A 56,994-nucleotide genomic window follows, 5' to 3' on the forward strand; every position below is an offset into this window, starting at 1 on the left:
CGTCAACACCCATCGGTCGCCCAGCGGAAAGAAGTTCGGACACTCCCACATCCGCCCGAACGCCAGGTTCGGCGAGGTGAAGAGCGGGCCACGGTAGTCCCAGGCGACGCCGTCGTCGCTGCGGTAGAGCAGGCACTGGCCGTGCTCGTGGTGAAGCGACGCGCCGACGACCATGTACCAGCGGTCGTCGTGGCGAAACACGTAGGGGTCGCGGAAGTCCTGCACGCCAACCCCCGGGGGCGGCGTGGTGATGGTGCGGGCGGGCTGCAGTGTCCAGTGCTGCAGGTCATCGCTGGTGGCGGCGCACTGCACCTGGCGCTGCGCGGTGTAGCCGGTGTAGTACAGCGTCGGCTGGCCGGCGACCAGGGCGAAGCTGCCGGAGAAGCAGCCGCCCGCATCCGCGCCACCCGGCGTCGGCGCCAGCGCGATCGGCTCGTCGCGCCAGTGCACCAGGTCGGCGCTGCTCGCGTGGCCCCAGTGGATGTCGCCCCACTTCGCGGCGTTCGGGTTGTACTGGTAGTAGAGGTGGTAGCGGCCGGCGTGGAAGCACACGCCGTTGGGATCGTTGATCCAGTTCGTCGGTGCGGTGAAGTGAAAGCGCGGGCGGTGCAGGTCGGAGGTCATGTCGCGGTGTCGGAAAGCGCGGGCCGGTTGGTGCGGGCGTTGGAGGGGGCAGTCTGCCGGAGCCCGGTCGTGGTGTACACCGGTGGTGACGGTTGGGTCGGACAAACCCGCATTTCCTGGGAAAACAGCGGTTGCTATGATTGACGTTTACGTAAACGTCAATCACGCTCATCCATCACGAATGGCCATCCGATGACTGCTGCGTCCTCCTCCGACTTCCAGCCCGCCGACGCCGACTTTGCTGCCCGCGTGCGCGGCTCGTTTGCGCAGCAGGCGGCGATGGCGCTGATCGGCGCCGAGCTGGTCGAGGTCGGCCCGGGCCGCATCGTCATGACGCTGGCGCACAGTGCGCGCGTGACGCAGCAGCACGGCTTCATCCACGCCGGTATCGTCTCCACCGCGCTCGACTCGGCCTGCGGCTATGCGGCGGCCACGCTGATGCCGGCGGATGCGGGCGTGCTGACGATCGAGTTCAAGGTCAACCTGCTGGCCCCGGCGCGCGGGCCGCTGCTGCGCGTCGAAGGCCGGGTGACCAAGGCCGGCCGCACCATCAGCGTCGCCGACGGACAGGCCTGGCAGCCCCACCCCACCCGTCCCGGAGAAGACCAGCTCGTGGCCACGATCACCGCCACGCTGATGACCATCACCGGCCGCGACGACGTGCGCCACTGAGCGCTGCGCCGTCCCGCCAGGCCCGGCCCGGAGGCTCGAAACCTGCTTGTCAGCCCGCTGCCATCACTGCCAGTCAACAATCCGCGCATGAGCACCGAACTGAACGAACTCTTCGAGAGCAACCGCCGCTGGGCCGCCGAGGTCGAACAACGCGAGCCTGGTTTCTTTTCCCGTCTGATCCAGCAGCAGACGCCGCAGTACCTGTGGATCGGCTGCGCCGACAGCCGCGTGCCGGCCAACGAACTGGTCGATCTGCTGCCCGGCGAGCTGTTCGTCCACCGCAACATCGCCAACGTGATCGTGCCGAGCGATCTCAACGCGCTGTCGGTGATCCAGTACGCGGTGGATGCGCTGAAGGTACGCCACATCATCGTCGTGGGGCATTCCAACTGCGGCGGCGTCAAGGCGGCGCTGAACAACCTGCGCGTCGGTCTGGCCGACAACTGGCTGCGCCACATCCAGGATGTGCGCAACACGCACCGCGCCTTCCTCGACCGCGTGCCGGCCGCGCGGCGGGTCGATGCGCTGGTCGAGCTGAACGTGCTGGAGCAGGCACGCAATGTCTGCCGCACCACCATCGTCGAGGACGCCTGGCTGCGCGGGCAGGAGGTGATCATCCACGGCTGGGTCTACGGGCTGCACAACGGCCTGCTCGAAGACCTGCGCATCACGGTGGCGGGCATCGACGACATCGAGCCGGCCCATGCCCGCGCGGTGGAGGCGGTGCAGCGGCGCTACCTCGGCGGCGACGCCACGGCCTGAGCGGAGACCGGCGCGATGTTCCCCCAGCAGCTCACCGACACCCGCGCTTTCGACATCGCCCGTGCGCTGATCGAGGGGTTCAACCGCCACTACCGCCTCTTCCGCGACGCCAGCGCCCAGGCCCAGCGGCGTTTCGAGCAGGCCGACTGGCATGGCCAGCAGCGCGCCCAGCGCGAGCGCATCGAGTTCTACGACCTGCGGGTCCAGGAGGCCGTCGACCAGCTGCAGACCGAGTTCCAGGCTGGTGCGCTCGGCATGGATGTCTGGCAGCAGGTCAAGCTGCACTACATCGGCCTGCTGACCAACCACCACCAGCCCGAACTCGCCGAGACCTTCTTCAACTCGGTGACGACCCACATCCTGCACCGGGACTACTTCCACAACGACTTCATCTTCGTGCGCCCGGCGGTGTCCACCGAGTACATCGAGAACGACGAGCCCGAGGCCAAGCCGACCTTCCGCGCCTGGTACCCGACCCGCGCGACGCTGCGCGAGACGCTGGCGGCGGTCGTGCGCAGCTTCGATCTGCAAGGCCCGTGGGAGGACTTCGCACGCGACCTCGACGACGTGCATGCCGCGGCTGACGCGGCCATCGGCCAGGACCGGCTGCGCACCAACTTCCAGCTGCAGGTGCTGTCCTCGCTGTTCTTCCGCAACAAGGGCGCCTACGTCATCGGCAAGATCGTCAACGGCCACGTCGAGACGCCGTTCGCGCTGCCGATCCTGCACGCCGCGGACGGCGCGTTCTTCATTGATGCAGCGCTGTTCGGCGAGGACGACCTGCAGCGGCTGTTCAGCTTCGTGCGGGCCTACTTCCTGGTCGAGATGGAGGTGCCTTCGGCCTATGTGCAGTTCCTGCGCTCGATGATGCCGAGGAAGCCACGCAGCGAGATCTACAACGCGCTCGGCCTGCAGAAGCAGGGCAAGACGCTGTTCTTCCGCGACTTCCAGTTCCACCTACGCCACTCGACCGACCGTTTCCGCATCGCGCCTGGCATCAAGGGCATGGTGATGCTGGTGTTCGACCTGCCGAGCTACCCGTTTGTCTTCAAGCTCATCAAGGACTACTACCCGCCGCAGAAGGACACCAGCCGCGCCCTCATCAAGAGCAAGTACCTGCTCGTCAAGCAGCACGACCGCGTCGGGCGCATGGCCGACACGCTGGAGTTCAGCAACGTCGCCTTCCCGCGCGCGCGCTTCACCGACGCGCTGATCGCCGAGATCGAGAAGTTCGCGCCCAGCCTGCTGGAGATCTCCGACCGCGACGGCGACGGACAGCTGGAGGTCATCCTCAAGCACGTCTATATCGAGCGCCGGATGATCCCGCTGAACATCTACCTGCAGGACGCCACGCCCGCGCAGCTCGAACACGCCGTCATCGAGTACGGCAACGCCATCAAGGACCTGGTCGCGGCCAACATCTTCCCCGGCGACATGCTGTGGAAGAACTTCGGCGTGATGCGGCACAACAAGGTGGTCTTCTACGACTACGACGAGATCGAGTACGTCACCGACTGCAACTTCCGCCGCGTGCCCGAGCCGCGCAACGAAGAAGAAGAGATGAGCGGCGAGATCTGGTATTCGGTCGGCCCGAAGGACGTGTTCCCGGAAACGTTCGGGCCCTTCCTGCTGGGCAACCACGCGGTGCGCGCGGTGTTCATGCAGCACCACGGCGACCTGCTCGACGCCGCCTTCTGGCAAGGGCACAAGGACCGCATCCAGGCCGGCCATGTCCACGACGTCTTCCCCTACGAGCAGGACAAGCGTTTTTCCCACCAACGACCCCGACCACAACAGGAGCACTCCCATGTCTGATCCGATCGTCATCGTCTCGGCCGCCCGCACGCCCATCGGCGGCCTGCTCGGCGACTTCTCCAGCCTCGCCGCCTGGGAACTGGGCGGCGTGGCGATCCGCGCCGCAGTCGAGCGCGCCGGCATCCCCGGCGACACGGTGGACGAGGTGCTGATGGGCAACTGCCTGATGGCCGGCCAGGGTCAGGCGCCCGCGCGGCAGGCCGTGCTTGCCGCCGGGCTGCCGCAGTCGGCGGGCGCGGTGACGCTGTCGAAGATGTGCGGCTCGGGCATGCGCGCGATGATGTTCGGCCACGACATGCTCAAGGCCGAGAGCGCGGACGTGGTGGTGGCCGGCGGCATGGAGAGCATGACCAACGCGCCGCACCTGATGTTCGCGCGCAAGGGCGTGAAGTACGGCGCCACGCAGATGTTCGACCACATGGCCATCGACGGCCTGGAAGACGCCTACGAGCGCGGCAAGGCGATGGGCGTGTTCGCCGAATCCTGCGTCGAGAAGTACGGCTTCACCCGCGAAGCCCAGGACCACTTCGCCGTGGCCTCCACCGTGCGCGCCAAGCAGGCCAACGAGGACGGCAGCTTCGACTGGGAAATCGCCCCCGTGACGGCCAAGGCCCGCGGCGGCGACCAGGTGTTCAAGTTCGACGAACAGCCCTTCAAGGCCAAGCTCGACAAGATCGCCAGCCTCAAGCCCGCGTTCAAGAAGGACGGCACCATCACCGCCGCCAACGCCAGCAGCATCTCGGACGGTGCCGCGGCGCTGGTGCTGATGCGCGAATCGACCGCGAAGGCGCGCGGGCTGACCCCGGTGGCGCGCATCGTCAGCCACGCCGTGCATGCACAGGCCCCCGCGTGGTTCTCCACCGCCCCGGCCGGCGCGATCGAGAAGGCGCTGAAGAAGGCGGGCTGGCAGGCCGGCGAGGTCGATCTGTGGGAAGTCAACGAAGCCTTCGCCGCGGTGACGATGGCCGCGATGGTCGAGTTCAAGCTGCCGCACGAGATCGTCAACGTCCACGGCGGCGCCTGCGCGCTGGGCCACCCGATCGGGGCCTCGGGCGCGCGGATCGTGGTCACGCTGCTGGGCGCGCTGCGCAAGCGCGGGCTGAAGAAGGGCGTGGCGGCGCTGTGCATCGGCGGTGGCGAGGCGACGGCGCTGGCGGTCGAGATAGTGTGAGTCCGGCGCGATGAACTTCGGCCTGCATGACCTGCCCCTCTTCGCGCTGACAGTGCTGGTGCTCAACGCCACACCGGGCGTCGACCTGGTGTTCACCGTCAGCCGCACGCTGCAGCACGGTGTGCGCACCGGGCTGGCGGGGGCGGCGGGCATCAGCGCGGGCTGTGTCGTGCATGCGCTGGCGGCGGCGTTCGGGCTGGCGGCGTTGCTGGCGGTGTCCACGACGGCGTTCGCCGTGCTCAAGGGCCTCGGCGCGGCGTATCTGGTCTGGCTGGCGGTCGGGATGCTGCGCAGTGCGCTCGCAACGCCAGCGACCCGCACCGCCGACGTGGTCGCCGAGGCGCCGGTCCCGCACTGGCGGGTGTTCCGACAAGGACTGCTGACCAATGTGCTGAACCCGAAGGTCGCGCTGTTCTTCCTCGCGTTCCTGCCGCAGTTCATCAATGCCGACGCGCCGCACAAGACCCTCGCCTTCCTCGCGCTCGGCGGCTGGTTCGTGCTGCAGAGCGCGCTCTTCCTCGTTGCGCTCGTGCTGCTGACGGCCCGGTTGCGCCACCTGGGCCGTGGCTCGGCGACCTCCGGTCGCTGGCTCAACGGGCTGGGGGGCGTGCTCTTTCTCGGTTTGGCGGCCAGACTGGCCCGCACGGATCTGCCATGACAACTCAATCCCTTCCCTCCTCCGTCCTCGTCGTCGGCGCCTCGCGCGGCATCGGCCTGGAACTCGTCCGCCAGTACCGCGCCGAGGGCGTGCGCGTCACCGCCACGGCGCGGGACACCACAGGTTTGCAGGTGCTCACCTCGCTGGGAGCCCAGGCGCTGCGGATCGATGTCGCCAAGACAGCCAGCGTTTCGGGCCTTGCGTGGCAGATCGACGGCGAGGCCTTCGACCTCGTCGTGGTCAACGCCGGTGTCTACGGCCCGCGCCTGCGCACGCTCGACACCCCCGGCGACCTCGACTTCGACCAGGTCATGCACACCAATGTGCTCGGCCCGATGCGCGTGGTGCCGCAGTTGCTGGACGCGCTGGCGCCGGGCGCGCGGGTGGTGTTCCTGTCCTCGGTGATGGCCTCGATCGGCGGGCGCCAGCAGTCGACCGGCTGGCTCTACGCCGCGTCCAAGGCGGCGCTGAACTCGGTGATGAAGGACGTCTCGCTCGCGCTGGCCGACCGCGCCACCTGCATCGCCGTCCACCCCGGCTGGGTGCGCACCGCGATGGGCGGACCGCAGGGACAGCTCTCGGTCGAGGACAGCGTCACCTCGCTGCGCGCCACCTTCGCCCACCTCGGCCCGACCGACAACGGCAGTTTCCTGAACCACGACGGCACGCCGCTGCCCTGGTGAGCCCCCCACGATCCACCCACAACAAGACCCCGGAGACACACTCATGCTGCTCAGCGACGACCACCGCGCCATCCAGGACGCCATCCGCTCCTACGTCCAAGACCAGATCGCCCCGCACGCGGCGCGCTGGGACAAGGAGCACCACTTCCCCGCCGAACAGCTGAAGGGCCTGGCCGATCTGGGCTGCTACGGCGTGGCGGTGCCGACCGAGTACGACGGTGCGGGCCTCGACTACCTGGCGCTCGCCCTGATCCTCGAAGAGGTCGCGGCGGGCGACGGCGGCACCTCCACCGTCATCAGCGTCAACAACTGCCCCGTCTGCTCGATCCTGATGGGCTTCGCCAACGAGGCGCAGAAGCAGGAGTTCCTGAAACCGCTGGCGCGTGGCGAGATGCTCGGCGCGTTCTGCCTGACCGAGCCGCACGTCGGATCGGAAGCCGGCGGGCTGAAGACCACCGCCGTGCGCGACGGCGACGACTACGTGCTCAACGGCGTCAAGCAGTTCATCACCAGCGGCAAGCACGGCGACGTGGCGATCGTCATGGCCGTGACCGACAAGGCCGCCGGCAAGCGCGGCATCAGCGCCTTCCTCGTGCCGACGAACACGCCCGGCTACACGGTCGCGCGCCTCGAAGACAAGATGGGCCAGCACAGCTCAGACACCGCGCAGATCCTGTTCGAGCAATGCCGCATCCCGGCGCGTTACCGGCTCGGCGACGAAGGCCAGGGGCTGAAGATCGCGCTGGCCGGGCTGGAAGGCGGGCGCATCGGCATCGCGGCGCAGAGCCTGGGCATGGCGCGCGCGGCGTTCGAGGCGGCGCTGCGCTACAGCAAGGAGCGCGTGGCCTTCGGCGTGCCGATCTTCGAGCACCAGGCGGTGCAGTTCCGGCTGGCCGAGATGGCGATGCAGATCGAGGCCGCGCGGCAGTTGATCTGGCACGCCGCGTCGATGAAGGACGCTGGCATCCCCTGCCTGAAGGAAGCCGCGATGGCCAAGCTCTTCGCCAGCGAGATGGCCGAGAAGGTCTGCTCGATGGCGATCCAGACCTTCGGCGGCTATGGCTACGTCAGCGACTTCCCCGTGGAGCGGATCTACCGGGATGTGCGGGTGTGCCAGATCTATGAGGGGACGAGTGATGTGCAGAAGATTCTGATTGGGCGGGCGCTGGCGGCGGGATGATCACCAGAGCGTGGCCGTCTGGAACTCGGCAAACGCCGGGTCGCGTGTCACCAGCGGCATCGTCTCCAACTCGCTTTGCGCGGCCAGCATCCGGTCGAAGGGATCGCGGTGCATGGCCGTCAGGCTGCCTGCGCGCAAGGCATGGGCCGGCGAGATCGACAGCAGGTGGAAGCCGTCAGCCTCGACGAGCTGGAAGAACTGGTCGGTCATTGCGGGAATGCCTTCCAGCTTGCCGATGCGCTGCTTGGTGGAGATTTCCCAGACGCTGGCGGCGCTGACGTAGACCTCGTTACGCAGGTCGGCGATGGCAGCATGGGCCGGGCGGGACAACTGGGGATCGTCCATCCACCACCACAGCAGGGCGTGGGTGTCGAGCAACAGCCTCATGCGGCACGGCCTTCCCAGGCGTCCAGTTCCTCCGGTGGCAGCGGCTCGAAGAAGGCGTCGTCCAGCTTGCCTGCGAGCCGACCGGCACGACGCTGACCTTGCGGCGCAGCGGGCGGCATCAGGCGGGCATAGGGCTGGCCGTCCTTGGTCAGCACCACCTCCTGGCCGGCGTGGGCCTGCTCGACCCACCGTGCGAGGTCGTGTTCGGCGTCGTGGAAGCTGATGGTCACGGACATGGGGTGATTCTCCGCAGTGATGAAGGCGCTGAGGATGCGCGGTCAAACGGGTGGAACGAGTGTAGTCCGGTGAGGCCGGCAGGCGTCAAGCAGACCCCTTTTTGGTCTGGAGACGCTGCACCAACACCCTGGCCACCTCGGTGTCGATCCGCCAAGTCTGGTTGGTCGCATCCAGTGCTACCAACCGCTGCCCGATCGCCAGTGCTTCTTCGGCACATCGCAAAGCCTGTACATGATCGTTCAGCCGCTTATGAACGCCCGCGACTCGTGTCAAAGATCCCATGACATCACAGCGCCAGCCGGCGTTCCGCGGATCGGCTTCGGCTAGTCGTTTGATACCAGTTAGGGATTTCTGGTACCAAGCCAGTGCTTCGATCAATGAACCCTGTGCGACGTACACGTCACCGAGCTTTTCGTGGCTGACGCAGAGTCCATGCTGCCACTTCGCATTCATCGCATCGGACCGGGCCAGTCGCTCACTGATATCCAAGTCAGCCCAGCACGCCTGCAGCGCCCCGGTCCAATCACCCTGCGCCTGCAGCACATAGCCGATCATGGTGTGGCTGCCGCTGAGATGGTACTGCCAGTCCGCGTTCGTCGCATCGGCCCGCGCCAGTCGCTCACTGATCGTCAGCCCATGCTGATACGCCTGCAGCGCCCCAGTCAGATCGCCCTGCGCCTGCAGCACCTCCCCCACCCTCTCATGACAGACGCTGAAGTCAAGCTGCCAGCCCGTGTTCGTCGCATCGACCTGCGCCAGTCGCTCACTGATCTCCAGACCGTTCCGATATGCCTGCAGCGCCCCAGCCAGATCGCCCTGCGCTTGCAGCACATTGCCGACTTTGTTGTAGCTGACGCAGAGGTCGCGTTGCCAGTCTGCGTTCGTCGCATCGGCCCGCGCCAGTCGTTCACTGATCTCCAAACAATCCCGATACACCTGTAGCGCCCCGGTCAGATCGCCCTGCGCCCGCAGCACATTGCCCACCTTCTCGTGGCTGACGCTGAGGTCGCGCTGCCAGCCCGCGTTCGTCGCATCGGTACGCGCCAGTCGTTCACTGATCGTCAGCGCATCCTGGTATGCGTGCAGGGCCCCAGCCAGATCGCCCTGCACCTGCAGCACATCGCCCACATTGCTGTGGCTGACGCTGAGGTCGTGCTGCCAGTCCAAGTTCATCGCATCGGCCCGCGCCAGTCGCTCACTGACCGCCAGCCCATCCCGGTACGCCTGCAGCGCCCCGGCTAAATCGCCCTGCAAGCCCAGCACATTGCCCAACCGGCTGAGGATCGCCCCTCGCTCCCGCTGCATCGACGTGCGCTGAGCGACAGCGGGCAGCAGTTGGGCGAACCAGGCATCAACGCTGGTCAGCGCGCGGTGTGTCAGCGTGGAATGCCCCAACTCCTCCAAGCGATTGGGTACGTCGTACAGCAAGACTTTGCTGACTGTCCTGACCAAGCTCCCCTGCGGATCTGCCAGCAACACCGCCTGCGCGTGCACCAACAGTCGCCCCACCTGCGCTTCGTCCACCGCACACGGCCGCGCCGAACTCCCCACCGCCGCCGGCAGCGCCCCATGCAGCCAATCCGCCAGCCGCTGCTGCGCCCCCTCCTCCGGCGCCGCGATAGCCTCGCGGGCATACCCATGCGCCAGCACATGGCAGAACGCCCAATGCGCCGACAGCGACGCCTCCCGCCGCATCAGCCCCTGCTGCACCAGCCGCTTGAGCGCCTCGCGGGCGCTATCGCCCATCCCCGCCTCCACCAGCGCCAGCGGAACCGGCGCTGCCCCGAGCCGGGCGCACAGGCCGAGCGCCTGCCGGGCCGGGTCGTCCAGCGACCGCGCGCTGTGGTCGAACAGCCAGCGCAGCGTGTGCCCCGCGTTCACCGGATCGCTCAGCGACGGCAGCGCGCCGCGTTCCCAGTCGCCGATCAGCAGCGCCGGGTCGTCGTCGTCGCGGGCAAGCAGGTTGCCGGCCCAGTGCAGCGCCAACGGATGGCCTTGCAGCAGCCTCAGCACGCGCTGGCGCAGGTCCGGTGCCAGCGTGTCGCGGGTCAGCTCGTCGAGCAGGTCGGCGGCGTCTTCCGGCGCCAGCGCCTGGGCGAGCGAGACGGTCTGCGCGGGCAGCACCTGCGCGCTGGAGCGGGTGAGGACGAGCGTGCGGTTCTCGGGCGAGAGCACGGACAGCAGCGTCGGCAGATCGGCGCGGGGCGTCTGGCCATCCGCCACTTCCGCGCCTTCGATGACGACCAGCACGCGCTGCCTCCGGCAGGCTTCGGCGGCGCGCTGCTCGGACTTGGCGCGCTGCAGGAACGCCTCGCCGTGCAGCCGTGACGCGAGCCGGTCCCACACCATCTCGGGCTGCGCCTGCAGCGCATACAGGTCGAGGAAGACCACGCCGTCCGGAAACGGGCTGTCCGCCAACCGCTCGCCGCGCAGCCCGAGCAGATCGGCCAGCACCACCGCCGCCACCGCCGTCTTGCCCATGCCGGCCGCGCCGACGACGGCGGCGGACTGGCCACGGCGCAGGCGGTCGAGCAGATCAGCGCGCTGGGCGGGGCGGCCGAAGTAGTTGTTGGCGGCAGGCGGCAGCTCGAACGGGATGCGGCGGGCGTCCGGCGCGGGCGGGGGCGCGGCGGGCCGGTTCCGGGCGGCCAGCGCCTGCAGCACCAACGACGCAAGATCCGCTGGAGAGCTGAACGTCCGAATACCGCGGTCCGTGTTGACCCGCTGCCGAAAGGCGTTCAGCCGACCCAGCGCCGGCTCGGTCTTGTCCGTCATCTTGGGCGGCCACGGCTCGTCCTCATCGACGCAGAACACCAGCCGCGGCTTGTTGAGCCGCACCGCCTCGTCGTGCTCCAGCTCGGTGATCGACCGGCCGTGCGGGTTGTTCTCCGCCGGCACGTAGCCATACCGATGCGCGACCAGCAGCACGTACACGTCACACGCCGCCACGTCCGCGAGGCACTTGTCCACCGGCCGCTCATCGAACGCCGGGTACTTCTCCATGCACTCCACGTCGTACTGCGCCCGCTCCAGCGCGGTTTTCAGCGCGGCGCGGTGGCGCTCCAGATCGACAAAGGTGGACGAGACGTAAACCGTCTCCTTGCTGCGGCCGGCCATGCGGTGCTCCCCCGGTTGGCGCGTTGTGGTGGTGTGAGGCGTCAGTATGCCGGCCACCGAAACGCACCGATCACCCTCTCCTTCAGCGCAGGAAGTTCAGCCCTCGCAAGGCACCCTTGAGTTCAAGCTCCAGCGTCAGAAACGACTCCAGCAGCCGCAACCGCTCCAGGCTGATCTGCTCGCCCAGCGCGCCGAGATAGTCCGAGACCCCACGGCGGCGGCGCGCACCCGTGGGCGCTGTCGCGGCAAATGCCATCGCCAGACACTGCTTCGGATCGTTGACCGCCTCCGCGCGGTGAGCCGGCTGTGGCAGACCGAGTGCGCGATCGTCCAGGCTGGTGCCGAACACCTGGCGCAGCGCGTCCCCATCGACCAGGGCCCAGGCCTCGGTCTCCCGGATCGGCACCACGGCAACGCCCCGTCCGTCCGCGCCGAATGTGGCCTGCAAGGTATCCAGCGCGGGATCGATCTGCTGACCGCGGGCGCGCAACGGATCACCAGCGCCATCGGCATGCACGAACAGCACCGACCATTGCCCCAGCGCGCTGAGGGCCGCCTCGCGAATGCGCACTTCACGCGGCTCCTGCTCGCTCGGGGGCGGATGGTCCAGGCCAAGCACCGCCGTGACCTCGACCAATCCGCTCGCCTCGCGCAAACAGATGTCCACGCACAGCCGTTCCAGCAAGGGCTGCAGAAAGTAATAGTCGGTGCGGCCTTCGGCGTAGAGCGCCAGTCCCAGGTAACGCATGGCTCAACCCTCGGCGCGCACGGCGTCCAGCACCTGCCGGACCTCCAGATCCGACACCACGGCGCCCCGCTCCATCGCCTCCGATGCGAACAGTCCGTCCAGTTGCCGAATCGGCCGCAGCCGGGTGCGGCGCCGCGTCTGCCCCTGCGCGGGGTCCGTCACCGACGAGGTATCGGCAAACAGGATGGCGCCGCCCTCATCCACCGGATGTCCCGCACTGTCGAGCAAGGCCGCCAGCACGACAGGCGAGTGGCTGTTGAGCAGCAACTGGCTCAGGGGCGGCACCACGCCCGCGTCCATGCCGTCCCGCGGGCGGCTCACCATGTCCTGCAGACGCTGCACCAGCGTCTTGACCCGACCGGGATGGACCCCGTTCTCGGGCTCCTCGAAACAGACCAATCCACGGTGCTTCGGATCATGCAGCAGCGTCAGCAATGCCAGCACCCGCAGCGTGCCGTCGGAGATCACGCGCGAGGTGAACGGCAGTCCGTCGCGCATGGTCAACTCGATCCGGTACTCGCGGCTGGCGTCGTGCAGGGACGCATCCAGCTTCGTGACGCCAGGGATCAGGTGGTTCAGCTCGGCCGCGATGTCGCTGAGCACGCCCTGCGGACGCAGATCGGTGGCCGTTTCTGCCTTCATGCGCGCCAGCACCGCCGCCAGATTCGAGCCATCGGCCGTCAGCGTGTCTGCAGCGGTCACAGGCGCCGGACGACGCAGCAGCGCGGGATCCAACTGGAGCAGCCGCCAGTGGCGCATCTCTTCGCGCAGCGCGAACAGGTGCGGGAATTCGGCGTTCGTGATGCTGTAGAGCACGGTCGCCTCCGCCGCACTGGCGGGGCGCAGGCGGCCTTGGGTCCCGTCCTGGTGGATGTTGAACTCGCTGCCCTTGCCGTCTGCCTTGGCGTCGGTGGTCAGCCAGGGCTTCTGGCGCTTGTACTTCAGGTACTGCGTGCGAAAGGCACTGGATGGCCGCATCGCCACGACCCATGAATCGTCTTTGGCGAAGATGGGTTGGACCGCTTCATGCGCCACCTGGATCCGCTCGACACCCGGCCGGATCTCGCGGCGCTCCAGCGTGACCTCGTAGCGCATCCGGGTGTGTGTCAGCTTGACCTCGCTGCCCCAGGGATCACGTCCGACCGGATCCACCAGCACCTCCACCGCCAGCGTCATGCGCTTCTCGCGCCCGGCAGGTGTCAGGCGAAACAGTTCCAGCGGCTCTCCGCGCAGCGCCTTGACTGCCTCCGCCACATCGTGGGTGGCCAGCGCCGACAGCAGTTGAATCGCGTCGAACAGGTTGCTCTTGCCGGCCGCGTTGTTGCCGACGATGGCCGTGAACGGCGCGAGGTCGATCGCCAGTCCCTCGAAGGACTTGAATCCATCGATTTCAAGGCGGGTCAGCATGTCGGAATCTCCTTGGACAGATCGGTCCGGCGCATTGTGCCCGTCCGTCTACCCCCTCGAAACGTCCCCAAGGTGAACGATGCCCCGCCCCGGCACCCGGCCTACGATCCGCCCGACCCGCCTCGCAGACCGTCGGGTCCACGCTTCACCCCACCCCGCCGGAGCATCGCCATGACCGCATCCCGCACCACCCTGGGCCTCCCCCTCAGCCCAGGCAACCAGCAACTCCTCGCCCTCAACGACCTGCGCCGCGCCACCCTGCGCAGCGACATCGCCGTGTTCTATCCCTGGTGGCGCCGCTGCACGGTCAACGTGCTGCTGGTCACCGACGGCAACCTGAACTTCGGGGAGGGCGATTTCGGACTGTCCACGCTGATCCGCACGCTGCTCGACGAGGCGCCGCTGCGGGTGCGTTTCCGCCTCACGCTGGCGCATCTGCGCTCGTCCGTCACGTCGGGCGACATGCTGGCCGGAGAGACGCGCATCGCCGCACGCCTGACCGATTTCCGCTTCGATGAGCCGACGCACTTCAAGAGCGACCAGTTCGACGAGGTGTGGATGTTCGGCATCGAGACCAGCTTCAACCAGGCGGCCTACGCCACCCGCCGCGCCAACCCGACCCGCTACCCCGCCGGCAGCCTCGGCACCGACGAACTCAAGGCCCTGAGCGCCCACATGAACCGCGGCGGCGGCGTCTTCGCCACCGGAGACCACGGCAGCCTCGGCCGGGCGATGTGCGGTGGCATCACGCGGGTGCGCAGCATGCGCTGGTGGGAAAGCCACCCCTCCACCAGCACGGCCACCGACGAAGTGAGCATGACCGGCCCGCGCCGCAACGACACCAACCGCCGCGGCCACGACGCCGGCTGGCAGTTCAGCGACCAGAGCGACGACGTGCCGCAGGTGATCGACCTGAAGCTCTACAGCACCCCGATCAACCTCCTGAGCAATGCCCGTTACCCGCACCCGCTGCTGTGCGGACGCACCGGCCGCATCGACGTGCTGCCCGACCATCCGCACGAAGGCGAGTGCCGGCAACCCGACAGCCTGACTGGCGTCTACGCCCCCGACGGCAGCCCCGAATACCCCTTCGCCACCGGCAGCACCACGGTGCGTGTCGAGCCCGAGGTCATCGCCTGGGCCAACGTGCCGTCGGGCAACAGCGGCAGCTTCGGAGCGACCTTCAAGCAGGCCACGGTCGCCCACAGCTTCCCCGTCATCAGCGCCTACGACGGCCACCGCGCCGGGGTCGGCCGGGTGGTGTGCGATTCGACCTGGCACCACTTCGTCAATGTCAACCTGATCGGCGTGCTCGAAGGCGGGATCTTCGACGAGTTCGACACCCATGTCGGCGAACACGGCTCCAAGCACGACGGTTTCCTCAGCTCGGTGGCCGGTGGCGCGGTGCTCGACCGCATCCGCAACTACTTCACCAACATCGGCGTCTGGACCGCGCCGCCGGCCCGCCACACCTGCTTCCACCGCGGCTACTGGTGGGATCTGGTGTTCAACGACCGGATCATGGAAGCGGCCCTCACCGACCCACAGATCCCGCTGGAGCGCATCCCGGTGGACACGCTCTGGAGCATCGGCGTCCATGCGCGCGATGTGTTCGCCGGCCGCGCCAGCCAGTGCCAGAGCCGGCAGTGGCTGATCGACTGGCTGATCCCGGTGATGCCGGAGCTGCGGCCCTGGATCGACCCCTGGGATCCGGCATTCGATCCGGTGAAGACCCCGCGCACGCTGCCGATGATCGACCCGATGCCGCTGGCGGATGTGGCACTCGGCGCCGCGCTGGTCGCCCTGCGCCAGGCCATGCCCTACCCGCCCGAGAAACTGACCGAAGCCCACGACAAGGAGGCCGGCGAGGTCATCGGCAAAGCCGTGCGTCTGGGGCTGAAGGTGGCACTGGCCGACTACCAGACGCAGTCCAAGGCCTTGGCCAAAGCACTGCGGGTGGTGTGAGGCCTCAGGGCAGCCGATTCCCCTTGTCATCCGTCCTGAAACTCTGCGACTGGAACGCAAAGAAGAACGCCCGCCACGTCCACGCCGCGCCTGCCTTGCCGGGATAACCGAACACCAGCGCGCCGTCCTGCCAGGTACCGTTGTCGGCGATGTAGGGCGCGCCGTTGCCCTGGTTCATGTGGATGTCGTGGATGCCGTTGCCGGGCTTGAACTTGAAGTACTGGTCGGCCCTGGTCTTCTCCGGGCCCCACTTGGCACCGAAGGCGAAGACCTGCGCGCCGGGCGTGGCCATCGCCTTGAGCGCGGCGGCTTCGACCTTGTCCTTCAGGTCGTTGTCGACCCCAGGCGCGTCCGGCGGCACCGGCTTCATCGACGCCGTCTTGAACAGGCCGCTGCGCACGTAGTCGATCGCCAGACCGCCCTTCGCGTGGGGCAGCTTGCGGTAGCCGGCCGGCAGCGCCAGCAGCGCCGCGGTGAAGGCTGCGGGCAGCTTGGTCACGGTCTGGAACAGCACGGTGGACGGCGACTTGGGGGCCGAGGACTTGACGTTGACCGCAATGCGGTCCATCTCGCCGCCCGCATCGACGAGCAGCTGGTAATGGTCATCGTCTGCATTGCGCAGGTGACCGAGCACGGTGCCCTTGAGGACGCCATAGGTGGACAGCGGCATGAAAAACTCCCGTTGAAAAACGCAGGCACGCATACTGCATGAAAAGCCCGTTCTTCACCTTCAGGTAGACCCATGATCCGCATCGAACTGCAAGTCGAGCTGAACTACGACATCGATGCCAATGGCGCCGATTTCGTCTTCAACATCCACGCCGCCCAGACCGCGTGCCAGAAGGTCTCCGCCGAGAATCTGGTCCTGAGCCAGCCGGTCGTGCCGCACATCCACACCGACGCAGCCACCGGCACCCGCTACATGCGCGTGCGCGCCCTGCCCGGCCCGCTCAAGCTGTCCTACGCGGCCACGCTCGACATCACCCACCACTTCGCCGAGCCGGCCCACCTCGCCGAGGTGCCGGTCTACCGGCTGCCGCCCGAGGTCATCGGCTACATCTACCCGAGCCGCTATTGCCAGTCCGACCGCCTGCTGCGCCTCGCCGCGCACGAATTTGGTGCACTGTGGCAAGGACACGGGCGCGTGCAGGCCATCGTGGACTGGGTGCGCAGCCGGGTGAGCTTCACGTCCAACGTCTCCAACTCGACCACCTCGGCGCTGGACACGCTGATCGAGCGCGTCGGCGTGTGCCGCGACTTCGCGCACCTGATGATCGCGCTGTGCCGCGCGCTGAACATCCCGGCCCGCTTCGCCACCGGCACCGACTTCGGCGCCGACCCCGCGCTCGGCCCGCCCGATTTCCACGCCTACGTCGAGGTCTACCTCGGCGACCGCTGGTACATCTTCGACCCGTCCGGCACGGCGATCCCGATGGCCTTCGTGCGCTTCGGCACCGGGCGCGATGCGGCGGACGTGGCCTTCGCGACCATCTTCGGTGGTGTGCGCTCGCAGGCGCCGTTCATCATGACCCGGGCCATCGAGGATCCCTCGCAGGGTCTGCTGCGGCCGGTGCGCTGCCGGGAAGCGCTGTCCACCGATGCCGGCACCCCGCCGACACCGATGCCCGTCGCCTTGCCCACGCCGGGACTGCCGCTGAAATAGTTTTTTCTGGCGGACTGCATCTGTGCGACCAGTCGCCCCGTAGTGAAGGAGTACCCGGCGCCGCCGGCCTCCCTTCCCTCCAGGAGCCTCTCCATGTCGCACCCGACCCTGCACCGCAAGTCCGCCCTTTCGTGCGCCGCACTCGTGCTCGCTGCCACGCTTGCTGCCTGTGGTGGCGGCAGCGACGACACACCAGCCCCCGCGCCCGCCCCGACACCCGTGCCCGTCGGCGACACCGTGGCCCTGACCGCCTCCGGCCGGCTGGTCTCTTTCAACCGCGCCACCCCCGCCACGCTGGTCGGCAGTGTCGCCCTGAGCGGCCTGACCAGCGGGGAGTCCCTGCTCGGCATCGACGTGCGCCCGGCCGATGGCAAGCTCTACGCGCTGACCAGCGCCGGCCGCATCGTCACCATCGATCCCTCCACCGGCGTCGCCACCGCGAAGTCCAGCCTGCAGGCCACGGCGGGCGATGACAACGCCTTCGTGATGCTGACCGGTGCCGTCTACGGCGTCGACTTCAACCCGGTGGCCGACCGGATGCGCGTCGTCAGCGATGCGGGCCAGAACCTGCGCATCAACGTCGACACCGGCGCCGTCATCACCGACGGGGTCATCACGCCGGTCAGCGGCACGGTGCGCATCGGCGCCTCGGCCTACACCAACAGCTTCGCCGGCACGACGACGACGCAGCTCTTCGACGTCGATGCCGTCACCGGCCTGCTGCACCTGCAGGATCCCCCCAACAACGGCACGCTGGCCGCCGGCCTGCCGCTGGGCGTGACCGGAGCCGGATCGGACGGCTTCGACATCGATGCCCGCAACAACGCCGGCTGGCTCGCGCTGGGCAGCGGCAGCGGCGCCTCGACGCTCTACCGCGTCAGCCTGAGCACCGGCGCGGCCACCCGCGTCGACACCGTGGGCGTCGGCGAGGCCATCACCGGCCTGGCCCTGATGCAGTCCGCCGCACCGACCGCCCTCGGCCTGACCACCGACAACCGCCTCGTCAGCTTCGACCCCAAGGCCCCGGCGACCCTGACCGCCACCACGGCGATCACCGGGCTGGCCGCAGGAGAGCTGGTGCTGGGCATCGACACCCGCCCGGTGGACGGCGTGCTCTACGCGCTGACCAGCAGCGGCCGCATCGTCACGCTCGACCCGGCCACCGGCGCCGCGACCGCGCGGACCACCCTGGCCGCCGATCCGGCCGACCTCACGACGCCCTACACCGCCCTCGCCGGCACGGTCTTCAGCGTCGACTTCAACCCGGTCGCCGACCGCCTGCGCGTCATCAGCGACGCGGGCCAGAACCTGCGCATCAACGTCGACACCGGCGCCACGACGACCGACGGTGCCATCAACCGCGCCATCGCCGCCACGGTGCACGCCGCGGCCTACAGCAACACCTTCGCCGGCACCACCGCGACCACGCTGTTCAACCTGGAGGGTGCCTCCGACGTGCTGACCCAGCAGGTGCCGCCGAACGACGGCACGCTGGTGAACGTCGGGGCCTTCGGCGTCGACATCAGCGGCCTGGCGGGCTTCGACATCGGCGGCGGTGCCAACGGCCTGGCCCTGGCGGCGCTGCGCCCCTCGGGCAGCGGCCCCTACCTGCTCTACAGCGTCGCGCTGACGACTGGTGCGGCCACGCTCTACCGCAACACGAGCGGTGACGCGACCCTGTCGCAGATCGGCGGCGCGAGCGGGCCTGCGTTGCGCGATCTGGCGATCCGGTTCTGATCCGGAACGGGGGAGCAAGCACGTGGCGCATGGCGTGACATGCGTCACGGTTTCCCTGCCAGAATGGACACCATCCCAGCCAGCTGCCAACGCACGACGTGGAAACCAACGCTTTCGACTACGAAGCCGCCCTCGAAGCCTGTGCCCGCGGCGAGCGCTTCGCGCTGAAAGCCTTGTACGACGTCGAGTCGCGGCGCCTGCTCGGGGTGGTGCTGCGCATCGTGCGCAACCGCGAGACGGCGCAGGACATCCTGCAGGAGGCCTTCCTGCTGATCTGGCAGCGCGCGGCGAGCTACCGCCGCAGCCTCGGCACCGGCCGCGGCTGGATCTACACCGTGGTGCGACACCGCGCGCTCGACGAGGCCCGCCGCACGGTGCGCGAGGTGCCGGTCGGTGACGATCTGGAGGTGATCGCCGACGCGGCCGGGCTGCACACCGAGGCCCTCTCGCCCGACCACGGCGCCGCCGACCGGCTCGACGGCTGCCTGGAGCACCTGGAGGAGAAGCGGCGGGAATGCCTGGTCGCCGCCTTCGTCGAAGGCTGGACCCATGAACAGATCGCCAGGCGGGTGGACACACCGGTCGGCACGGTCAAATCCTGGATCCGCCGCAGCCTGCTGGCGCTGAAGGAGTGCATGTCGTGAACGCACCCCTCACCATCCCGGAAGACCGGGACGCCGCCGCAGGCGAATACGTGCTGGGCACGCTGTCCGCCGAGGAACACGCCGCCTTCGTGCAGCAACTGGCCGTGGACGACGACCTGCAGGCACGGGTCTACGCCTGGCAGGACCGCCTGCTCGGACTGGCCCGCCACGCCGCCCCCGTCGATCCCCCGGCGACGCTGTGGCCGCGCATCGAGCAGCGGCTCGGCGCCACACCGCTGCCTGCCACCGCCCGGCCTGTGGCGCCGGCCAACCAGCCCTCGTGGCGCCTGGTGCGGCTGTGGCAGTCGGCCAGCGGCTTCGCTGCTGCAGCGGCGGTGGCACTCGCCGTGTTGCTGGTGCAGCAGCCCCCAGCCGACGCCCCGGCCGGCCCGCGTTACCTCGCCGTGCTGCAAGGCCCGGACAAGGACACCGGCTGGGTGGTGGAAGTCACCGCGGGGGACCGCGTGCGCCTCGTGCCGATCGGCACCACGGCCGAACCGCCAGAGGGCAAGACCCTGCAGTTCTGGACCAAGGCCGAAGGCGCCACTGGTCCGACCTCGCTCGGTCTGGTGCGCACCGGCGCGGTCTACGAGCTGCCCGCACAGAAGCTGCCGCAGATCGGCGAGCGCCAGCTCTTCGAGCTGACGCTGGAGCCGGCCGGCGGCTCGCCGATCGGCCGCCCGACCGGGCCGGTGCTCTTCCTCGGCAAGTCGGTGCGCATGTAGGCCGAAGGGCGCCCAGCCCTTTCACACGGGAGTCACGCCCGCCCTCGACACTCGCCCGATTGACGGATCGAGCGAACGGGCACCGGCGTGAAACGCAGCGGTTTTCACTTGCTGATGGGGGCGCAGTTCGTCTCCGGGCTGGCCGACAACGCGCTGCTGCTGGTGGCGATCGCCCAGGTGGCGGCCGCAGGCGGGCCGCTGTGGCTGCCGCCGCTGCTCAAGCTGGTGTTCACGCTGGCCTATGTGCTGCTGGCGCCGGTCGTCGGCCCGCTGGCGGACCGCTGGCCCAAGGCGCGCGTGATGGGCGCAGCCAATGCGGTAAAGGCGCTGGCCTGCGCGGCGATGGCCCTGGGCGCGCCGGTGACGGCCTGCTTCTGCGTCGCCGGTGCCGGTGCGGCGGTGTATTCGCCAGCCAAGTACGGGCTGGTGACGGAACTCGTGCCGGTGGAGCGGCTGGTCGCTGCCAATGGCTGGATCGAGGTGACGACCGTGCTGGCGATCCTGCTCGGCACGGTGCTGGGCGGCGGGCTGAGCGAGCCGCGTTTCGCTGACCTGGGCTTCGCGGCGCTGCTGGCGCTCTACGGGCTGGCCGCGCTGCTGAACCTGGGCATTCCCGACAGCGGCGCCCGCTACCCCTCCCCGCCACCGCTGCCGCAGCAGTGGCGGTCTTTCTGGCGCGACAACACACGGCTCTGGTCCGACCCGCTCGGCCAGGTCTCGCTGGCCACGACCACGCTGTTCTGGGGCGTCGGCGCGACGCTGCAGTTCCTGGTGCTGCGCTGGGCGGGCGAACAACTCGGGCTGACGCTGGCGCAGGCCGCGTACCTGCAGGGCCTGTCGGCGACCGGTGTCGTGCTGGGCGCGGCGCTGGCCGGGCGCTGGGTGCCGCTGGCGCGGGCGGCGCAGGTACTGCCGCTCGGCGTGGCCCTGGGGCTGGTGGTCCTGCTGATGCAGTGGGTGCACCAGTGGCCGGCCGCCGCGCTGGTGCTGGCCACCGCCGGGCTGCTGGCGGGGCTGTTCGTCGTGCCGATGAACGCGCTGCTGCAGCACCGGGGCAGCACGCTGCTCAGCGCCGGCCGCTCGGTCGCCGTGCAGAACTTCAACGAGAACGCCAGCGTGCTGCTGATGCTCGGCGGCTATGCGCTGTGCACCGGGCTCGACCTCGGCCTCGGTGCGCTGATCCGCGGATTCGGCCTGCTCGTGGCCGGGTTGATGGCGCTGATCGCGCTGCGCCACCGGCACCTGCAGCACCAGCCTCCGGCGCCCACGCTCAAGACGATTTCCACTCCCTGCAAGGAGCATCCATGAAGATCGCCATCGTCACCGACGCCTGGGAACCCCAGGTCAACGGCGTCGTCCGCACCCTGAAGATGACCGCGCACGAGCTGGGCCTGCTGGGCCACCAGGTCGAGTTCGTGTCGCCGCAGGGGTTTTTCAGCGTGCCCTGCCCGACCTACCCGGACATCCGGCTGGCGGCGGTGACGCCGGGCCGGATCGCCCGCGTGCTCGACGCGCTGGCACCCGACTGCCTGCACATCGCCACCGAAGGCCCGCTCGGCTGGGCGGCGCGCGCGGTGGCGATGTCGCGTGGCTGGCCGTTCACGACGGCGTACCACAGCCGCTTCCCCGAGTACCTGCAACTGCGCACCCGCATCCCCGTGCGCTGGACCCACGCGCTGCTGCGCCGCTTCCACAACGCCGGCCAGGCCACGCTGGTGCCGACCGAACACATGGGCGCCGAGTTGCGCACCCACGGCTACCAGCTGCCCACGCCGTGGAGCCGCGGCGTCAACCTGCAGCTCTTCACCCCGGACGGCCCGACGGTGCCCCGCCCCGAGGGCGGCGGGCCGGTGTTCCTCTACATCGGCCGGCTGGCGGTGGAGAAGAACGTCGATGCCTTCCTGAAGCTCGACCTGCCGGGTGAAAAATGGGTCGCGGGCGCTGGCCCCGAGGCGGCGCGGCTGCAGCGGCAATACCCCGGCGTGCGCTGGTTCGGCGTGCTGTCCGGGCCGGATCTGGCGGCGCTCTACCGCAGTGCGGACGTGATGGTCTTCCCGAGCGAGACCGACACCTTCGGCCTCGTGCTGGTCGAGTCGATGGCCTGCGGCACGCCGGTGGCCGCACTGCCGGCGACCGGCCCGATCGACGTGGTCGGCCCGAGTGGCGAGGGCGGTGTCATCGACACGGACCTGCGCCGCGCGTGCATGGCCGCGCTGCGGTGCGACCGCGTGCGCGTGCGGACCTTCGCCGAGCGCTACACCTGGGAGGCTGCGACCCGCCAGTTCGCGCAGGCGCTGCAGCCCATCCCGAAGGCCGCGCCGACCCGCGGCGCCGCCCGCCTCACCTGAAGGCGCGAGAAGCCCCGTCCTTCAGGGCGGGGAGGTAGAGCGCAGGCTCGCACAGCGAGCGATTGGCTTGGTGCTTGAGTTTCCTGTGGCATGGTTAACTGGTTTTATGTACAGTATCAACCATGCCCATTCGAGCCTTCCGCTTCCAGCTACGCCCCAATCCCGGCACCGCGCACACCCTGCGCCGGTTCGCTGGGTCGTGCCGCTGGGTGTGGAACCGGGCCATCGGCGAACAGCAGCGGCGGCGGGCCGCTGGCGAGAAGTTCTCAGGCTTTGCTGCGATGTGTCGCTGGCTGACCGTGTGGCGCAACGACCCGGACACGGCATGGCTTGCCGAGACGCCCGTGCAGGCGCAGCAGCAGACCCTGAAGCGGCTGGAGGCGAGCTATCGGCGCTTCTTCGAGGGCCATGACGGCTACCCCAGGTTTCGCGGGCGCGGCCAGGATGCCGGGCTGCGGTTCCCGAAGGCTTCGGACTGCAAGCTCGACGCGGAGCATCAGCGCATCAAGCCGCCGAAGCTGGGCTGGATGCGGATGCGCCAGTCGCAGCCGGTCGAGGGCGAGGTTCGGAACTGGACGCTGACGCAGGAGCGGGGCCGCTGGTTCGTGTCGATCCAGGTGGAACAACCGGACGTGATCCCGGCAGCCGGACTGGTGCCGACGCTGGGGATCGACTTCGGGGTGACGCTGTTCGCGGCGACGACGGACGGGGAGTGCGTGGTGCCGCTGAATGCGCTGAATGCGCTGAAGCGGCAGCAGAAGTACCTGAAGCGGGTGCAGCGCAGTGTCTCGCGCAAGGTGAAGGGATCGAAGAACCGGCGCAAGGCGATCGACCGATTGGGCAGGGTGCATGCCCGGATCGCGGCACAGCGCAGCGACTGGCTGCACAAGCTGACGACGCGGTGGGCGAACGAGCATCCGGTGATCGCGATCGAGGATCTGAAGGTGGCGGCGATGAGTGCCAGTGCGAAAGGCACGGCGACAACTGGAATACAAGACAGTGGCCCGAGGTGGTGCAGTGGTGCCCGTGGACCCGGCGTACACGAGCCAGCGGTGCAGCGCCTGCGGCCACATCGCCAGGAGCAACCGCCCGACGCAAGCCCGCTTCGAGTGCGAAGCGTGCGGACATGAAGAAAACGCGGACCTGAACGCCGCGAAGAACGTACTGGCCGCGGGGCACGCGGTCTGGGTCGCAAGGCCCGAAGCCTGTGGAGCGGAGGTCAGACGCGCCGGACCCGTGAGGGGACGACGCGCAGCCGCGAGGAAGCAGGAACCCGCCGAAGGCTCGGCCGCGCAAGCGGTCGTGTCTGCCGGAATCCCCGCCCTTTAGGGCGAGGAGGCTGTCAAGTCGCCGTGATCGACAGCGGCAGTGCCGGCTCCGCCGCGCGCTGCCGCTGGCGCAACACCTCGGCCCACTCGATGACCTCCAGCCGCCCGTCGCCGTGTTCGACCAGCGCGGTCAGGCTCTCGACCCAGTCGCCGTCGTTGGCATAGGTCAGGCCGTCCACCGTGCGCAGCTCGGCGTGGTGGATGTGGCCACAGACGACACCGTCCACCCCGCGGCGCTTCGCCTCGCGGATCACCGCCGTCTCGAAATCGCCGATGAAGCTGACCGCGCGCTTGACCTTGAGCTTCAGGTAGCGCGAGAGCGACCAGTACGGCAGCCCGAGCCGCGCCCGCGCGGAGTTCAGCGCGCGGTTCAGCCGCAGCGCGACCGTGTAGAGGCTGTCGCCGATGTGCGCCAGCCACGGCGCGCACTGCACGACGCCGTCGAACAGGTCGCCGTGCATGACCCAGAAGCGCCGGCCGTCGGCGGTCTGGTGGATGGTGTCCTCGACCACCTCGATGCCGCCGAAGCTGTGGCCGAGGTAGCGGCGCGCGAACTCGTCGTGGTTGCCCGGCACCAGCACGACCCGCGTGCCCTTGCGCGCCTTGCGCAGCACCTTCTGCACGACGTCGTTGTGCGCCTGCGGCCAGTACCAGCGGCGCATCAGCTGCCAGCCGTCGACGATGTCGCCGACGAGGTAGAGCGTCTCGCACTCGACGCAACGCAGGAAGTCGAGCAGCGCCTCGGCCTGGCAACCGGGCGTGCCCAGGTGGACGTCGGAGATGAAGACGGTGCGCACCGAGAGGCGCTCGCTGTCGCTGGGCCGGGCGGCAGGCTCGCTGGCGTCGTCGCCCGGGCCGGCAAAGAAGTCGGGAATCATGGCGCGGGCACTCCTTCTCGGTTGGCGTTTCAGGCCGCCGCCAGCAAGGGTCGGGGCAGGGATTCCCAGCGCTGCAGCCACTGCGCGAAGGCGCTCAGGCCATCGTGCAGCGGCGTGCAGGGCCAGGGGCCGATCGCGGCGATCAGCCGCGACGGATCGGCGCAGGTGTCGGGCACATCGCCGGCCTGCAGCGGGGCAAACTCGATCTGCGCCGGGCAGCCGAGCACCGACTCCAGCTGGCGCACGAAGTCGATGACACGCACCGGGTGGTGGTGGCCGACGTTGAACAGCTCGGACGGCACGCCCGCGGCATCGGCCGGCGACGCGCCACGCGCGACCAGCCGCACCAGCGCGTCGGTGACGTCGTCGATGAAGGTGAAATCCCGGCGCAGCTCGCCCCGGCCGAAGAGCTGCAGCGGCTCGCCACGGCGCAGGCGCTGCGCGAAGCTCCAGTACGCCATGTCGGGCCGGCCCCAGGGACCGTAGACGGTGAAGAAGCGCAGACCCGTCACCGGCAGGCCGTGCACGGCAGCGGTGGCACGCGCCATCGCCTCGTTGGCCTGCTTGGTGGCGGCGTAGAAGGAGGCGGGCTGGTCGGTGCGGTCGGTTTCGCGGAAGCCCGTCGGGGCGGCGTCGTGGTCGCGCCGGCCGTAGACGCTCGACGAGCTGGCATAGAGCAGGTGCTGCACGCCGTGGCGCCGGCAGGCCTCCAGCACCGCACCGAAGCCGAGCAGGTTCGACTGCACATAGTCCATCGGCGCCTGCACCGAGTGGCGCACGCCGGCCTGCGCCGCCAGGTGCAGCACGCGGTCGAAGCCGTGGCGCGAGAAGAAGGCCTGCGTGGCAGCCACGTCGGACAGGTCCAGCCGCTCGACCGGCACGCCCAGCGGCGTGAGCAGCTCCGCCACGCGGGCGTGCTTGAGGGCCACCGGGTAGTAGCCGTTGAAGCTGTCGCAGCCGGTGACGCGGTGGCCGGCGCGGGCGAGTGCCGCCGCCGCATGGGCGCCGATGAAGCCGGCTGCGCCGGTGACGAGGAGGTGGGCCATGGTGCGCAGATCCTCGGCAGTACCCGTGACAGCACCGTGTCGGTAGCGGGCAGCGCGCGTGCCGTCGCCCGGCCGCGACGTCACGCGCCGGTCACATCCGCTTCAAGCGCCTGTCACAGGACGTGACGACGATCGGGCCGCCATGAACACTGCCCCGACACCCTCGCCCGTTCCCCCAGCCCCCGGGTCACACCGGCCCCTGCTGGCCGCTGCGGCCGTGCTGCTGGCCAGCGGCGCGCTGCTGCACGGCAGTCCCCACGACACCGCGCTGTTCCGCACGCTGAACGCGCTCGGCACGGTCTGGCCGGCGCTGTGGGCGATGCTGAGCGTGGCCGGTCTGGGGCTGAGCGCCTTCATCGTGCTGGCCGCCCTGCACCGCGGCACCAGCGTGCGGTCGATGCAGCCGGTGGCGGCGCTGCTGTGGTGCTTCCCGGTGGGCGGCGCGCTGACCCATGTGCTGAAGCGGCTGATCGAACATCCCCGGCCCGCCTCGCTGCTGGGCGTGGACCAGATCGTCGTCATCGGCGAGCCGCTGATGCGCGGCGCGATGCCCTCGGGCCATGCGATCACGACGCTGGCGGTGCTCGGGCTGTGCCTGCTGGCCTGGCGCACGACGTGGCTGCAGCGCGGTGGGCTGCTCGCGCTGGCCGTGCTGGTGCTGCTGTCGCGTGCGGCGGTGGGTGCGCACTGGCCGGCGGACCTCTGCGTCGGCGCCGGCCTCGGTCTGGTGACGGCCGCCATCGGCTGGCAGCTGTCGGGCCAGGGTCGGCTGGTGGGCTGGCTGTGCAGCCGCCCCGGGCAGCAGGTGCTGGCCGCGGCACAGATCGGCTGCGGCATCGTGATGGCGGTGCTGCACAGCGGCTACGGGCTGGCCCTGCCGCTGCAGTGGGCGCTGGGCGTGTGGAGCGTGGCCGCGGGACTGCACCGCCTGAGCCGCAGCAGCGCGCTGGCCACCGCACCGCCGGCGCGACAGGCGCCGCTGGGCATCGGCTCGGAGCCGGGCTGAGGTGCGCCACCGGCGCGTGGTCGCAGGCGTCCTCGGGCTGCTGCTGGGCGGGGCGGCGCTGGTGTGGATGGGCCGCACGCTGGATCTGCCAGCGCTGCGCCGCAGCGCGGCGGCCGTGCCCGCGTGGCAATGGGGGCTGGCCAGCACCGGGATCTTGCTGAGTTACGCGCTGCGGGCGGCACGCCTGCACGCCGAGTGGCAGCCGCGCACCGGTGCGCGCTACGCCGAATGCCTGCAGCTCTTCCTGCTGCACAACGCCGCGGCCGCGTGGCTGCCGATGCGCAGCGGCGAGGCCGGCTACCCGCTGTGGCTGCACCGCCGCTGGCAGGTGCCGCCGGGCGAGTCGCTGCGCAGCCTGCTGTGGCTGCGCGTGCAGGACGCGCTGGTGCTGGCGCTGCTGAGTGCCGCGCTGTGGGCCGCGCTGGCGGCGCAGTGGCCTGCGGCGGGCGCGCTGGCGGCAGCGGCGCTGGTCACGGCTGGCGTGGTCGCGGTGGCCGTGCGTCTGACGCGCCGGGGAAGCTGGCGCGGCTGGCTGTGCTGCCTGGGCAACTGGGTGGTGAAGCTGGCGGTGATCGCTGCGATGTTGGCGGCAGTCGGCGCGCTGCCAGCAGCGGCGGCACTGCGCGGCGCGGTGGGCGGCGAATGGGCTGGCGTGCTGCCGCTGCAGGCCCCGGGCGGGCTGGGCAGCTACGAGGCTGGCGTCTGGATCGCCAGCGGCCGGGGCGACACCACCACCGTGGTGGGCGCCGCACTGCTGGTCCACGCGCTGACGCTGGGACTGGCCGGCCTGACCGGGCTGGTGGCGATCGCCGCCGCAGCCCTCTCCAACCGAAATACCAGCGCGCTGCAAACCACATGAACATGACCCACCCCGCGCTCCTGCTCCCGGCCCACCGCCTCTCGGTGGTGGTGCCCATGTACAACGAGGTCGAGAACGCCGTGCCGCTGATCGACGCCGTGCAGGCGGCGCTGGCGGCTTATCCACAGCCCTGGGAGCTGATCGTCGTCGATGACGGCAGCCGCGATGCGACGGCGGCCACCCTGCGCCGCCACGCCCGCACGGTCGGCGACCACATCCGCGTGGTGCAGCTCGCGCGCAACTTCCGCCAGACCGCCGCGATGCAGGCCGGCATCGACGCCGCCACCGGCGACGTCATCGTCACGATGGACGGCGACCTGCAGAACGACCCGCGCGACATCCCGCGCCTGGTGCAGCGCCTGCTGAGCGAAGACCTCGACATCGTCGCCGGCTGGCGCCACCAGCGGCAGGACGGGTTCTGGTTGCGCAAGCTGCCCTCGCAGCTCGCCAACCGGCTGATCCGCCGCATCACCGGCCTGCCTTTCCACGACCTGGGCTGCAGCCTGAAGGCCTTCCGCGCCGACGTGCTGCGCGAGGTGCGGCTCTATGGCGAGATGCACCGCTTCATCCCGGCCTGGCTGTCCACCGTGACCTCGCCGGCGCGCATGGCCGAGGAGCCGGTCGAGCACTTCGCGCGCACCCGCGGCGCTTCGAAGTACGGCATTTCGCGCACGCTGCGGGTGCTGGTCGATCTGCTGGCAGTGACCTTCTTCCAGCGCTTCGCGGCGCGGCCGGGGCATTTCTTTGGCGTGATCGGGCTGGCGGTGGGCGGCATGGGTGTGGGCATCCTTGGTTACCTGGGCGTGCTCAAGCTGCTGGGCGAGTCGATCGGCGGGCGGCCGCTGCTGTCGCTGGGGTTCTTCTGCGTGATCGGCGGGCTGCAGTTCCTGACGACGGGCGTGCTGGCGGAGCTGCTGATCCGCATCTACTACGGCGCGCGCCATGGGCAGCCCTATGTCGTGCGGCGCGGTGAGGGCGACGGCGATGGCGCCTGAGCACGCGGTGTCCGCGGTGCCGGGCTGGCGCCTGTGGGCGTGGGCGGCGGTGCTGCTGCTGATCGGGCTGGCGCGGCTGGGCGGGGTGCCGCTGTTCGACGTGGACGAAGGCGCGTTCTCGGAGGCCACGCGCGAGCTGCTCGCCAGCGGCGACTGGGGCCACACCACGCTCAACGGCGAGCCGCGCTGGGACAAGCCGATCCTGACCTACTGGCTGCAGGCGCTGTCGGTGCGCGCCTTCGGGCTGGGGGAGTTCGCGCTGCGGCTGCCGTCGGTGCTGGCGGCGTGGGGTTGGGCGGTGGCGGTGGCGCTGTTCGCGCGGCCGCGCTGGGGCGAGGCGGCGGCGCTGGCGGCGGGCACGGTGGTGGCGACGAGTCTCGGCGTGCTGGCCATCGGCCGCGCCGCGACCGCCGACGCGCTGCTGAACCTGTGGCTCGCGCTGACCGCGCTGGACCTGTGGCGCCACCTGGAGGCCGAGCGCGGGTCTCCCATGGCCCGGAACGCGCTGCGGCGCGCGGGGCTGTGGCTGGGGCTCGGGCTGCTGACCAAGGGGCCGGTGGCGCTGCTGGTGCCCGGGGCCGCGGCGCTGCTGTTCATCGCGACGGAACCGCGGTCGGCGTGGCGCCCCCGGCTGGCCGCGCTGCTGGGCGAGTGGCGTGCGTGGGCGCTGATGCTCGCGGTCGCGGTGCCCTGGTACGCCTACGCGCTGCACCGCCATGGCCAGGCCTTCATCGATGGTTTCTTCATCCGCCACAACCTCGCCCGCTACGGCGGCACGCTCGAAGGCCACGGCGGCAGCGTCGGCTACTACCTGCTGGTGCTGCCGCTGCTGATGCTGCCGTGGGCGCCGCTGCTCGGGCTGGTGCTCGCCCGGGTGCGCGGACTGTGGCGCGCACCGCTCGGGCGCTACCTGCTGGGCTGGGCGGGCTTCGTGCTGGTGTTCTTCAGCCTGTCGGGCACCAAGCTGCCGCACTACGCGCTCTACGGCCTGACACCGCTGGCGCTGCTGGTCGGTCAGGCGCTGACCGGGCCGATGCCGGACGGACTGCGCCGCGTCTTCGCGGGAGGGCTGGTCGTGTTGCCGCTGGCGCTGGTGGGCGGCACGCTGCTGGTGCTGCTGAAGGCGCCGGACCTGAAGGCCCCCCTGTACCGCGCACTGCTCTCGGCGCCGGTGGAGATCGGCGGCTTGCTCGGCGCGGGCGCGCTGGCCAGTGTCTGGGCGGCCTGGTGTCTGTGGGGCACACGCCCCGCGCTGACGTGGTCGGAGAGCGCCGTGTCCGCCGCGCTCGGTCTGGCGCTGCTGGTGAACGCCGCGCTGGCGCCGTGGTGGGGCGAGCGGCTGCAGGCACCAGTGCGCCACGCCGCCGAGGTCGCCCGCCAGCAAGCCGCCCCGGTCGCCGCCGTGCAGTGGGGGCTGCACCTGCCGAGCTTCGCGGTCTACCTGCAGCAGGAAGCACCGCGCCGCGCGCCCCGGCCGGGCGAACTCGCGCTGGTGCGCACCGACCAGATCCCGAGGCTGGCCGCGGGCGGCCGCTGGACGCCGGTGTACGCCGAGCGCGGCCTGAGCCTGATCCGCTGGCAGGGGCCGATGACAGAGCCGTGGCCATGAAACGGCGACACCTGACCGACGGGCTGCGCTGGCTGGTCGCCACCCTGGCCGCGCTGGCGCTGTTCCGTCTGTGGCCTGGGCTGGACCTGGCGGTGAGTGCCGCGGTCTTCGACGCGGACGGGCCGAGCCACTTCCCGCTCGGCCAGGCCACGCTGGTGCAGTGGACCTATCTGGGCGTGCCCTGGCTGGGACGGCTGGCCCTGCTGGCCTGCCTGGTGCTCGCGTTCCGGTCGGCGACGCCACCACGCTGGCGCCGCCGTGCCCAGGTGCTGCTGCTGGCGCTGGTGCTGGGGCTGTGGGGCGTGGTCAACGTCGGATTGAAGGACCACTGGGGCCGCCCCCGCCCGACCGAGGTCAGCGCCTTCGGCGGCCCGCACCCCTTCCAGCCAGCCGGCACGGTCAGCCCCTACTGCGACAAGAACTGCTCCTTCGTCAGCGGCCACGCCGCCACCGGCTTCCTGCTGATGGCGGTCGGCCTGCTCGGGCCCCCGGCGACGCGCCGCCGCTGGTGGCGCATCGGGCTGGCCGCGGGGCTGCTGATCGGCGCCGGGCGGGTGCTGCAGGGCGGGCATTTCCTGAGCGACGTCGTCTTCGCCGGGCTGGCGATGCAGGGGGTGTGCCTGCTCCTGCGCGCCGGCTGGGTGGGCTGGCGCTGGCAGCGGCGCCGGGTGCCCATAATCGGCGCCCATGAACATCCTCATCATCGGTGCCGGACGGGTGGGCACCAGCGTCGCTGAAAGCCTCGTCTCCGAGCGCAACAACATCACGGTCATCGACACCGACCCGCTCCGCCTGCGCCAGTTGCAGGAGCGGCTCGACCTGCGTGGTGTCGCCGGCAATGCCATCCAGCCTTCGGTGCTGCGTGAAGCGGGTGCGGCGGACTGCGACCTGCTCATCACCTGCGCGCCGCTGGACGAAACCAACCTCGCCATCTGCAAGGTCGCGCACGACCTGTTCAACGTCACCACCACCATCGCCCGCCTGCGCTCGCCCGAGTTCGTCGAAGGCTCGCCGCTGCTGGCGCGCGAGGGCGGCTTCGCGGTCGACCATGTGATCTGCCCCGAGCAGTCGGTGACGACCTACATCCGCAAGCTCATCGAGTATCCGGAGGCCCTGCGCATCATCGAGTTCGCCGGTGGCCGGGTGACGCTGGCGGGCGTGCGCGCCTATGCGGGCGGACGGCTGGTCGGCCACCGGCTCGACGAAACCCCGACGCTGGTACCGGGCATGGACATGCGCGTGGTCGGCCTGTTCCGCCAGGACCAGCCGCTGAAGGCCGACGGCGACACCCGGATCGAGGCGGGCGACGAGGCCTTCGTGATCGCCCGCACCGGGGATGTCTCCGACGTGCTGTGCGCGCTGCGCGAACGCGACCGGCCGGTGCGCCGCGTGATGATCGCCGGGGGCGGCAAGGTGGGCCTGCGGCTGGCACGCGAGCTGCGCGGGCGCTACCGGATCAAGCTGATCGAGACCGACCGCGCACGCTGCGAGTACCTCGCCGCCGAGCTGGGCTCGGAGGTGCTGGTCCTGCACGGCGACTCGACCGACGAGGAGCTGATGGCCGCCGAGAACGTCGGCGAGATGGACGTCTTCATCACCCTGACCAGCGACGACGAGGACAACATCCTCGCCGGCCTGCTGGCCAAGCGGCTGGGCGTGCGCCGGGCCATCGTGCTGATCAACCGCCGCGCCTACACCGAGCTGGTCCAGGGCACGCAGATCGACGTGGCGATCTCGCCGCAGCACGCGGTCATCGGCGAGTTGCTGGCCTTCGTGCGCCGCGGCGACGTCGAGGCCGTCCACAGCATGCGCCAGGGCGCCGCCGAGTCGATGGAGATCATCGCCCGCGGCGACCGGCGCAGCTCCAAGGTGGTCGGACGGCGCATCGAGCAGCTCGCCCTCCCGGACGGGGTGCAGATCGGAGCCATCGTGCGTGGTGACGCGGTGCTGATGGCGCACCACGACACGGTGATCGAGACCGACGACCACGTCATCGTCTTCCTGCCGAACAAGCGGCTGGTGCGGCCGGTGGAAAAGCTGTTCCAGGTCGGTGCGACCTTCTTCTGAGCCGGGTTCGCGATGCGCTACTACTACCCGGTGTTCAAGGTGCTCGGCGGCGTGCTGATGCTGTTCGGGCTGACGATGGCGGTGCCGCTGGGCTTCTCGCATTTCTGCCACGACGGCATCGAGGAGGGCTTCGCGCTGTCGATGGCGATCACGGTCGTGGTCGGCGCGGCGCTGTTCCTGCACTGCCGCCACCTCGACCGCGAACTGCAGGCGCATGACGGCTTCCTGCTCGCAACGCTGGTGTGGGCCGTGCTGCCAGTGTTCGGGGCGATCCCGCTGCTGCTGCACATCCCCGGCCTGAGCTTCACCGACGCCTATTTCGAGGCGGTGTCCGGGCTGACGACGACCGGGGCGACCGTGCTGACCGGGCTGGAGAAGCTGCCGGTGTCACTCAACGTCTGGCGCTGCTTCATGGTGCTGCTGGGCGGCATGGGCATCATCGTGCTGGCGGTGGCGATCCTGCCGCTGCTGGGCGTGGGCGGCAGCCAGGTGTTCAAGGCGGAGACCCCCGGCCCGATGAAGGACGACAAGCTCACCCCGCGCATCGCCGAGACGGCGCGTGGGCTGTGGGCGGTGTATTTCACGGCGGCCACGGCCTGCCTGCTCGGCTACCGCTGGGCGGGGATGGGCTGGCCGGACGCATTCATGCACATGTGCTCGACGATGGGTCTGGGCGGCCTGGCCGGGTACGACGCGAGCTTCGCGGCGTTCAACTCCGGGCGGGTCGAGGCGGTGGCGATCGTCTTCATGCTGCTGGCGGGGGTGAACTTCGCGCTGTACTTCCGCGTCTGGCAGCGGCGCTCGATCCAGCCGCTGTGGCGCGATCTGGAGGCGCGGCTGTTCTTCGCGCTGATGGCCGCCAGCGTCGCGGTGATCACCATGTTCCTCATCGTGCACGGGGTGTACCCGGACTGGACCACGGCGTTGCGCCACGCCGCGTTCAACGTCATCTCGGTGGCGACGACAACCGGCTTCGCGACGGTCGATTACGCCCAGTGGCCGATCTTCGCGCCGATCCTGATGCTGTTCCTGTGCGGCTTCGCGACCTGCGCCGGCTCGACCGGCGGCGGCATCAAGCTCAGCCGCTCGCTGTTGCTGATGAAGCAGGTGCAGCGCGAATTCACCCGGCTGCTGCACCCGCGCGCGGTGCGGCCGGTGACGCTGGGCGGCGCGGTGGTGGACACGCAGGTGCTGTTCTCGGTGCAGGCGTTCATGCTGGTCTACGGCGCCGTGCTGGTGGCGGGCACGATGGCGCTGCTGCTGACCGGGCTGGACATCATCAGCGCGTTCACGGCGGTCGTGGCCTGCATCAACAACACCGGCCCCGGCCTCGGACAGGTCGGTCCGTCCGGCAACTACCAGGGCCTGAGCGACGTGCAGACCTGGATCTGCACGGTGGTGATGCTGCTGGGGCGGCTGGAGCTGTTCGCGGTGCTGGTGCTGCTCACGCCGCAGTTCTGGCGGCGGTGAGGGTGACCAAGGTGTGCCAATTGGCGCACCTTGCCCTAGAATCTGGCTCACCCCTCCCAGGAGTCCACCGGATGCACGCCAACCTCGAATCGACCCTCAGCCGCACCTTGGGTCAGGCGCTGGGCCTGCCGTCCGGCGCGAGCGAAATGGCCCTGGCGCGCGCGGACCGGGAGCAGCTCGGCACCGCCCTGATGCACAGCCTCACCGGCCAGAACCTGCTGTCACCTGCCGATGTCTACCGCATCGTGCCGCGTCGCACCTGGATCCGCCGCAAGGCCGAGGCCCGACTGAGCCGCGACGAGTTCGACGGGCTGTACCGACTGGTGCGGGTGCAGACGCTGGCGGAACTGGTCTTCGGCGATGCGGCACGGGCACAGGCGTGGCTGCACAGCCCGAAGGAGCGCCTGGGAGGGGCCGCGCCGATGGACTTCGCGGCCGACACCCTCGGCTTCGAGGCCGTGCAGGCGTGGTTGCACGAAATCGACCAGGGCTACTTCGCGTGAGCCTGGCGTGATCCTCTGGCGCATCAGCAACTACGCCGACCTGTCGGGCACCGGCGGCGTGCTGCACCCCGGCCGCTGGCACCACCGAGGGCGCCCGATCGTCTACCTGGCCGAAAGTCCGGCTGCGGCGCTGCTGGAGGTGCTGGTGCACGTGCAGGCATCGCATCCGGGCGAGTTGCCGGCGCAGTACCAGTTGATGGAAGTCGCCTTGCCGGACGATGTGCGCAGCGAAGACGCCGTGTTGCCAGCCGCACCGGACTGGCACACCGACGCCGAGGTGACACGCCGCTGTGGCGACGAGTGGCTCGCGCAAGGACGCAGCTTGATGCTGCGTGTGCCGTCGGCCGTGGTCGGGCGCAGTTTCAACCGGTTGTTCAATCCGCTGCATCCGCAGGCGCAGCAGGCGACGGTGGTGTCAGTGGCGCGGTATCCATTCGACGAGCGGCTGCTGCGCTCGCCTTGAGCCTGCTCGCTCAGACCCGCCGCTCATCCCCCGAGCGCCGCTCGACCAACCGACCAGCCGGCCCTCCCACCGCGACCGGCACAGCCACCGCCACCCCATCCTGCGCCACCGCCTGCGCCTGCCAGCCTTCGTGCACCAGCGCGCTGCGCAGCACGTCCACCACCCGCAGCACGTCCGCATCCGACAGCGCCGGGTAGATCGGCAGGCACAGCACCTGCGCGGCGATCTCGTGTGCCACCGGCAGGTGGTCCTTGGCGGCAGAGGGCAGGCCGCGGTACATCGGCATGTCGCTGAGCAGCGGGTAGAAGTAGCGGCGGGCGTGGATGCCGTGCTGGCGCAGGCGGTCGTAGACGGCGTCGCGGCTGAGCGGGTGGTCCGGACCGATGAAGATGGGGAAGTAGGAGTGGTTCGGCACCGTGTCCGCCGCGTCGTCCGGCACGCGGATGCCCGGCAGGCCGGCGAGCTGCTGCGCGTAGAGCCGGGCGATCTCGCCGCGGCGGGCGATGCAGTCGTCCACATGGCGCAGCTGCATCAGCCCGAAGGCGGCCTGCACCTCGTTCATCTTGCCGTTGATGCCCGCGGCCATCACCGTGACCTCGTCGGCGATGCCGAAGTTCTTCAGGTAGTCGATGCGCTGCTTGGTCTTGGCGTCCGGGCAGATGATGGCGCCGCCTTCGATGGTCGAATACACCTTGGTGGCGTGGAAGCTCAGCACCGACAGGTCGCCCCAGTTCAGCAGGCTCTTGCCCTTGTACTGCACGCCGAACGCATGCGCGGCGTCGTAGATCACCTTCAGCCCGTAGGTGTCGGCGATCTTCTGGATGCGCTCGACATCACACGGCCGGCCGTAGCAGTGCACCGGCATGATGGCGGTGGTCTGCGGGGTGATGGCGGCCTCGATGCTGTCGGGGTCCAGATTGCAGGTGTGCGGGTCGATATCGGCGAAGACGGGTTTCAGGCCGTTCCACAGCACCGAGTGCGCGGTGGCGGCGAAGGAGTACGGCGTGGTGATGACTTCGCCGGTGACGCGCAGGGCCTGCAGCGCGGTGAGCAGGCCGAGCGTGCCGTTGGTGAACAGCGCCAGGTGCTGCACGCCCAGGTAGGCGGCCAGCTCGGTTTCGAGCTGCTGGTGGAAGGGGCCGCCGTTGGTGATGAGCTTGCGGTCCCAGATCTGTTCCAGGTAGGGCATGAACTCCGCCAGTGGCGGCAGAAAGGGCTGGGTGACGTAGATGGGGTGGTCGGTGCAGTCGGGGTGCTCAGCGCTCATGGGGGTCTCCAGGGGATGCTTGGTGGCCTTGGGCATGGGGATGGGCATGGGCAGCGCGCTGGCCTGCGCGGTGCTCGCACCACTGCCCGCGGTGCCGGCGGGGGCACTGCGGGTGACGGACTTCGGGGCGGTGGCCGACGACGACCTCGCCGATGACGCGGCCATCGACCGCGCGCTCAAGGCGCTCAAGCCGGGCGGCTGGCTGGTGTTTCCGCCGGGGCGCTACCAGCAGGCGCGCAGCGTGCTGGTCAGCGTGCCGGGCGTGACGCTGTGGGGACCGGGCGCCACGCTGCAGGCCACCGACCCGCGCGACCACACGCTCGGTCTGCGCGCGGACGGCGTGCGCCTCTACGGCCTGACGCTCACCGCCTCGCCCGACCAGCGCCGCAGCGAACCGGCGCAAGCGCGCATCAGCGTGTACCGCGAAGGCCCGACCCTGCAGCGGGGCAATGTCGTGCGTGGCGTGACCGTCGATGGCGCAGGCTCGGTGGGCATGCTGGTCTACGGCGCCACCGACTTCACCATCGCCGGCAACACCGTGCGCCACACGCTGGCCGATGGCATCCACACCACCGGCGGCAGCCGCCACGGCCGCGTGCTCGGCAACCAGGTGCACGACGTGGGCGACGACCTGATCTCCATCGTGTCCTACGACAACGAGCCCGTGGTGCGCGACGTGCTCGTCGCCGACAACACCGTGCACGGCGCCCGCTGGGGCCGGGGCCTGACGGTCGTGGGCGGCGCGCACATCACGCTGCGCGGCAACACGGTGACCGGCATCGCGCGGGCGGCCGGCGTGCTGATCGCGCAGGAGGGCAACTGGCGCACCCACGGCGTGCACGATGTGCGGATCGAGCACAACCGGTTGCGCGAGATCCAGACGCCCGCCGCCCGCGTCGGCGTCACGGCCGCGCCCACCGGCCACGCGGCCATCGAACTGCACACCCACGCGGTGCCGGACGGCGCGGCCGGTCTGGGCGACATCCTGCTGCAGGGCAACACGGTGGAGCACAGCCGCTACGGCGTGCTGAACCACCGCGCCGGCCGCCTGGTGCAGACGACCACCGGCGCGCAGCTCGATTGCCGCCGTTTCAGTGGTCATTGAGGACGACGCCGGCGATCGTCGCCTGGGTGCGGCGCAGGCGGTCCACCAGCAGGTTCATCACGCGCGCCTCGGTCTTGCCATGGCGGCCGACCAGCACCGATTGCCGGCACGTCGCGGCGATCACGCGGGCGTCTGCCGTGTGGCGCGCGGGCGGCGTGTCGACGATGACGCGGTCGAACTCGCGCTGCAGCTCGCGCAGCAGGATGCCGAACATCGGCTGCTGCAGCAGCTCCAGCGGGTTCGGCGGCGGGGCGCCGACCTGCATGATGAACAGCCCCGGCAGATCGGCCGAGCGGTCGAAGGGCTTGGCCGGACGGCGGCCGTTGAGCAGGTCGCTCAGGCTGGCGCGCTCCTTCAGGCCGAAGAGCTTGTGGATGCCGGGGTCGCGCAGGTTGCCGTCCACCAGCACCGTGCGTTCGCCGAGCTGGCTGAAGGTCACGGCCAAGTTCGCCGCGACGTAGGTGCGCCCGTCGCCATGGTCCGGACTGACCACCGCGATCGGCTGGCGGCCCAGCGTGGCGTCGTTGGCGATGATCTTGCTGCGCAGGTCGCGGAAGGCCTCGGCCTGCGGGCTGTAGGGCTCCACCGCCACCACCAGATCCGCGCCGCGCAGGCCGGTGCCGTCGAGTGAATACGGGTAGTTGAACTGCTGCGACAGCGCCCACAGCACATCGGCCTGCGTCACCAGATCGAGCGCGACCGCGGCCTCGCCGAAGCGCAGCTTCATGCGCCGCTGCACGACGAGGATGTGTGCGATGTCGCCGTCCGACAGCGGCCGCATCGTGCGGATGATCTCGCCCAGCGGGCGCAGCACCGCCGGGGCGCCGGACGCCGACCGCGGACGCGCGTCGGCCACCGGCAGATCGAAGGGCAGCTCGCAGGGGGTGTCGGCACGGGCACTGTCGGACTGGGGCATGGCGGGAGGGGCCGGGGTGGGCGGCACAAAAGCTGGGGCAGGAGCGGGGACAGGCACAGGCGCGGGTTTCGGCACCGGCACCGGCACCGGCGCAGATGCGGGCCTGGGGGCCGGCGCAGACACGGTCGGGGGCGCCGGCATGGCCACGGGCACCGGTGCGGGCTTCGGCATCGCCATCGGTGTCAGCACCGGTTGCGGCAGCAAGGGCGCCCGCACTGCGGCCGGCAGCGCCGGTACCTGCACCTCGGACAGCACCGGCAGGTGCTCGGGATCTTCCTCGGCATGGAAGCGCACCCAGGCCCGCTCGACCGCGGCCTGGAAGCGCTGGCGAAACAGCGCTGGCGCGAACTGCTCGGCGTGCGCGCGGCAGGTCTCCGGGCGGATCGGCACCGGCAGCGCCTCGAAGGCTTCGACCGCGGCGATCACCGCCTCGGGCGTCTGCTCCGTGAAGAACACGCCCGTGCGCTGCGCCGGATGGCCGCGCCCGCGCACCGTCTCCAGCGAGCCGCCGCGTCCGAAGGCGATCACCGGCGTGCCGCAGGCCTGCGCCTCGACGGGGGTGATGCCGAAGTCCTCCTCGGCGGCAAAGACAAAGGCCTTGGCGCGCTGCATGTGGTCCACCAGCGCAGCGTCGCCCAGGAAGCCGAGCACCGACACGTTCGGCCCGGCCGCGGCCCGCACCTTGTCCATCTCCGGCCCGTCGCCGATGACGATGAGCTTCTTGTCGGGCATGCGCGAGAAGGCCTCGACGATCATCGGCATGCGCTTGTACGGGACCATGCGCGAGGCGGTCAGGTAGAAGTCGTCCTTGTCCCGGCGCAGCGCGAAGCGCTCGACATCCACCGGCGGGTGGATCACCTCCGCATCACGCCGGTAGACCTTGCGCACCCGGCGCCCGATGAAGGCCGAGTTCGCCAGGAACTGGTCCACGCCGGCCGCCGTGCGGGCATCCCACAGCCGCATGTAGTGCAGCAGCAGCTTGGCCACCGTGCCCTTGACGCCGCTGGCCATGCCGGATTCCTTCAGGTACTGGTGCTGCATGTCCCAGGCATAGCGGATCGGCGAGTGGATGTAGCAGACGTGGAGCTGGTCCGGCCCGGTCAGCACGCCCTTGGCGACCGCGTGGCTCGACGACAGGACCAGGTCGTAGCCGGAGAGATCGTGCTGCTCCATGGCCAGCGGCATCAGCGGCAGGTAGTGGCGGAAGCGCTTCTGCGCACCGGGCAGGCGCTGCACGAAGGTGGTCTTGGCAACCTTGCCCTGCAGGAACCCGCGCTCGTGCGGCTTCAGAAAATCGACGACGGCGAACAGGTCGGCCTGCGGGTAGATCTTCAGGATCTCCTCGACGACTTTCTCGCTGCCGGCGTGGTTGACCAGCCATTCATGCACCAGGGCAACGCGGAGGGGGGCTTGCATGGAGTGGGGTTCCTCAGGCTCAGGCGAAGTGCAGGTCCATCAGCTCGGCGAACTCGCGCGCGGCGCGGTCCCAGGTGAGCTGTGCCGCACGCTGGTGACCGCGGGCGCGCAGCTCGTCGGTCAGGGCGGGCGAGCCCAGCACGCGGCGCAGCTGGGCGGCCAGCGTGGCGGGGTCGTCGGGGTTGCAGTACAGGGCCGCGTCGACGCAGACCTCGGGCAGCGAGGCGCGGTCCGACACGATCACCGGGCAGCCGCAGCACATCGCCTCCAGCGGCGGCAGGCCGAAGCCTTCGTAGAACGACGGGAACACGAAACACGCCGCGCCCTCGTAGAGCGCACGCAGCTGCTGGTCGCTGACATAGCCGGTGCGCTGCAGGCGCTCGTGCTGCAGGGCGCTGTCGGTGAAGATGCGCGTGTTGCCACCGCCCGCGGCGACCAGCACCACGTCCGGGTCGTCGATCAGGCTCATCGCATTGAGCACCGCGGCGAAGTTCTTGTTCAGCGACTGACTCCCCACCGCCAGCACATAGCGCCGCCCGCGCAGGTCGATCCGCTCGAACACGGTCGGGTCGGCTGGCAGGCGCAGGATGTGCTCGCCGCCTTCGGGGATGACCTCGACGCCGTGGTGGTGGGCGCCGAAATGGCGGGTCAGCTCGTCGGCGCTGAAGCGCGAGACGGTGGCGATGACGCGGCTGCGGCGCATCAGCGAGCCGATCATCACGCGGTACCACTGCCGGAAGGCGAAGCTGTAGTTCTGCGGATTGGCGACGGCCGCGGCGTCGTGGATCACGGCGATCTGGCGGCGGTGGCGCAGCGGCGCGGTGTTGCACAGGTTCACCAGCGGCAGATCGCCCGCCTGGGCCGCCAGCGCCGGCAGCTCGAACTGCTCCCAGCGGTGGCCGCCATGACGGCCGGCATGGCGCACGGTCAGGCCCTTGGGCGCAGGCGTCACCAGCGTGGCGTCGGCCGGCACCACCGCCTGTGCGCCCGGCAGCAGGCCGGCCTGCATGCCAGCCTGCAGCAATTCGATGGCAAAACGGTCCACGCCAGTGGCCTGGCGGGTGAGGAAACGGGCGTTGATCAGCATGGTCGCTCGGGTCGGGGCAGGTGCACGGGCTCAGCCATGCAGCTTCATCGCCGCCAGCCGTGCGGCGGCAGCGTGGGCGGAGGGGTCGGGCTGGCCGGCCGAGCGGCGGTGCATGCGCGCCAGACGGTGCGCCAGCGACAGCGGCAGGGCCGTCACGCCGAGCATCCACACCACCATCTGCAGCTTGCGCCGCAGCGGGATGTACGGCCAGCGGCACACCGAGCGCAGCGCATGCCGCACCACCGCCCCCGGCGAGGGCTGCATCGCCGCCCGCGCCTGCGGTCCGCCGAAGCGGGCGCACATCACCATCGTGCGCGCCTCCCAAGGTGCCAGCCCGAGCGGTTGGGCCCGCTGTGCCCCCAGCCGGTCCAGCCCCTCGGCCACGGCCCGCTTGCCGGCCGTGATGCGCAGGAACTCGGACAGCAGACTGCCGGAGTAGTTGTTGAAGACCAGCGCCTCGTCGTCGAGCGCGCGGTGGATGCGGTAGGCGCCCAGCGCGCGCCGCAGGGAGCGGATCTGCCCATAGGCCGGCGCGAGCAGGATCGGCACCGAGTCGGCCCCCGTGCGCCAGGCGGACTCCTCCAGCGGCATCACCTGGCGCAGGTAGTCCCGGTCGTAGGCATTGCCCGAGCCCGGGGGTGAACCATAGGCGCCGCAGTCGCGCATGAGGCGGGCGGCCTCGGCGTCGTGCAGCTCGCGCGGCACCTGGCGGTGCAGCGGATCGCCGGCGCCGTCCACCATGTCCAGCAGGAACTGCACCTTGGACGTGCCCGGCGTCCAGGCGGCAATGATCTCGGCGGCCGCGTCCGGGTAGATCCAGTCGTCGGCATCAAGGAACAGCACCAGCTGGCCACGTGCCGCGGCGAAGCCGGCGTTGTAGGCCGAGGCCTGTCCGCCATTGGGCTTGTCGATGATGCGCACCCGGTCGGCATAGGCCGCGATCACCGCCATCGAGCGGTCGGTCGAACCGTCGTCGACCACGATCACCTCGATCAGATCGGACACCGTCTGCTCCAGCGCGGAGTCGATGGCGCGGGCCACGAACTGCTCGTAGTTGTAGTTGTCGATGACGATGCTCAGCCGGGGGGCAGGGCGGGTCGAAGGGTCGTGCATGGATCAGCTCGCCGGGTATTCGGAAGAGGTGCCGGCGGTTCGCCGCGACACCGGAATCGGTTTCACCGTGGACGCCAGCAGCAGCGCCACCCCGATGCCCAGCGTCCACGTGAAGGCACGCGGCACGCCGAGGTAGGGGTAGCGGTAGATCTCCATGAAGGTGATGAAGAAGATCGGATAGAACAGCACGCCCACCAGCCGCGCCTCGCGGTAGGCGCGGAAGCACAGCCCGCTCACCAGCCCGATGGCCAGCATGTAGGCCAGCCCGCCATAGAGACCCATGTCGGAGAGCGGGCCGTAGATGCCGGACGGGCTGTTGAACTCCTCGTCCTGGTAGGTGGCGAGGTAGTAGTCCAGCCGCGGCACGGTGTAGCCGACCGCCGCCGAGAAGGGCTTGCCCAGGCCGAAGGGTGCGCGGTGCAGCCACTCCAGCGTGAACTCGAAGGTCCCGGTCGGCCAGGGCATGTTGGCCAGCAGGCCGGCGCCGTTGTTCAGCGAGGTGTAGTAGTAGCTCGCGAAGCGACCGAGGGCGAATTCCCAGAAATCCATCTTGCCCTGGTAGGTGTCGGACGACCAGGACCGGAAGTACTCGCTGGCGCCGAAGAACAGGATCACCAGCGGGATCGCTGCATAGGGCCCGACCGTGCGGGCCAGCGCCCAGCCACCGCCACGGCGTGTCGAGGTCCAGCGCCCGACGGTCAACCCGAAGGGCACCAGCAGCTCGATCAGCGCCAGCCGCTCGGTCCAGACGTAGACGCGGAACAGCGTGAACAACCCCAGCACCACGAACATCACATGCATGGCGCGGGGCAGCGCACGTTCGCCCTTGTCGAAGAGCCGGAAGGCGTAGACCGAGAAGAACACCGGACCCATGTTGGCCAGCGAGGTCAGGCCCGGCGTCAGCTCGATGGTGTTGCGGTCAGGCTTGAACTCGCCGGTCAGGGTCTGGAACAGCAGCACCGGGTTGAACACGAAGTCACGGAACCAGATGACGAACGCAAAGGTCGCGATGCCGCCCAGGCCCAGCGCGGCCCGGTCCCAGGCGCGCACATCGCGCGATGCGGGCACCGCGCCGAACTGCAGTTGCGCCCCCAGCCAGCCCGTCAGCGCGATGGCGAGGATCATCATCGCGCCGAGCTGCAGGTAATGCGCATCGAGCGCCTGCACGCCGCGAAGCGTCAGCGCAGGATGGGGCAGATCGCCCGCGTACGAGATCAGCACCATCAGCGGCAGCAGGAAGCCGACCGCGATGCCGGCCGGCGAGCACCACCAGGGCATGGGCATGGCCGTGGAGACCGACGGGGAGGGCTTCATGCCACCATCTCCTTGCGCAGGCGGATCAGCACCCCCGCCGACAACAGCATCACCGTGGTCTCGGCGCCGATGATCGCCCAGCCATAGGCGCTGCCCTGGTTGATCAGGAACAGGCAGGCGCAGAAGGCCAGCGTCGCGGCGAGCTGGATCAGCGCGTAGCGGCGTTCCTGGCCCAGCGCGATCAGCGACTGCATGCCGAACAGGCTGGACATGCCCTGGATCGGGATGCTGAAGGCCAGCAGCAGGATCAGCATCACGGCGATCGGCACCTCGGTCTTGAACACGTAGCGCGCGATGAGCGGCGCCGTGGCCATGCAGACCATGCTGATCACTGTGCCGATGGCCAGCGTCACCACCATCAGCCGGCTGCCCAGCGCCATCGCCGCCAGCGGGGTGCGTCCAGCCAGCCCGGAGATGCGCACGAAGCCGAGCTGCTGCACCGGCAGCATCACCGCCTGCCCCGCCATGCGCACCCGCAGCGCGAGGTTGGCCGCGCCCACCGTGGCGGGATCCGCATGCATGCCGAGCAGCGCGATGCCACCATTGGTGAGCATCGCGCCATTGACGTTGCCGAACACGATGGCCGAAGAACTGCGCAGCAGCTCGCCGATGTAGCGACGCTCGACGCGCGAGCGCTGCACCAGCCCGCGCTGCGCCAGGAAGAACCAGGTCACGCCGCTGGTCAGCAGCGACACCAGCGCGTAGACGCCGAGCGCGCTCTCCATCGTCGCCACCCGCGGCACCACCGTCAGCAGCACCGCGATGCCGACCAGCCGCACGCCGCTGGTGATGAGCAGCAGCAGGCGCGTCTGCTCCAGCGCCCGCACATACCAGCCCGCATCGAAGGCGAAGCCGACCAGGTAGGCGCTGGACGCCAGCATCAGCGGCCATTCGGCGTGCGCCCGCAGCTGCCACAGTGCGCCGCCCGCCACGCTCACCACCCCCGCGCACAGCAGCAGCTTGGCCGCGGTGATGTTCCACAGGATGCGGTGCACGCCGGCCGGGTCGCCCTGGTGGCGCGCCACCTCGCGGATGCCGTACCAGTCGAAGCCGAACTCGATGACCATGCCGAGGAAGGCCGCCAGCGCGGCGTAGAAGGAGACGATGCCGTAGTCGTGGATGCCGAGCGTGCGCCCGCAGATCACCGCGAAGACAAGCGGAAACGCGAACGTGGCGACGTGGGTCATCGCCAGCTCGATCAGCTTGCGCACGGTGGAGGCGCGGTCGGTGGCAGCGGCCATGGACAGGAGGTGGTTGCGGTTCGGTGCGGGGTCAGTGGTCGTTCATCACGACGCCGACCAGATCGACCCGCTGGGCACGCAGCCCGGCCACGAGATCGCACAGGTGCGCCGCGGCACTGTGGTCACGGCGACCGACGACCAGCGCCTGCGTGCAGGCCGTGGCGATCACGCGGGCATCGGCCGTACCTTGCGCGGCCGGCGTGTCGACGATGACGCGGTCGAACTTGCGCGTCAGCTCGCGCAGCAGCGTGCGGAAGGTCTCGCGCTGCACCAGTTCCTGCGGATTCGGGGGCGGCGCGCCGACCTGCAGCACGTGCAGGTTCGGCAGCGCATCGATGCGGTCCAGCTCGCCGGCCACCTGCCGGTCGGCCAGGATCGCGGTCAGGCCGGGCCGCGACGGCAGGTCGAACAGCGTGTGCAGGCGCGGCGCGCGCAGGTTGGCGTCGACCAGCACCGTGCGCTGGCCCATCTGGCTGAAGACCACCGCCAGGTTGGCGGCGATGTGGGTGCGGCCGTCGCCCGGCGTGGGGCTGACCACGGCGAGTGCCACCGGCTCCGTGCCCCCGGGGCGCAGCATGATCTGGGCGCGCAGGTCGCGGAAGACCTCGGCCTTGTCGCCGTGCGGATCGATGGCCGCGGCCAGCTCGGCCAGGTGCGGCGCGGCCTGCGCGGTGGTGCAGGCATAGCTGAACTGCCGCGCCAGCGCCTGCGCCACATCGTCCGGCTGCACCAGGCGCAGCGCCACCGCCGCGTCCCCGAAGCGCAAGCCGCGCTCGGCCTGCAGCGCCATGATGCGCCCCACTTCCGCGTCGCCGAGCTGGCACTGGCGGCGCAGGATGTCGCCCAGGCTCAAGGCGTGCTGCGGCTCGACCGTGAAGAGGGTCTCGTCGATCGGCGAGACCCGGCTGAGTTCGAAGTCGCGTTTCATGTGCATGTTCACGCCGGCAGGCGGCCCTTGGGTGTGCCGGGGCCGGTCGCGGAGCGGCCCAGCCTCGGCAGCGACAGCCCCCGGCCCGCGCCGCCGGCACGGTTGCGCGACGGGATCTCGACCAGCAGCGGCAGGTCCAGCAGTTCGGGCACGTCGTCGGCGCAGCGCAGCCGGCGGTTGCGCTGCTCCTGCACCAGCACCACCACCAGCGCCAGCACCGAGCCCAGCAGCGCCGCGACGCCCAGGTTCACATCCATCTGCGGCGACGCGGCCAGCGCGGGCGGGGTCGCGGTCTTCAGCACCGAGACGTTGCTCATGCGCGCCTGGCTTTCGGTGGCGCTCTGCGTGCTGCGGCCGGTCACGGCGTCGAAGGCGGTTTGCGCGTTCTGCACATCCTTCTGCAGCACGCGGGCCTCGTCGCGGCGCGTGGTGAGTTCGAGGACCTTGGTGCGCTGTGCTTCCAGCGCCGTGCGGACCTGCGCCGTGCGCTGCTGGTTCACCGTGTCGCTCACGCCCAGGCTGGCGGCCACGCGGCGCGACTCCGACGCCAGCTGGCTGCGCAGCTGCGCAACGGCGGCGCGCTGCTCGACGATCGACGGATGGCGGTCGCCGAGGCGGGCGCTCATCTCGTTCAGACGCGTCTCCTGGCGCAGCACCTCGGCCGAGAGTCCGCTGATGACCGGGTTGTTGATCACCTCGGGCGACTTTTCCGGGTTGGCACGCGCCTGCGACTGGCGGCTGCCGGACTCGCCGGTCTGCGCCTGCAGCGACACGAGCTGCGTGGACAGCTCATTGAGGCGCGCCGTCTCGACGTCCACCCGCTCCTCCGCCCCGCCGATGGTCAGCAGGCCGTGCTGGCGCTGGAAGTCCGAGAGCTTCGCCTGGGCGGCGTCCAGCGAGGCGCGGAGCTGGGTGGCGCGTTCATCGAAGAAGGTGGTGCTGGTGCGCGCCGGCTCGACGCGCAGGGCCAGGCTGGTGTCGACGTAGGCCTGCACATAGGCGTTCGCGATCTGCGCGGCGGACTGGCGGTCGTCGGCGGTGTAGCCGATGGAAATGATGCCGGACTCCTTGGTCGGCCGCACGTCGAGCTTCTTCTTCATCCGCGCAGCCTGCCACTCCTCGAAGTCGCCGACACCGCCGGTCTTGCTGCGCCAGAGCTGGTGGGTGGCGTCGTTCGGGTTCCGCGTCATGCCGGTCGCGGCCATGACGGCGCGGGCAACCCGCTCGCTCTGGATCAGGTCGACCTGGGTCGACATGTAGGCCGCCGCCTGGCCGGACTGCTGCTGCTGCGCCGACACCGCCAGCGGATCGGCCGCCTTGATGTCCACCAGCACCATCGACGTGGCGGAGTACTGCTTGGGCAGCAGGGCACTGACCAGCGCCGTCACCGCCATCACGGTGGCCAGCACCAGGACAGCGGTGAGCCATCGCGCCTTCAGCGTCAACAGAAATCGGGCAAGTGACATGGATTGATGCGTTTACAGGTTGTAACTTTACGAGATCCGGCTTCCCGGTTTCTTGTGTGAATTTGGGACTGGTTTACCCAGGTAAGCCACCCTCCAGACACGGGAGAACGTCGACAGCCGCCCTATCGAAGCGCGGGGTCGCCGCACCTGAACAGGAAAATACGATCCGGTACTGACAAATTTCTCAGTGCTACATGGTTTATCGTTCGAAATGCACCACGAATGAAGTCAATAGACCGAAGAAACATGCGAATAGATGGCACTTCATCTCTGGTCGAGACAACGCGTGAATAATGCATCAAAGCGCAGCAGCCCAGACACCGCTTGCAACACATTGGACTAATTTGTATGAAGACGAAACAAGGCACTCCGGCAGAGCACCCCTCCCTGAACGCATTCGTGGCAGGCGCCCGCCAGTTCCGCCAGCAGCGCCAGCCGACGCATTCGCGCTGGCTGGAGCGGCTGCATCTGCGCCTGGACCAGGTGATGGCGGCCGTGCTGCTGCTGCTGTTCAGCCCGGTGTTCCTGGTCGTCGCGCTGCTGATCTGGCGCAAGGACGGCGCGCCCATCCTGTTCGGCCACTACCGCATCGGCCAGCACGGCAAGCTCTTTCGCTGCCTGAAGTTCCGCAGCATGTACCTCGATTCCGACGCCATGCTGCGCGATCTGCTCGAAAAAGACGCCAACGCACGCGCCGAATGGGAGCGCGACCACAAGCTGCTGAACGACCCGCGCATCACGCCGATCGGCAACTTCCTGCGCCGCACCAGCCTGGACGAGCTGCCGCAGCTCTTCAACGTGCTGCGCGGCGAGATGAGCCTGGTCGGTCCGCGGCCGATCACGCTGGCGGAGCTGCCGCGCTACGGCCAGGTGCGCTGGCACTACCTGAGCGTGCGCCCCGGCATGACCGGGCTGTGGCAGGTCAGCGGCCGCAACGACACGACGTACGAAGAAAGGGTTGAACTTGACCGCGTTTTTGTCGAAAAGCACAGCTTGCGCATGCGCCTGAGCATCCTGGTCCACACCTTGCGGGTGGTGTTGCTGGGGAGCGGCGCACGCTGAACCCTGCAACCCGGAAAGTGACCCCGCCCATGACCAGCCGCGTGCTCCACCTCGTCAGCCGATTGCAGCCCGGCGGCCGGGGCCAGACCTTGTGGCCCACCGTGCTCGCGCTCGCCGATGCCGGCGTGCCGCAGAGCCTCGTGCTGACGGACCAGCGTGATGCCGCACAGGCACGGCTGATGCTGCCAGCCGGCGTGCGTCTGTGCGACAGCAACGCAGGCCGTGCTGGTCTGCCCGCCGTGCGGCAGGCCGCCACTGCGCTGCGCAGCGAACTCGCGGGCGAACCGATCCTGGCCGTGCACGTGCACGGCCTGACCGCCGGACTGCTCGGGCGCCACGTGCTGCGCGGCTCGTCGGTGCAGGCGCCGATGTTCTTCCACCTCGACAGCGACACGCTGGCGGCACGCATCGTGCGCGGGCTCGACCGCTCGGCCTTTCTCGTTCAGCGCAACCGCGTGGACGCGCTGGATCCGTCCGGCCGCGAGCAGCCGGGCGGCCTGTCCAGCCCGGTCGACGAGGTCTACTTCAACACCACACGCGCCGAGGCCGAATCCCCGCTGATCGTCACCACCGGCCAGCCCGACGACCTGGTCTACGCCCAGGCCTTCGTGCAACTCGCGGTGATGCTGACCGGGCTGCGCCCCGCACTGACCTTCGGCTGGATCGGCGACGCGACGCCTGCGGTGCAGCAGATGCTGCAGGCCGCCCAGATCAGGCTGATGCGCGGCGCGGATGTGACCGACCGCGCCGAGGCGCTGCGCCGCGCCTGGGTCTACGTGTCACCGGATCCGGCCGGCAGCGATGCCCGCGGCATGGCCGAAGCGATGGCCGTCGGCGTACCCTGCCTGGGGCGCCAGGTGCCGGCCTACCGGGCGCTGATCGTGCACGCGCTGTCGGGCTACCTCTGCAACCGCAACAACGATCTGATCGCCGCCCTCGCCCGTCTGGTGGAGTCTGCGGCGCTGCGCCACGAGATGGGCAATGCCGCCCACACCCGCGCCCGCCACCGCCATGGGCGGCACCGGTTCCGCGCATCGATGCTGCTGGCCCATGGCCTGTCGCCGGTACCCGTGCTGCGCAGTGGCGTGGTGCCGACGCCGTCGGGCGTGCTGCGGTCCAAAGAGCCGGTCAGCGTGGTGTGAGCACCCGCCGCCCTGGCGCGGCAGGTTCAGGCCGGGACGAGCTGGTCCAGGCAACCCCAGCACGACCCCTGCCCTGCCGGCGATTCGACCCGGGGGTCTTCGCCGACATGTTCGATCAGGCCCTGGTCGAGCAGCTGGCGCGCGATGTGCTGAAACGCCTGCATGTCCTCGCCTGCTTGCCCGAGGTATTCGAGCGCGGTGAACCCGTTGAAGCGCATGAGCAGGTGCAGCGCCTGCGGATCGAGTGACACCCGCCCGCAGGTGGCCGCCTGACCCAGGCTGGTGCGCTGAAAGATCTGTGCGTGCATGGCCGGACTCCTTGAAGGGGCGTCGTCATCCTTCAGGCTCCATGGATCGGGCCTGCGGCGCGACGCAACATGCATGCGCATGTCAGGCGGCAGTTATAGGACATCACCGTCCACTTGTCACGCGCCCGAAGCCTGCAGAACGGGATGCCGCCGGTACCAGCCAGGTTTCAGCGTGCCGGCAAAACCACCTGCACTGGCGGCTCGTCCGCCGCGCGCGCCGACCATCCCACCGACACCTCGGGGTAAAGCACCCCGAGCACCTGCCGCCCGACCTGCTCCAGCAGATCGGCCAGCCGCGCGGCAGTGGCCGCTTCGATCGCTTCCGGCTGGCTGCGGTCGGCCCAGAGCTGGTCGAAGGCGCTGCGGTGCGGAGCAAGGGTGGCTGCAACCACCTCACGCCAGTAGACCGGCGCCTCCGCCTGCGCCCACGGGCCGCGCCCGCGCCCGAAATGCGCCACCGCCAGATAGCGCAGCAGCGCGGCCTCGACCGCCGCGTCCAGCGCCTCGGGCTGCCAGCCGAGCCACGACTCGTCCAGCCCACGGACCAGGTTGACCCCGTGCGCCAGCCCGATCGCGCCCAGTGCCCCGAGCACGCCGCCGGCGATCAGCCCACCACCCAGCGTCAACCCGCCCGTGGCCAGATCGGCGCCCAGCCCGGTGAGCGCACCCGACACCATGCCGCCGATCACCGCCGCCGTGCCGGTGCCCACGCGCTCGCGCCGGTCGAACTGGCTGCCGACCCGCGCGAGGATGTCTTCCGCCGCGGCCTGCCCTTCCAGCGCGTGCAGGCGCAGCAGGTCGCTGGTGCTGGTGCGCACCTCGCTGTCGAGCCGCGCGATCAGCGCTTCCTGGGCCTTCTGGCGCGGATCGCCCTCCTCGCGGCGCAGCCCCAGCGCGCTGCCGACCTGGCGCAGCGCCGAGCGCAGCGTGCCGGCCTCGGGCACGGTCTCGCGGGCATGGGCGATGCGCGCCAGGCTGTCGGCCAGCGTGCGCATCGCGGTGTCGAAGGTGGCCAGGCGCTGCGCCTGCCAGACGCCGCGCAGCCGGCCCATCAGCGGCTGGCGCGCGGGCGGCAGGGCGGTTTCGATGGCCTGCAGCAGCGTCAGCTCCTGCACCCAGCAGCGCACGAACGCATCCAGCGGCAGCACGGCACGCACCTGCGGCTGCCCCGCCAGATGGGTGCGCCAGCGCGCGATCTCGGCCGCTTCCTGCGCGGGCTGTCCCGGCGCGCCGAGCTGGTTGAGCAGCACGATCACGGGCAGGCCGGTCCACGCCAGCAGCTCCATTTCTGGCGTCACGTAGCCGGCCGCCTCAGGCGACTCGGCCGCGCTGACGAGGTAGAGCACCACGTCCGCCTCGTCGCGCACATTGCGCAGCGCCATCTGGCTGGCCCAGAAGGCGCGGTCGCGCCAGCGATCCCAGACCTCCGTCAGCAGCCAGCCGATCGGGTTGCCGGACTGCTGCATGCGTTTGGCCAGCCGCACGCTGTCGCCGAAGCCGGGCGTGTCCCACAGCGTCAGGCACTCGCCCTGCGGCGTGTCGACCATGCGGTGTTCGTCGGCGAAGTCGGTGACGTGGGTGGCGTCGCGCACGGTGCCGATGTCGCGGCCGAGCAGCGTGCGCGCCAGCGTCGTCTTGCCGATGTTGGTGTGCGAGACGAGGCTCAGCGCGAGGGTGTTGTCACGGCGACTCATGCGGCGGGCGCTCCATCGAGCTGTCGGCGCAGTGTCGTGGCGGACGGCTCCACCGGCACGCCCGCGCGGACGGCCAGTACCTCCATGCCCACATCAGAGGCCAGGGCCTGCCAAGCGGCGCGGCGCTGTTCGATGCGCTCAGGCGCCGTCTGGCCGAAGCGCTGCACGAAACTGCTCTCCTCGACAACCAGCACGCCACGCGGCGCACCCGCCTGGCGCGTGGCCATCTGCAAGGCGTGCAGCCAGCGGCCGTGGACCTCGGTTTCCGGCGTGGCCGACAGGTCGAAGCGCGCCAGCAGCAGCGTCGGACGGCCGACCAGCGACTGCTGCAGCGCCACCTCGTCTTCGCTGCCATAGGGCCGCACCGGCATCACCTGCCACTGCATCGTCTCGCCCAGCAGCGGCTGCAACCAAGTGCGCAGCGCCTCGTGTTCGGCGGGTGTGGCGGCGTCCTGCGCATAGGGCAGCAGCGTCACCCGCGCCTGCTCGCGGCGCTGCTGGCGCAGCAGGTCATCGAAGTAGGGATCGCCTTGCAGCTTCAGCGGAAACCGCTTCGACCACCACAGCGCCCGCAGCCCGCCGAGCGCCGCCAGCACCAGCCGCGGCACCACGACGAACAGCGCCAGCGTGAGCACCTGCAGGTGGATCCACGGCGCGGCGCTGTTGGCGGGCGTGGGGGCAGGGGCTTCGCCACCCACCATGCGCAAGGCCTCGAAGCCGGCCAGATCGGGCAGGGTGATGGGCGACACCACGAAGGGCGACCACTGCAGCGCGTGCAGGGCCTGCTGGGCCGGCCAGTACAGCGTGCCGAGGATCTGGTGCACCGTGGCGGCATCGAGGAAGGTGCTCGCCCAGCCGGCACGGTAATCCAGCCCGAGGCCGCGCAGATACAGCCCTGCCATCAGCCCCAGCGCCAGCCCGGCCGCGCCCAGGTGCATCAGCACCCCGGCGCGCGCCAGCGACAGCGGCGCGCTGGCAGTGGTCCACATCTGCGCCACGCGGTCGAACACCGGCTCGCGCCGCGCCCCGCGCAGCAGGCCGCGCAGGTCCAGCATCCGCCGGGACAGACCGCGGCGCAGCCAGCCATCCGGAAACGGCAGCACCAGCAGCAGGTAGACCAGCAGGTTCCACGCGACCAGCCCCCAGACGGTGGTGCCGAGCAGGTTGATGCGGTGTCCGGCCCCGACCGTGTCGGCCACGAACCCCAGCACGAGCCCCAGCAGCAAGGCCGCCACCGCCCAGCGACGGTGCCACAAGTGGTGCGACAGCCACGCGGACACCGGCGCCGCGCGCGGTGCCAAGCGCCGGACAGCGGCATCGGCGCGGGCGGCGATGAAGCGGTCGGCACGGCCGGAGGGCTCGGCGCCCTCCAGCGCCACGCGGGTCGCCCAGCGCCGGTCCTCGGCGGTCCAGAGCGGATGGTCGGTCCCGGCGGTCTCGAACGCCTGGATCAGCAGCACTTGTCGGGCGGTCGGTTCATCCATCGGAACACTGTACCGCGCGGATCCTCGCCCGCCCCGATCCGACAGGATGGGCCGTTCAGCACCGCTTCATCCAGCCACCGCCCGACCGGGCCGGGCGGCAGACTCGGACGGCCTCCACTCCTGCGTCTTCATGCTCGTCGCCCTGCTGGTCCGTCTGCTGCTGTGCACCCCCCTGGCCGCTTTGCTGCGGTCGGGAGTGGCGCCGTGGGCGTGGCCGATCGGTGGTGAGGAAGCGCTCACTAGTCCGGTGCGAGCCGCCCGATTACGCGCCCGGCGCCATCTGACCCCCCATGTTCTGACCGGCCGCGCGCCCCAGCGCCGCCGGCCGTTGCGGCGTCCGCGCGGCCGGGAGCCGCCCGGCGTCGATCCCCCCGGCCACGACCACCGCCGCGACTGCGTTTCGCCGGTGCCTCCGCAAGGGGCGCCGGCTTTGGCACGTCTGTACACCCCCGGACCGACCCGCAGTCACCCATGCAGCATGGCCCTCCTCAAAAGCCTGCGCTCACTTCGACACTTCCGAAGCCGGCACTCACCAACTGGAATCAGGCGCCCTCCCCTGCCCCAGCGTGCCGGAAGGGGTGTCTTACGGTCGGAAAGTCGGGCGGCTTACCGCGGTAAGTCAGGCCGGTGGAGCTGCCACAGGGCCTGCCCGGCCAGACAGACCGCCCAGCAGAACCACGCGGTCCACAGCGTGTGGCTCGGATAGTGCGCACCGCGCACCAACTGGGCTGCGCCGAACAGTGTCCCCACCAGGACCACGCCCGCCAGCCAGCGCCGCGCCGGCACCGACCCGTGCGGCCGCAGCACGAAGAAACCGCTCAAGAACGCAAACGCCCCCGCCGCGTGGCCGGACGGAAAGCAGCGCCCCGGCCCGCCATCGCCGACGCCCCAGCGCCAGTGCGAGACGTACTGCGCCATGCCGCCGAACTCGGCCAGGTCCCACGGGCAGCTCGTCAGGCTCACCCGCTTGAGCAAGGGCACCAGCAGCACCGCCGCCAGCGTCACCAGCACCCAGCCCACCCGCTCGCGCTGTGCCAGCCCTGCGAACGCCGGCAACGGCCGCCAGATGCCGGCCACCAGCGTCAGCAGCACCGCCCACGCCAGCCAGCGTCCGCCCTCGTGCATGAGCCCGCTGGTCCACCAGGAGGCGCGCCAGGCAAAGCCGGTGGGCGATCCGAACCAGCGGACCACCGCCAGATCCGCGCCCGCCAGGTCCCAGCCGATCAGCAGCAGCAGCGCTGCCGCCAGCCACCCAAGGTCCCGGCGACGGCTCATGGCTGCGCCTTGCGGCAAGCGCGCAGCAGGTCCCAGTCCGGCGCGTACAGCGCGGTGTGCACATCGGTCAGGCCGAGCACGGTGTGGAACAGGTGGTCGTGCGCGGCGGGCTGCGTGGCGCGGCGGCGCACGCAGTCCAGGTCGAGCCCGGCGGCGGCGGTCAGGCCCTCGGAGAACCACATCACCATCGGCACCTGCTTCTGCACGTCCGGCGCGATCGCGTAGGGCAGGCCGTGCAGGAACAGGTTGGACTCGCCCAGCGACTCGCCGTGGTCGGAGACATAGAGCACCGCGCTGTCCACCGTCGCCGCCCGCGCCTGCAGCCGCGCGATCAGCGTCGCCAGCACATGGTCGGTGTAGAGCAGCACGTTGTCGTAGGCGTTGACGATCTCGGCCTGGGTGCACTGGCGCAGGTCGTCCTGGGTGCAGGCCGGCTGGAATTTCGCGAAAGCCTCCGGGTAGCGGCGGAAGTAGGACGGGCCATGGTTGCCGAGCTGGTGCAGCACGATCACCTGCGTGCCCTCGGCCTGCGCCAGACGTTCGTCCAGGCCGAGCAGCAGCGCCTCGTCCATGCACCGGCCGTCCGCGCACAGGCCGGGCGGATTCAGCCGGACCATTTCCTCGCTCGGCAAGCCCTCGCACACGCCCTTGCAGCCCGACTGGTTGTCGCGCCACAGCACGCCCACGCCCGCGCGCTTCAGCACATGCAGCAGCGACTCGCTCCCCCGGATCGTCGCCTCGTCATAGTCGCGCCGCCCGACCGGCGCGAACAGGCAGGGCACCGACACCTCGGTGTTCGTGCCGCAGCTCGTCACCTGCGGGAAGTTCACCAGCGCGGGGATCTTCGCCAGCACCGGCGTCGTCTGGCGCGCGTAGCCGTTCAGGCCCCAGTTGGCCGCCCGCGCCGTCTCGCCGACGACAAGGACCAGCACGGTCGGCCGCGTACGCGCCTGCATCCGCGGGCCGGGGGCGGCGTCGAGGCCGATCGGCTGGCGGGGCTTGGCCGCACCTTTCAGGTCCTCGGCCACCACGCTGCCGGTCGACCAGAGCACATTGGTCGGCGTGATCAGGTAGCGGATCTCCTTGTGGTTGCGCATCAGCGAGGAGAAGGGCTGGAACACCGCCATCACCGCCCCCACCAGCACCGCCACCCCGCCCACGATCCACAGCAGCCGCAGTCCGAGCGCCCGGCCGACGCTGCGCTTGCGCAGCTGAATGCCCCAGAGCAACGCGATCGGCAGCACCGCCTGCAGCAGCAGCCGCCCCGCGAAGCCGAGGCTGAGCAGCTCGCGCGCCTCGCCCACATCGGTGCGCAGGGCATTGCGCAGCATGGACGGATCGAGATAGACCCCGAACGACTCCATGAAATGGGTCGATCCGGCGGCCACGACCAGCAGCACAGCCACCAGCGGCTTGAGCACACGCCCGTGGCAGAACAGCGCCAGCACCACGAAGTTCAAGGCCAGTACCCCGACGAACAGGGCCGCGCCGAAGCCCCAGCTGGTCGGATCGGACCAGCTGCGCCCCTGCAGCGCCGCGCTGAAAAACGGCCGGTGGCAGGTCAGCGCCCAGAGCAGGCTCACCGCCAGCAGCACCCATTCACTGGGAATGCCGGCCGGTCGGGAACGAAAGGTGGAAGTGTTGGGCATCGCGGGAGTGAACCGGAGTGGGATGAATCAGAGCTGAGCAGCGGGCCCTTCCGGGCGGTGCATCGCGGGCCGGGATTGTCCCCGAGCCAGCGTGCTCTGCGGCGTAGGATGATCCCGGGCCATGTCCACCCCGGACGGGCCGCCACACCCCGTTCGCCCGAGGAGATCCGCTGCATGAATCCCGCCAAGATCCTGGTCGCCCAAGGCGGCGGCCCGACCGCCGTCATCAACCAGTCGCTCGTCGGCGTCGTGCTCGAAGCGCGGCGGCACCGCGGCGTCGAGTCGGTCTACGGCGCGCGGCACGGCGTGCGCGGCATTGTCAACGAAGACCTGGTCGACCTGACGCAGGAAACCAGCCACAACCTCGAACTCGTCGCCGCCACGCCCTCGTCCGCGCTCGGCTCGACCCGCGACAAGCCCGACGAGGCCTATTGCCGCGAGATCTTCAAGGTGCTGCAGGCACACCAGATCGGCCAGTTCTTCTACATCGGCGGCAACGACTCGTCCGACACCGTGCGCATCGTCAGCGAGCAGGCCCAGGCGGCGCGCTACGACCTGCGCTGCGTCCACATCCCCAAGACCATCGACAACGACCTCGTCGGCAATGACCACACGCCGGGTTTCCCGAGTGCGGCACGCTTCGTGGCACAGGCGTTTGCCGGGGCGAACCTGGACAACGCGGCGCTGCCGGGCATCTACGTCGGCGTCGTGATGGGCCGCCACGCCGGCTTCCTCACCGCGGCGTCGGCGCTCGGCAAGAAGTTCGACGACGACGGCCCGCACCTGATCTACGTGCCGGAGCGCACCTTCGACCTCGCGCAGTTCCTGGCCGACGTGAAGGCCACCTACGACCGCCTCGGCCGCTGCGTCATCGCCGTCAGCGAGGGCATCCACGACGCCGCCGGCACACCCGTCATCACCACGCTGGCCAAGGACATGGAGTTCGATGACCACGGCAATGTGCAGCTCTCCGGCACCGGCGCGCTGGCCGATCTGCTGTGCGAGGAGATCAAGCGCCGGCTGGGCATCAAGCGCGTGCGCGGCGACACCTTCGGCTACCTGCAGCGCAGCTTCATCGGCTGCGTCAGCGACGTGGACCAGCGCGAGGCGCGCGAGGTCGGCGAGAAGGCGGTGCAGTTCGCGATGTGGGGCGGGCGGGATGGCTCGGTGGCGATCCAGCGCGCCGGCTACTACGCGGCGGATTACACGCTGCTGCCGCTGGAGGCCGTGGCCGGCAAGACGCGCACGATGGAGGACGAGTTCCTCAGCGCCAGCGGCACCGACGTGACCGATGCGTTCCGGCTCTACCTGCGGCCGCTGCTCGGCGCCGGGATGCCGGATGCGTTCCGGCTGCGGCCGAATCCGGTGGCGAAGGTGCTGGGGCGCTGAGCCTGCCAGCGCGCCACCATCAGTTATCCACAGCCCTGTTATCCACAAGCCGGGCCATGGCCGCCGCCTCGTCGCCACCAGCCGCATGCAACGCCGCCACCACGCCCGCGCGGTTGGTCGCGGGCTGGTTCTGGCTGACCTTCCATTTGCCTTCCAACTTGTCCACAGCGATCTCGATGCAGACGATCGCCTTCAGCAGGGCGTCGAGGTAGTCGGCCGGCGCGTCATCGACCGACCAGGGACGGGCCTGTTTCGCTTCGTGCGTGGCCGTCAGACGCGTGACGATCGCCCGTGCCGCGACCGGGTTATCCACAGCCTGCAGCCGTCCGCGCGCCTGCACCATCACGTAGTTCCACGTCGGCACGGCCTTG

At 70.1% G+C, this 56,994-nt stretch carries 49 protein-coding genes and 2 pseudogenes (2 of these 51 only partly in view); 28 read left to right on the top strand and 23 right to left on the bottom strand.

Annotation, left to right across the window (positions count from 1 at the left end):
- A protein-coding gene (locus tag AABN02_RS02705) for a glycoside hydrolase family 32 protein (protein ID WP_338413378.1) crosses the window boundary here: on the bottom strand, positions 1–624 show its start. The gene continues 813 nt to the left of window position 1, outside the view; 624 of the gene's 1,437 nt are visible here — the first part of the coding sequence; its start codon is at positions 622–624; its stop codon lies off the left edge, out of view.
- 192 nt (positions 625–816) lie between these two features.
- Here AABN02_RS02705 and AABN02_RS02710 point away from each other — a divergent pair, with 192 nt between their 5' ends.
- From AABN02_RS02710 to AABN02_RS02740, 7 genes are all read left to right on the top strand, one after another.
- Positions 817–1,296: a PaaI family thioesterase gene (locus tag AABN02_RS02710; protein WP_338413379.1), complete on the top strand. Its 480-nt coding sequence runs from the start codon at positions 817–819 to the stop codon at positions 1,294–1,296.
- An 87-nt stretch (positions 1,297–1,383) separates the two neighbouring features.
- Complete coding sequence (gene can, locus AABN02_RS02715) at positions 1,384–2,058, top strand: carbonate dehydratase (protein ID WP_338413380.1); 675 nt, start codon at positions 1,384–1,386, stop codon at positions 2,056–2,058.
- A gap of 15 nt (positions 2,059–2,073) precedes the next feature.
- Entirely contained in the window at positions 2,074–3,873 is a 1,800-nt protein-coding gene (gene aceK, locus AABN02_RS02720) for a bifunctional isocitrate dehydrogenase kinase/phosphatase (RefSeq protein WP_338413381.1), read from the top strand.
- Positions 3,866–5,044: an acetyl-CoA C-acyltransferase gene (locus AABN02_RS02725; protein ID WP_338413382.1), complete on the top strand. Its 1,179-nt coding sequence runs from the start codon at positions 3,866–3,868 to the stop codon at positions 5,042–5,044. The genes aceK and AABN02_RS02725 overlap by 8 nt, the downstream gene beginning before the upstream one ends.
- Before the next feature lie 10 nt (positions 5,045–5,054).
- Positions 5,055–5,702 carry a LysE family translocator gene (locus AABN02_RS02730; protein ID WP_338413383.1) on the top strand — a complete coding sequence of 216 codons (648 nt, stop codon included), beginning with the start codon at positions 5,055–5,057 and terminating at the stop codon, positions 5,700–5,702.
- On the top strand, positions 5,699–6,385 hold the full coding sequence (locus AABN02_RS02735) for an SDR family oxidoreductase (protein ID WP_338413384.1): 687 nt from the start codon (positions 5,699–5,701) through the stop codon (positions 6,383–6,385). The genes AABN02_RS02730 and AABN02_RS02735 overlap by 4 nt, the downstream gene beginning before the upstream one ends.
- Positions 6,386–6,428: 43 nt before the next feature.
- Positions 6,429–7,565, top strand: a complete 1,137-nt coding sequence (locus AABN02_RS02740; RefSeq protein ID WP_338413385.1) for an acyl-CoA dehydrogenase family protein — start codon at positions 6,429–6,431, stop codon at positions 7,563–7,565.
- On the opposite strand, the gene AABN02_RS02745 is transcribed toward AABN02_RS02740, so the two are convergent.
- The 5 genes from AABN02_RS02745 to AABN02_RS02765 form a co-directional block, all read right to left on the bottom strand.
- Positions 7,566–7,952 (bottom strand): type II toxin-antitoxin system VapC family toxin, encoded by a 387-nt coding sequence (locus AABN02_RS02745; protein ID WP_338413386.1) that lies wholly within the window; start codon positions 7,950–7,952, stop codon positions 7,566–7,568.
- On the bottom strand, positions 7,949–8,188 hold the full coding sequence (locus tag AABN02_RS02750; protein WP_338413387.1) for a type II toxin-antitoxin system Phd/YefM family antitoxin: 240 nt from the start codon (positions 8,186–8,188) through the stop codon (positions 7,949–7,951). The genes AABN02_RS02745 and AABN02_RS02750 overlap by 4 nt, the downstream gene beginning before the upstream one ends.
- Before the next feature lie 85 nt (positions 8,189–8,273).
- Positions 8,274–11,306 carry a tetratricopeptide repeat protein gene (locus AABN02_RS02755; RefSeq protein ID WP_338413388.1) on the bottom strand — a complete coding sequence of 1,011 codons (3,033 nt, stop codon included), beginning with the start codon at positions 11,304–11,306 and terminating at the stop codon, positions 8,274–8,276.
- 82 nt (positions 11,307–11,388) lie between these two features.
- A complete protein-coding gene (locus tag AABN02_RS02760) occupies positions 11,389–12,054 on the bottom strand; it encodes a hypothetical protein (RefSeq protein ID WP_338413389.1) in 666 nt (221 codons plus the stop codon).
- Between the two features lie 3 nt (positions 12,055–12,057).
- Positions 12,058–13,461 (bottom strand): AAA family ATPase, encoded by a 1,404-nt coding sequence (locus tag AABN02_RS02765; RefSeq protein ID WP_338413390.1) that lies wholly within the window; start codon positions 13,459–13,461, stop codon positions 12,058–12,060.
- Between the two features lie 171 nt (positions 13,462–13,632).
- Here AABN02_RS02765 and AABN02_RS02770 point away from each other — a divergent pair, with 171 nt between their 5' ends.
- On the top strand, positions 13,633–15,426 hold the full coding sequence (locus AABN02_RS02770) for a hypothetical protein (protein WP_338413391.1): 1,794 nt from the start codon (positions 13,633–13,635) through the stop codon (positions 15,424–15,426).
- A gap of 4 nt (positions 15,427–15,430) precedes the next feature.
- Here the strand turns inward: AABN02_RS02770 and AABN02_RS02775 are convergent, their stop codons facing one another.
- Positions 15,431–16,096 (bottom strand): DUF2278 family protein, encoded by a 666-nt coding sequence (locus AABN02_RS02775; protein WP_338413392.1) that lies wholly within the window; start codon positions 16,094–16,096, stop codon positions 15,431–15,433.
- Between the two features lie 72 nt (positions 16,097–16,168).
- On the opposite strand from AABN02_RS02775, the gene AABN02_RS02780 reads away from it, so the two are divergent.
- The 7 genes from AABN02_RS02780 to AABN02_RS02810 all read left to right on the top strand — a co-directional run bounded on the left by AABN02_RS02780 (position 16,169) and on the right by AABN02_RS02810 (position 23,673).
- A complete protein-coding gene (locus AABN02_RS02780; protein ID WP_338413393.1) occupies positions 16,169–17,089 on the top strand; it encodes a transglutaminase family protein in 921 nt (306 codons plus the stop codon).
- Between the two features lie 93 nt (positions 17,090–17,182).
- Positions 17,183–18,826 (top strand): DUF4394 domain-containing protein, encoded by a 1,644-nt coding sequence (locus tag AABN02_RS02785; protein ID WP_338413394.1) that lies wholly within the window; start codon positions 17,183–17,185, stop codon positions 18,824–18,826.
- 98 nt (positions 18,827–18,924) lie between these two features.
- Positions 18,925–19,470: a sigma-70 family RNA polymerase sigma factor gene (locus AABN02_RS02790; protein WP_338413395.1), complete on the top strand. Its 546-nt coding sequence runs from the start codon at positions 18,925–18,927 to the stop codon at positions 19,468–19,470.
- Complete coding sequence (locus AABN02_RS02795; RefSeq protein WP_338413396.1) at positions 19,467–20,195, top strand: anti-sigma factor; 729 nt, start codon at positions 19,467–19,469, stop codon at positions 20,193–20,195. Before AABN02_RS02790 ends, AABN02_RS02795 begins: the two co-directional genes overlap by 4 nt.
- A gap of 87 nt (positions 20,196–20,282) precedes the next feature.
- Positions 20,283–21,503, top strand: a complete 1,221-nt coding sequence (lplT, locus tag AABN02_RS02800) for a lysophospholipid transporter LplT (protein ID WP_338413397.1) — start codon at positions 20,283–20,285, stop codon at positions 21,501–21,503.
- A complete protein-coding gene (locus AABN02_RS02805; protein WP_338413398.1) occupies positions 21,500–22,543 on the top strand; it encodes a glycosyltransferase family 1 protein in 1,044 nt (347 codons plus the stop codon). The genes lplT and AABN02_RS02805 overlap by 4 nt, the downstream gene beginning before the upstream one ends.
- Positions 22,544–22,665: 122 nt before the next feature.
- The gene (locus AABN02_RS02810; RefSeq protein ID WP_338413399.1) at positions 22,666–23,673 is read left to right on the top strand and encodes a transposase; all 1,008 of its coding nucleotides are present in this window, start codon (positions 22,666–22,668) and stop codon (positions 23,671–23,673) included.
- Positions 23,674–23,885: 212 nt separating this feature from the next.
- On the opposite strand, the gene AABN02_RS02815 is transcribed toward AABN02_RS02810, so the two are convergent.
- Together AABN02_RS02815 and AABN02_RS02820 are read right to left on the bottom strand one after the other, a co-directional pair.
- Positions 23,886–24,749, bottom strand: a complete 864-nt coding sequence (locus AABN02_RS02815; protein WP_338413400.1) for a UDP-2,3-diacylglucosamine diphosphatase — start codon at positions 24,747–24,749, stop codon at positions 23,886–23,888.
- A gap of 29 nt (positions 24,750–24,778) precedes the next feature.
- Complete coding sequence (locus AABN02_RS02820; RefSeq protein WP_338413401.1) at positions 24,779–25,795, bottom strand: NAD-dependent epimerase/dehydratase family protein; 1,017 nt, start codon at positions 25,793–25,795, stop codon at positions 24,779–24,781.
- Positions 25,796–25,937: 142 nt separating this feature from the next.
- On the opposite strand from AABN02_RS02820, the gene AABN02_RS02825 reads away from it, so the two are divergent.
- From AABN02_RS02825 to AABN02_RS02865, 9 genes are all read left to right on the top strand, one after another.
- The gene (locus tag AABN02_RS02825) at positions 25,938–26,801 is read left to right on the top strand and encodes a phosphatase PAP2 family protein (RefSeq protein ID WP_338413402.1); all 864 of its coding nucleotides are present in this window, start codon (positions 25,938–25,940) and stop codon (positions 26,799–26,801) included.
- Between the two features lie 16 nt (positions 26,802–26,817).
- Positions 26,818–27,660, top strand: a complete 843-nt coding sequence (locus AABN02_RS02830) for a lysylphosphatidylglycerol synthase domain-containing protein (RefSeq protein WP_338413403.1) — start codon at positions 26,818–26,820, stop codon at positions 27,658–27,660.
- Positions 27,657–28,655: a glycosyltransferase family 2 protein gene (locus tag AABN02_RS02835; RefSeq protein WP_338413404.1), complete on the top strand. Its 999-nt coding sequence runs from the start codon at positions 27,657–27,659 to the stop codon at positions 28,653–28,655. The genes AABN02_RS02830 and AABN02_RS02835 overlap by 4 nt, the downstream gene beginning before the upstream one ends.
- Positions 28,645–30,264 carry a glycosyltransferase family 39 protein gene (locus AABN02_RS02840; protein ID WP_338413405.1) on the top strand — a complete coding sequence of 540 codons (1,620 nt, stop codon included), beginning with the start codon at positions 28,645–28,647 and terminating at the stop codon, positions 30,262–30,264. Before AABN02_RS02835 ends, AABN02_RS02840 begins: the two co-directional genes overlap by 11 nt.
- Positions 30,261–31,001: a phosphatase PAP2 family protein gene (locus AABN02_RS02845; RefSeq protein ID WP_338413406.1), complete on the top strand. Its 741-nt coding sequence runs from the start codon at positions 30,261–30,263 to the stop codon at positions 30,999–31,001. The genes AABN02_RS02840 and AABN02_RS02845 overlap by 4 nt, the downstream gene beginning before the upstream one ends.
- Positions 30,952–32,331: a Trk system potassium transporter TrkA gene (gene trkA / locus AABN02_RS02850; protein WP_338413407.1), complete on the top strand. Its 1,380-nt coding sequence runs from the start codon at positions 30,952–30,954 to the stop codon at positions 32,329–32,331. Before AABN02_RS02845 ends, trkA begins: the two co-directional genes overlap by 50 nt.
- 12 nt (positions 32,332–32,343) lie before the next feature.
- A complete protein-coding gene (locus tag AABN02_RS02855; protein WP_338413408.1) occupies positions 32,344–33,801 on the top strand; it encodes a potassium transporter TrkG in 1,458 nt (485 codons plus the stop codon).
- 71 nt (positions 33,802–33,872) lie between these two features.
- Positions 33,873–34,304 (top strand): antitoxin Xre/MbcA/ParS toxin-binding domain-containing protein, encoded by a 432-nt coding sequence (locus tag AABN02_RS02860; protein ID WP_338413409.1) that lies wholly within the window; start codon positions 33,873–33,875, stop codon positions 34,302–34,304.
- A 7-nt stretch (positions 34,305–34,311) separates the two neighbouring features.
- Positions 34,312–34,767: an RES family NAD+ phosphorylase gene (locus AABN02_RS02865; RefSeq protein ID WP_338413410.1), complete on the top strand. Its 456-nt coding sequence runs from the start codon at positions 34,312–34,314 to the stop codon at positions 34,765–34,767.
- A gap of 148 nt (positions 34,768–34,915) precedes the next feature.
- Here AABN02_RS02865 and AABN02_RS02870 read toward each other — a convergent pair.
- Positions 34,916–36,034 (bottom strand): annotated as a pseudogene (locus tag AABN02_RS02870) (DegT/DnrJ/EryC1/StrS family aminotransferase); the annotation flags it as partial.
- 22 nt (positions 36,035–36,056) lie between these two features.
- On the opposite strand from AABN02_RS02870, the gene AABN02_RS02875 reads away from it, so the two are divergent.
- Positions 36,057–37,139, top strand: coding sequence for a right-handed parallel beta-helix repeat-containing protein (locus AABN02_RS02875; RefSeq protein WP_338413411.1), 1,083 nt, complete (start codon positions 36,057–36,059; stop codon positions 37,137–37,139).
- Here AABN02_RS02875 and AABN02_RS02880 read toward each other — a convergent pair.
- From AABN02_RS02880 to epsF, 7 genes are read right to left on the bottom strand one after another with little or no spacing between them, the layout of a single operon-like run.
- On the bottom strand, positions 37,126–39,471 hold the full coding sequence (locus AABN02_RS02880) for a polysaccharide biosynthesis tyrosine autokinase (RefSeq protein ID WP_338413412.1): 2,346 nt from the start codon (positions 39,469–39,471) through the stop codon (positions 37,126–37,128). The two genes, AABN02_RS02875 and AABN02_RS02880, sit on opposite strands and share 14 nt — an antisense overlap.
- A gap of 19 nt (positions 39,472–39,490) precedes the next feature.
- On the bottom strand, positions 39,491–40,558 hold the full coding sequence (locus AABN02_RS02885) for a glycosyltransferase family 1 protein (RefSeq protein ID WP_338413413.1): 1,068 nt from the start codon (positions 40,556–40,558) through the stop codon (positions 39,491–39,493).
- Positions 40,559–40,588: 30 nt separating this feature from the next.
- A complete protein-coding gene (locus AABN02_RS02890) occupies positions 40,589–41,671 on the bottom strand; it encodes a glycosyltransferase family 2 protein (RefSeq protein WP_338413414.1) in 1,083 nt (360 codons plus the stop codon).
- A gap of 3 nt (positions 41,672–41,674) precedes the next feature.
- On the bottom strand, positions 41,675–42,985 hold the full coding sequence (locus tag AABN02_RS02895; protein WP_338413415.1) for an O-antigen polymerase: 1,311 nt from the start codon (positions 42,983–42,985) through the stop codon (positions 41,675–41,677).
- Positions 42,982–44,226, bottom strand: coding sequence for an oligosaccharide flippase family protein (locus tag AABN02_RS02900; protein ID WP_338413416.1), 1,245 nt, complete (start codon positions 44,224–44,226; stop codon positions 42,982–42,984). Before AABN02_RS02900 ends, AABN02_RS02895 begins: the two co-directional genes overlap by 4 nt.
- A gap of 31 nt (positions 44,227–44,257) precedes the next feature.
- Positions 44,258–45,154, bottom strand: a complete 897-nt coding sequence (locus tag AABN02_RS02905) for a polysaccharide biosynthesis tyrosine autokinase (protein WP_338413417.1) — start codon at positions 45,152–45,154, stop codon at positions 44,258–44,260.
- A gap of 8 nt (positions 45,155–45,162) precedes the next feature.
- Entirely contained in the window at positions 45,163–46,620 is a 1,458-nt protein-coding gene (epsF, locus tag AABN02_RS02910; RefSeq protein WP_338413418.1) for a chain length determinant protein EpsF, read from the bottom strand.
- Positions 46,621–47,097: 477 nt separating this feature from the next.
- On the opposite strand from epsF, the pseudogene AABN02_RS02915 reads away from it, so the two are divergent.
- Together AABN02_RS02915 and AABN02_RS02920 are read left to right on the top strand one after the other, a co-directional pair.
- A pseudogene (locus AABN02_RS02915) lies at positions 47,098–47,682 on the top strand (sugar transferase); the annotation flags it as partial.
- A gap of 29 nt (positions 47,683–47,711) precedes the next feature.
- Positions 47,712–48,824 carry a glycosyltransferase gene (locus AABN02_RS02920; protein WP_338413419.1) on the top strand — a complete coding sequence of 371 codons (1,113 nt, stop codon included), beginning with the start codon at positions 47,712–47,714 and terminating at the stop codon, positions 48,822–48,824.
- Between the two features lie 26 nt (positions 48,825–48,850).
- Here the strand turns inward: AABN02_RS02920 and AABN02_RS02925 are convergent, their stop codons facing one another.
- The 5 genes from AABN02_RS02925 to AABN02_RS02945 all read right to left on the bottom strand — a co-directional run bounded on the left by AABN02_RS02925 (position 48,851) and on the right by AABN02_RS02945 (position 55,234).
- Complete coding sequence (locus tag AABN02_RS02925; protein ID WP_338413420.1) at positions 48,851–49,132, bottom strand: hypothetical protein; 282 nt, start codon at positions 49,130–49,132, stop codon at positions 48,851–48,853.
- Positions 49,133–49,299: 167 nt separating this feature from the next.
- A complete protein-coding gene (locus AABN02_RS02930) occupies positions 49,300–50,826 on the bottom strand; it encodes a GTPase domain-containing protein (protein ID WP_338413421.1) in 1,527 nt (508 codons plus the stop codon).
- Positions 50,823–52,310 (bottom strand): DUF2868 domain-containing protein, encoded by a 1,488-nt coding sequence (locus tag AABN02_RS02935; protein WP_338413422.1) that lies wholly within the window; start codon positions 52,308–52,310, stop codon positions 50,823–50,825. The genes AABN02_RS02930 and AABN02_RS02935 overlap by 4 nt, the downstream gene beginning before the upstream one ends.
- Positions 52,311–52,916: 606 nt before the next feature.
- Complete coding sequence (locus AABN02_RS02940; protein ID WP_338413423.1) at positions 52,917–53,585, bottom strand: phosphatase PAP2 family protein; 669 nt, start codon at positions 53,583–53,585, stop codon at positions 52,917–52,919.
- The gene (locus tag AABN02_RS02945; RefSeq protein WP_338413424.1) at positions 53,582–55,234 is read right to left on the bottom strand and encodes a phosphoethanolamine--lipid A transferase; all 1,653 of its coding nucleotides are present in this window, start codon (positions 55,232–55,234) and stop codon (positions 53,582–53,584) included. Before AABN02_RS02945 ends, AABN02_RS02940 begins: the two co-directional genes overlap by 4 nt.
- A 174-nt stretch (positions 55,235–55,408) precedes the next feature.
- On the opposite strand from AABN02_RS02945, the gene AABN02_RS02950 reads away from it, so the two are divergent.
- Positions 55,409–56,623 carry a 6-phosphofructokinase gene (locus tag AABN02_RS02950; protein WP_338413425.1) on the top strand — a complete coding sequence of 405 codons (1,215 nt, stop codon included), beginning with the start codon at positions 55,409–55,411 and terminating at the stop codon, positions 56,621–56,623.
- Positions 56,624–56,642: 19 nt separating this feature from the next.
- Here the strand turns inward: AABN02_RS02950 and AABN02_RS02955 are convergent, their stop codons facing one another.
- On the bottom strand, positions 56,643–56,994 hold the 3' portion of the coding sequence (locus AABN02_RS02955) for an FMN-binding negative transcriptional regulator (RefSeq protein WP_338413426.1). Its footprint extends 293 nt past the window's final position; the window shows 352 of its 645 coding nt (coding positions 294–645); its start codon lies off the right edge, out of view — the gene reads right to left on this strand; its stop codon occupies positions 56,643–56,645.

This window comes from uncultured Sphaerotilus sp., from assembly GCF_963924895.1.
Classification (GTDB): Bacteria; Pseudomonadota; Gammaproteobacteria; order Burkholderiales; family Burkholderiaceae_C; genus Sphaerotilus.

Coding starts and splice junctions, on each gene's coding strand:
- AABN02_RS02730 (WP_338413383.1), top strand. CDS start 5,055: ATGAACTTCGGCCTGCATGACCTGCCCCTCTTCGCGCTGACAGTGCTG.
- AABN02_RS02805 (WP_338413398.1), top strand. CDS start 21,500: ATGAAGATCGCCATCGTCACCGACGCCTGGGAACCCCAGGTCAACGGC.
- AABN02_RS02845 (WP_338413406.1), top strand. CDS start 30,261: ATGAAACGGCGACACCTGACCGACGGGCTGCGCTGGCTGGTCGCCACC.
- AABN02_RS02920 (WP_338413419.1), top strand. CDS start 47,712: ATGACCAGCCGCGTGCTCCACCTCGTCAGCCGATTGCAGCCCGGCGGC.
- AABN02_RS02820 (WP_338413401.1), bottom strand. CDS start 25,795: ATGGCCCACCTCCTCGTCACCGGCGCAGCCGGCTTCATCGGCGCCCAT.
- aceK (WP_338413381.1), top strand. CDS start 2,074: ATGTTCCCCCAGCAGCTCACCGACACCCGCGCTTTCGACATCGCCCGT.
- AABN02_RS02760 (WP_338413389.1), bottom strand. CDS start 12,054: ATGCGTTACCTGGGACTGGCGCTCTACGCCGAAGGCCGCACCGACTAT.
- AABN02_RS02775 (WP_338413392.1), bottom strand. CDS start 16,096: ATGCCGCTGTCCACCTATGGCGTCCTCAAGGGCACCGTGCTCGGTCAC.
- AABN02_RS02895 (WP_338413415.1), bottom strand. CDS start 42,985: ATGAAGCCCTCCCCGTCGGTCTCCACGGCCATGCCCATGCCCTGGTGG.
- AABN02_RS02945 (WP_338413424.1), bottom strand. CDS start 55,234: ATGCCCAACACTTCCACCTTTCGTTCCCGACCGGCCGGCATTCCCAGT.
- AABN02_RS02825 (WP_338413402.1), top strand. CDS start 25,938: ATGAACACTGCCCCGACACCCTCGCCCGTTCCCCCAGCCCCCGGGTCA.
- AABN02_RS02905 (WP_338413417.1), bottom strand. CDS start 45,154: ATGAAACGCGACTTCGAACTCAGCCGGGTCTCGCCGATCGACGAGACC.
- AABN02_RS02755 (WP_338413388.1), bottom strand. CDS start 11,306: ATGGCCGGCCGCAGCAAGGAGACGGTTTACGTCTCGTCCACCTTTGTC.
- AABN02_RS02900 (WP_338413416.1), bottom strand. CDS start 44,226: ATGGCCGCTGCCACCGACCGCGCCTCCACCGTGCGCAAGCTGATCGAG.
- AABN02_RS02780 (WP_338413393.1), top strand. CDS start 16,169: ATGATCCGCATCGAACTGCAAGTCGAGCTGAACTACGACATCGATGCC.
- AABN02_RS02725 (WP_338413382.1), top strand. CDS start 3,866: ATGTCTGATCCGATCGTCATCGTCTCGGCCGCCCGCACGCCCATCGGC.
- AABN02_RS02735 (WP_338413384.1), top strand. CDS start 5,699: ATGACAACTCAATCCCTTCCCTCCTCCGTCCTCGTCGTCGGCGCCTCG.
- AABN02_RS02785 (WP_338413394.1), top strand. CDS start 17,183: ATGTCGCACCCGACCCTGCACCGCAAGTCCGCCCTTTCGTGCGCCGCA.
- can (WP_338413380.1), top strand. CDS start 1,384: ATGAGCACCGAACTGAACGAACTCTTCGAGAGCAACCGCCGCTGGGCC.
- AABN02_RS02930 (WP_338413421.1), bottom strand. CDS start 50,826: ATGAGTCGCCGTGACAACACCCTCGCGCTGAGCCTCGTCTCGCACACC.
- trkA (WP_338413407.1), top strand. CDS start 30,952: ATGAACATCCTCATCATCGGTGCCGGACGGGTGGGCACCAGCGTCGCT.
- AABN02_RS02860 (WP_338413409.1), top strand. CDS start 33,873: ATGCACGCCAACCTCGAATCGACCCTCAGCCGCACCTTGGGTCAGGCG.
- AABN02_RS02710 (WP_338413379.1), top strand. CDS start 817: ATGACTGCTGCGTCCTCCTCCGACTTCCAGCCCGCCGACGCCGACTTT.
- AABN02_RS02940 (WP_338413423.1), bottom strand. CDS start 53,585: ATGAGCCGTCGCCGGGACCTTGGGTGGCTGGCGGCAGCGCTGCTGCTG.
- AABN02_RS02950 (WP_338413425.1), top strand. CDS start 55,409: ATGAATCCCGCCAAGATCCTGGTCGCCCAAGGCGGCGGCCCGACCGCC.
- epsF (WP_338413418.1), bottom strand. CDS start 46,620: ATGTCACTTGCCCGATTTCTGTTGACGCTGAAGGCGCGATGGCTCACC.
- AABN02_RS02745 (WP_338413386.1), bottom strand. CDS start 7,952: ATGAGGCTGTTGCTCGACACCCACGCCCTGCTGTGGTGGTGGATGGAC.
- AABN02_RS02835 (WP_338413404.1), top strand. CDS start 27,657: ATGAACATGACCCACCCCGCGCTCCTGCTCCCGGCCCACCGCCTCTCG.
- AABN02_RS02880 (WP_338413412.1), bottom strand. CDS start 39,471: ATGCAAGCCCCCCTCCGCGTTGCCCTGGTGCATGAATGGCTGGTCAAC.
- AABN02_RS02855 (WP_338413408.1), top strand. CDS start 32,344: ATGCGCTACTACTACCCGGTGTTCAAGGTGCTCGGCGGCGTGCTGATG.
- AABN02_RS02840 (WP_338413405.1), top strand. CDS start 28,645: ATGGCGCCTGAGCACGCGGTGTCCGCGGTGCCGGGCTGGCGCCTGTGG.
- AABN02_RS02815 (WP_338413400.1), bottom strand. CDS start 24,749: ATGATTCCCGACTTCTTTGCCGGCCCGGGCGACGACGCCAGCGAGCCT.
- AABN02_RS02750 (WP_338413387.1), bottom strand. CDS start 8,188: ATGTCCGTGACCATCAGCTTCCACGACGCCGAACACGACCTCGCACGG.
- AABN02_RS02890 (WP_338413414.1), bottom strand. CDS start 41,671: ATGCACGACCCTTCGACCCGCCCTGCCCCCCGGCTGAGCATCGTCATC.
- AABN02_RS02935 (WP_338413422.1), bottom strand. CDS start 52,310: ATGGATGAACCGACCGCCCGACAAGTGCTGCTGATCCAGGCGTTCGAG.
- AABN02_RS02810 (WP_338413399.1), top strand. CDS start 22,666: ATGCCCATTCGAGCCTTCCGCTTCCAGCTACGCCCCAATCCCGGCACC.
- AABN02_RS02885 (WP_338413413.1), bottom strand. CDS start 40,558: ATGCTGATCAACGCCCGTTTCCTCACCCGCCAGGCCACTGGCGTGGAC.
- AABN02_RS02925 (WP_338413420.1), bottom strand. CDS start 49,132: ATGCACGCACAGATCTTTCAGCGCACCAGCCTGGGTCAGGCGGCCACC.
- AABN02_RS02770 (WP_338413391.1), top strand. CDS start 13,633: ATGACCGCATCCCGCACCACCCTGGGCCTCCCCCTCAGCCCAGGCAAC.
- AABN02_RS02740 (WP_338413385.1), top strand. CDS start 6,429: ATGCTGCTCAGCGACGACCACCGCGCCATCCAGGACGCCATCCGCTCC.
- AABN02_RS02765 (WP_338413390.1), bottom strand. CDS start 13,461: ATGCTGACCCGCCTTGAAATCGATGGATTCAAGTCCTTCGAGGGACTG.